Here is a 55,558-nt window from a genome sequence, read left to right as displayed (position 1 = left end):
TGCGCGAGGAACTTGTTGGAGTAGATCGCTTTCACCCCACCGTTCTGCACCTGAATGACCTGTTGGGGCAGGCTGATCTGGCCGTTGTCCGCAAACTTGATCTGGCCATAGAGGCTGGGGAAATCCACCTTGGCCAGCGCATCGCGCACCTTCTTCGGATCGACGGAACCAGCCGCTTCGATTGCATGGACCACTGCCTCTACATCGGCCACACCACTGGCGGCGTGATAGTCGGGCTCGTAATTGAACTTCGCCTTCCACGCCTTCGCGAACTGTTCCCCGTCACCGAACCAGGCGTCCTTCTGCTGTGCCGACGGCATCCACGAGGTCATGCCGAACGCGTAATTGGCATCGGCGCCAATCGACTTGCGAAAATCCGCGCTGGGTACGCCAACGGTGAAGGAATACAGCATCGGCGAGTAATTCAGGCTCTTGGCCTGGCGGATGAAGTTCAGAACCTCCGTTTCGTGGCCTGCCACAAGCACGGCTTGCACCTGCTTGTCCTTCAACTGCGCGATGATCGAGCCAAAATCCGATGCATTCGAAGCGTATTTCTGCTCGAAAACCAGATCGAGACCGCCCTGCTTCAGTTGCGGCCGCGTACCGTTGGCCACCGAAACATCGAACGCATCGTCGGCGAACAGCAACGCGACCTTGGCCGGCACCGGCTTGAGTTCCTTCATCATCGCCAGCGTCGAACCGAAATAGTCGCTCGCGGCGGGCAGCGTGCCGAATACGTACTTGAACTTGCGCGCAAAGATCTGGTCGGACGCACCGCCGCCCTGCACCATCGGCACTTCGTATTTCTCGGAAACGGCCGAGTCGGCCAGCGCGTAATTGCTCGCGAACGGTCCGAGCAGCAGATTGACCTTGTCCTGGCTGACGAGCTGCACATACTGGCGAACGCTGAGATTCAGATCCGACTGATTGTCGTAAACCTTGAGCGCCAGCTTTTCTTTTTTGCCGCCTACATTCACCCCGCCGGCGGCGTTGATCTTGTCGATCGCGAAATTGTAGGCATCGACGTAATAGCGGCCCGTATTGGCGTCCGATCCCGTTTGCTGTACCGACGCACCCAGCACGATATCGGCATGGGCCTGCATCATGGTGAAACAGCAAAGGGCAGCTGCACCGGCGACCTTGCAATTCATCGTCTCGTCTCCTCAGTTATCCGAATTCGAGGCCCCGTTCGCTGATTTTAATCAAATACGACTTCGCGAGATGGATCGCCTCGTTTCAGAACGTATCCCAGTTACGTTCCGCACCTGCTGCAGGGTGACCGGTGCGATGACGCGGGCTGTCGCGATCCAGATCAACCTTATTTGAAGTGGTTAATTCATGTTGGAATGGAGGTTACGAAGATGGACCAGCAACAGCTAGCCAGGGCAATTACCTGGATCGAGGTGTCACACCTGAGACAAGGATTTGTCACGCTCCAGCAGAGCCTGGCTCGACGCTGCGCGGGGTTCCGGACTAGCATGGGGAAACCGGCAATCGCGAACGTACGAGAAACGTCCCGAGGAGGTGCCTCATGAAATGCCTGCGCATCTACGCCGACGCCAACGGCGAGTCCCATTTCGAGGATCAGGATATTCCGCTCACGCCGCTCGAATTGTTTCCGGGCATTCCGCCAATTTATCTATCGGCGTGGGAACAGGCGAAATCAGTACGATTCGGCTGGGTGCCTGCCGGCCTGAAAGTGGCGGACTGGCATACCACGCCGGTCCGTCAATTCGTCATCTGGCTGACGGGCTGGGTCGAGTTCGAGACGAGCGACGGTGACTGCCGACGCTGCGAGCCGGGCACGGTCGTGCTCGTGGAGGACACAATCGGCAAAGGCCATCGCTCGCGGCATCCCGAGGAGGGGCAGTTCAACGTGTTCATCCCGCTCGGGGATTGATGCCAGGCTTAAAAGTCTGTTACCGTTCGCAACGATGTCACCCTCGAAAAGGCGCCATGAAAATTCATTCCGATGATTTCCGGGTACGTGAAGGTCAAACCATCGAACTTAAAAAATGGCCGACACGCATCAAGCCCCTGTGCGAGTCAAAGGATGAGTATCGAGCGGCAATGGCCGAGCACGTCAAAAAGCTGAGTGAACGACAGCAGAAACTTTATGCCGACAATCGCTTCGCGGTGCTATTTGTTTTTCAGGCGATGGATGCCGCAGGCAAGGATGGTTGCATCAAGCACGTCATGTCCGGCGTCAATCCGCAAGGATGCCAGGTATTCAGCTTCAAGCATCCGAGCGCGCAGGAGCTTCAGCACGATTTTCTTTGGCGCACCGCCCGCGATCTGCCGGAGCGCGGCCGCATCGGCATCTTCAACCGCTCGTATTACGAGGAAGTGCTGGTCGTGCGCGTCCATCCGGACATCCTGGGCGGCGAAGGCCTGTCGCTCGAAGCCGGATCGGGTAAATCCCTCTGGAATGGACGCTATCGTTCGATCTCCGAGTTCGAAGCGCATCTTTACCGCAACGACACGCGTATCGTGAAGTTTTTCCTTCACCTGTCGAAGGAAGAGCAGCGCAAGCGTTTCATCGAACGCATCGACGATCCGGACAAGAACTGGAAGTTCAGCGCATTCGACATGGAAGAGCGGAAGTATTGGGCGAACTACGTGGACGCCTACGAAAGATGTCTCTCCGCGACCAGCACTGAACAGTCGCCCTGGTACATCGTCCCGGCGGACGACAAGGATGACGCACGGCTGATCGTCTCGCAGATCATCCTCGATACGCTCGGCGCGCTAAAACTGAGCTACCCGGATACCAGCGCGGAACGGCATGCGGAACTGCTGAAGATCCGCGAGCAGTTGATGAACGAGACGGCGTAGCGCCACAATAGCGTTTTAGCCCATGGCGTGCGGCGCTCAATTGTTCCTGTAGCGCAAGGCATCGTCAAGGAGTACACAATGCCCATCGAACAGAAACTCGCCGATCTCGGCCTCACCTTGCCCGTCCCGCCGCAACCGTTCGGCAACTATACGGCGACGAGCGAAGCCGGAAATCTGCTCTTCATCTCCGGCCAGGTGCCGCTCGTCGACGGCAAGCTCGCCTATACGGGACGCGTCGGCGAAGCCTTGACCATCGAAGACGGCAAGCTCGCCGCCCGCATCACCGCGCTCAACGTGCTCGCGCAAATCAGGAAGCACCTGGGCGGTTTCGAGCGGCTGCATCACATCGTCCGCGTCGAAGGTCACGTGAGCAACGTCGACGGTTTCTACGACCAGCCTGCCGTACTCGACGGCGCATCGGATCTCTTCGCCGCAGTGCTCGGCGATAAGGCAGGGCACGCGCGCTCAGCATTCTCGCACACGCAGTTGCCCGCCAACGTGCCAGTCGAACTCGTCGTCATCGCGCAGATCCTGCCGCGATAACACCCAGGCCGCCGTCGGCCGGCCCGGCTTGGCGACGGCCTGGCGCACTGACCCACCACAGCCAGAACCGCGCGTTCGATCCCATCAATCAATTGACGGTCTCCGACGCGCCGGCGCGTCGCAAGACACCGTGACGCGCTAGATCACGATCTCACGCATCTCGTTTACGCACGCGCGCATCTCTTCTTCGAGCTTCGCGACCAGCTCCGCCGCAGGCAACGCGCGCGAGAGCGCCGCAGCCTGCCCGGCCCATTGTGCGCCGTAGCCGAATTCGCCCTTCGCCTTGGCCGCTGCAATGAGCGCCTTGCCGATGTCGTAGGCAATCGGATACGCCGGAGTTTGCGGCGCGCGAGGATCGTCGCCGAGCTGGGTGAAGCGGTTCACGACGCTGCGTGCGGCCCGCCCGGAGATGGCCTTCGTGAAGGTCGTGTGCCGTGCCGCGTCGCCCAGCAGCGCCCGGCGATATCCCTCGTCGATCGGCGACTCGGCGGACGCGACGAACGCGGTTCCGAGCTGCGCGGCCTGCGCGCCGAGCGCGAGCGCCGCAACGATGCCCGCGCCGTCCATGATGCCGCCCGCGGCAATGATGGGCAGATGACACGAACGAGCGAGCAGCCGCGTGAGCGCGAACGTGCCGAGCCGGTCGTCCGCATCCGGGTTGTAGACGCCGCGATGGCCGCCCGCCTCGATGCCCTGCGCGACGATCGCATCGACACCCGCCGCTTCCACCTGTCTGGCTTCATCGGGATTCGTTGCGCCTGCAAACAGCGTGATGCCCGCCTGCTTGAGTTCGGCGATCACGTTGGCCGGTGGCAGCCCGAAGTGGAAGCTGACCACCGCTGGCTTCTCCTCGATCAGCACTTTCTGCATCTCGCGGTCCACGAGGAAGCTCTGATTGATTTCGCGCATCGTAGCGGGCGGCGTCGCGCCGTACTTCTCGAACACGGGCGCGAGCCAGTTCGTCCACGCGCGCTCGATTGCCTCGTTCGCTTGCGCGGGCTGATGGCAGAAAACGTTGACGTTGAATGGCTTGTCGGTCAGCGCACGCGTTGCGCGAATGGCCGCGCGCGCACGCTCGGCATTACTGGCGCCGAAGCCGAGCGAGCCGAGCCCGCCCGCGTTCGAAACGGCCGCCGCCAGCTCGGGCGTGCTCACGCCCGCCATGGGCGCCTGAATAATCGGCTTCTCGATACCCAGCAGAGTCAGCAAGGTTCGCTTGCCGGATGATTGGCTCATTTGTCCTTCTCCTCGAATAAAGGCCCGCTTGTCGCTGGAAGCGGCTGCCGTCCGCGCGCCCACTGCGCGAGTCCGGCACACGCAACGAGTAGCGCAGCCGTGACGAAAAACACCGAATGCAATCCGAGATGCACGCCGATCACGCCGCCCGCGAGCCCGGCGGCGAGCCGCAACGCGACGAGTTCATATCCGGCCGACGACGCAGAGACCAGCGCGTTCATTCTGCCCTCAACGCGCCAAACAGATCGACGGCCAGTGCGACGACCAGGGCGGCCGCACCGATGACGAACAGCATCGTGTAATCACCGCCGGTTTTGGAGAACACGAACGAGAGACCATAGGCGGCGAGCGCCTGCATGATAGCGAAGCTCGTCGTCGCGCGGCTCCAGGCGGCCTTGATCGCGGATGGGTGATGCATGAGCAGCTCGTTTGCGCGGCCAAGCGCGAGCGGGACGATGCCCGGCGTGAACGCGCCGACCACGACGCTCGAAATCATGAGTCCGACCGGCCCGAGACCAATCGCGGGAATCGCAACCGCCGCGGCCTGCAAGAGCCAGGCGGCGCGCAGCGCGGCGCGAAAACCCGTGCGATCGGCGAGATGGCCGCACGCGAGCGGCCCGATGATCGCGCCGATCCCGTACAAGACCCAGTACTGCGCGCCTGCGTCGACACCCTTGCCGAGTCCGCGCGCCACGTAGTCCACGAGAAAGATCATGTGCGGCACGAGACCCACGGCGTTCAGGCCGTACTCGATATAGAGCAGACGCACGCCCTTCGCGGGAAACGTTCGCGGATGAGCATGCGCGTGATGCGCTGCCGCCACGTGAACCGGCGCGTCCGCTTCCGGCCAGCCGTTCCAGGCGACCATCGTCAGCAGCAGCGACACGACGGCGAGGCCCAGCCAGGTCGCGGTCAGTCCGTGGCGCAGCAGAATCGGCACGATGGTTCCCGATGCCGCAATGCCTAATCCGATCCCCGTGAAGATCCCGCCGCTCGCGAAACCGCGGCGCGACGGCGGCACGTGGGAGAGGATCGTCGGCGCAGCCAGTACCATCAGCGCGCCGCCCGATATGCCCGAAACGAAGCGCCAGAGAAAGAACCACAAGAACGAAACGGGCGCGGCGCACGCGACGAATGCAATCGTCGCGAGCAGCATCAGCGCGCGCAGCACCGTCGCGGGCTTCGCCCAGCGGGCCAGTTGTCCGGCCACGAGCGCACCGGCCAGATAACCGCCGAGCTTCGCCGCGCCCAGATAGGCCGCCGTCGTCGCGGGAAACCAGTGCGCGCCGATGATCGCGGGCAAAAGCGGCGTATACGCAAACCGCGCGAGACCGATGCCGATCAGACTCGCCCCGGCGCCGGAAACGGTGGCGCGCCAGACGTTGAAAGGCGTTGCTGCGCGTGGTTGGATTGCTGCGGGCTGCATGGGGCTCTCCGTGCCATTGGCGCCGCTCGGGGCGCTCGAAGTCGATGGGGCCGAGTCTAGATTAGTGCTGGAATAGGGGGAATCCCCGCCATCCGGAAGCCATTCTTCCACACGGCGGTTCAATCGCGGTGGGTGACGCGCTGTAATTCAGCGAAGTGCGCGCGCAGGCGCGGCGTCGCGAAATCGACGAACGCGCGCACCTTCGGTACCGCAAGCCGGCCGAACGGTGTCAGCAGATGAATCGGCAAAGGCGCGTGCTCGCTGTCACGCAGGACGATCTTGAGCGCACCCGTCCTCACGTGTTCGGCGACGTGATAGGAAAAGACGCGCGTGACGCCGCGACCGGCCACAGCCGAGGCCAACGCACCGCGGATCGTGTTGACGATGAAGCGCGGCGCGAACTGGACGACCTGCGGAATCGCCGCGCGGCCCTCGGTCGGAAAGCTCCACGAGTCCAGCCCGAAGTGCGTCATGAAGATGATCCGGTGCTCGACGAGATCGGCGGGCTCGTGGATGGCGGGATGCGCGGCCAGATAGTCGGGCGACGCCACCACCACGCGCCGCACTTCGCCGATGGGAACCGCCACCAGCGTCGAATCGGTGAGATGCGCGAAGCGCAGGGCCACGTCAATGCCCTCGTCGATCAGGCTCACGGGACGGTCGAGCAGTTGCAGACGGATCGACACCTCCGGGCGGCGATCGATGAATTCGTCGAGCAGTGGGCGCAGCACGTCTTCACCGGCGGCCACCAGCGCGGTCACGTTGAGGAGGCCGCGCGGCGCGGAGCGCTCGTCGGCCACCAGCATGTCGGCTTCTTCGAGATCCACGAGGATGCGCCGGCAGGCCAGCGCGTAACGCTCGCCCGCCTCGCTGAGCTTGATCGTGCGCGTCGTGCGATAGAGCAGCGGCGTGCCGGTATGCGCTTCGAGGAACGCGATGGCCCGGCTCACCGCCGCAGGCGAGCGGCCCAGCCGTCGGCCCGCGCCCGCAAGACTGTTTTCGTCCAGTGCGGCGATGAATACCTTCATCGCATCGATTCGATCCATATTGTGTCGTCGCTGACAGGGCCTGATGGAGTCTAACGCAAGGCGAACCCGTATCCCATTGCTGCCCCTGGCGAACGTGTGGTCGACGTTTGTCAGATGCATGGCCGGTGTATGGCAAATGTATGGCCGATTATTTGACGGATATCATGTTTTCCAGGCCTGGCATTACAAATAACAATCCGACATTACAAATAACAACCCGACTGGCGGTATCGATGCGTAATACGTAACATGGCCAACAAGTCCATAGTCCCGCAGTAGCCGCTTGACAGGTGCCCTCCTTCAAATACGGACAACACTGATATGAATGCAGCGAGCATTTGGCCGATCGGACAACTTTCAGCGCAAGAAGCCGATTTTTTTGCGCTGACATGCGTGCTGCAAGGCGGTGTCAACAATCTGTTAAGTATGCGGTCGGGATGCGGCGGATCAATGCCGGTAACGGGTGCGCAGGGTGCGGCAAATAGTTGCATCGCAATAAACGGCCCATCTCGGCGAAACTCGCACACGGCGCCTGGCACACAACTAATACGTATTCGAACGTTTCTAGGTACGCTATATAGTGTTTGCAAACATAAAGCGATGATCTATCGCACGTCGATAGCGTTTTCTCTTTTTTGCATAACGTTCTACCGCTAAATGTCAAATTTCTCGGATAATGTTTCACAGCAAACACGCAACAAAATCGGAACTAAACACATAGCGTGATGGGGCGCAGCGCTTCTTCGAAACGCGGTTGCATCAGGCTTTGTGCCATCACAACCCTTGCGAGGGCATCTTTGAGAAAACAAATCAGCCTGTTAGTCATGGCGCTGCTTGGTCCGTGCGCGCCGCTCCTCGCGGCGCAACCGCCGACGGAGCGCGCACCTGACACGATGCAGGCACGCGTGCTCGGATGTGCCGCCTGTCATGGCGAGCATGGCGAGGGCACCGATAACGACTACTTTCCCCGTCTCGCCGGCAAGCCCGCGGGATACCTCTACAACCAGCTGATCGCGTTCCGCGACGGTGGACGCAGTTATCCGCCGATGAATTATCTGCTCGCGTATCTGCCCGACGACTACCTCAAGTCCGTCGCCGAGCACTTCGCGCAGGAGCGTCCGCCCTACCCGGCGCCCGCCCAGCCGAAGGTCGACGCGGCGACGCTCGCGCTCGGCGAGCAGCTCGTGAAGCACGGCGCACCGGATCGCAAGATACCGGCCTGCGCGGCCTGCCACGGCGAGACGCTCACGGGTATGCGACCGGCAATTCCGGGCCTTGTCGGCCTGCATGCTGATTACATCAGCGCACAACTGGGCGCATTCCGGTTCGGCACGCGCCGCACCGCGAACCCCAACTGTATGCACGACATCACTTCGCACCTCGCGGACCGCGAAATCACGGCGATCTCAGCATGGCTCGCCGCCCAGCCCGCACCTGCGGATCCGACGCCTGCGGCGCCTTCGCACCTGCCGCTCGAATGCGGCAGCGTTCCTAACTAAGCCGAGGCCTCGACGTGCGAAAACTTCGATCCCTCATCCCGTTCTTCCTCGCAACGTTGTGCGCGAGCACGGCGCCCGTGCACGCGCAGCCCGCCGCACCCGCCGCAGGCAGCCACGCTGAAGTCATCGCGCGCGGCGAGTACCTCGCCCGCGCAGGCGACTGCATCGCGTGCCACACGGTCCCCGGCCAGAAGCTGTTCGGCGGCGGCCGCGCGATGGAGACGCCATTCGGCACGCTGTACACGCCGAACATCTCGTCGGACAAGACGAACGGCATCGGTGCCTGGAGCGCCAACGACTTCTACACCATGCTGCACGACGGCAAGTCGCGCGACGGCTCGCTGCTTTATCCGGCCATGCCCTTCGCGTCGTACACGAAGGTCACCCGTGCCGACTCCGATGCGATCTACGCGTATCTGATGTCGACCGCGCCGGTGAGCCAGCCGAACCGCGAGCACGACATGCGTTTCCCGTATAACGAGCGCGCTTTGCTGCTCGGCTGGCGCACGCTGTTCTTCCGGCCTGGCGAATACAAGGCCGATCCCACGCAGTCGGTGGAATGGAACCGCGGCGCTTACCTCGTCGAAGGCCTCGGGCACTGCACTATGTGCCACACGGCCATCAACGCGCTCGGCGGCAATTCGCCTTCGAAGCGGTTCGAGGGCGGCCTGATCCCGATGCAGAACTGGTATGCACCGTCGCTCACGTCGAACAAGGAAGCGGGCCTCGGCGAGTGGAGCATCGACGACATCGTCGGACTGCTGCACGCCGGCGTGTCGAATCGCGGCGCCGTGTACGGGCCGATGGCGGAAGTCGTCTACGACAGCTTCCAGTACCTCTCCGAAGACGACGTGCGCGCTGTCGCGGTCTATCTGAAGTCGCTGCCGGGTCACTCGGGCGAAGTCGATACGTCGCCGCGCAGCAGCTTCGTGACCGAAGAGGCGAACCGTCTCGCGCCGCTCGGCAAGAAGATCTACGACGCGCAATGCGCGGCCTGCCACGCGACGGACGGCCGGGGCAAGCCGCCCAGCTTCCCGCCGCTCGCGGCCAACCAGTCGATTCAGATGAATTCGGCCGTGAACCCGATCCGCATGGTGCTCAACGGCGGCTATCCGCCCGGCACCCACAAGAACCCGACGCCCTATGGCATGCCGCCGTTCGCCCAGTTGCTCTCCGATGAGGAAGTCGCAGCCGTGGTGACGTACATCCGCACGGCATGGGGAAATTACGGCACGCCGGTATCCGACCGCGAAGTCAACGCGTTGCGCTCGGCGCCGCTCTTCTGAGGCATTCACGATGATCGAAACTCCTGTACCAGAAATTCCGGGCGGTCCTCCCCAGGACAAGCGCGTCGATGAAATCGTGCAGCGCGGGCCGGGCGGCGCGCTCGCCCTGGCCGGTATCGCGACGGCCATCGTGTTCGCACTCTGGTTTCTTTTCTATTTCGTCATTTTCTTGCCTCGCGGCATTATTCAATAACCTGAGCCGGGTCCATGTCGAACCAAATCGATTCCCACGCCAGCGCCGAAGTCGCGGCCCGCGTGGAGCGCCGCTGGGCGGTGCTCATGGTCACGCTTGTGTGCGTGCTCGTCGCGATGACGGTCTTTACCGGCCTGCATTGGGCGATGATGCCGCCCTCGCGCGTCGAAACCATTAACCCGGCCACGCTGCACGTGTCGGGCGAGTTTGTCGAATCGAACCTCGGTAGCGCTGTCGAAACCGACGGTTCGGTCACGGTGCGTCTCATCGCCCAGCAATACTCGTTCACGCCGCAATGTCTGGTTGTGCCCGCGGGCGTGCCGGTCACGTTTCGTGCAACGAGCGCCGACGTCGTGCACGGCTTTCTCATTACCGATACCAACCTGAACTCGATGGTCGAACCCGGCTACGTGTCCACGTTCCGCACGGAATTCAACCAGCCCGCCGATCACCTCATGCCCTGCCACGAGTATTGCGGCACGGGGCACCAGGGCATGTGGGCGCACGTCAAGGTCATCGACAAGGACACATTCATGAAGATGGCAACCCAGGCCGGAAACGCGGGGAGACTCAGCTGTGTTAAATAACAAGCGACTCATACTGTCTCACTTCTGGCTCGCGTTCATCGTATTCGGCGTTGCGCTCCTGCTCGGCGCGTGGCAGATGTATGTCCGCAGCCCGCTGCATCCGTGGATCCATGACCCCGAGCTGTACTACCGCTCGGTCACCGAACACGGCACCGTGATGGGTTACGCGTTTCCGACGCTGATCGCGATGGGCTTCGGCTACGCCGTCACCGAACTCGCGCTCAAGCGGCCGCTCATCGGCGTGGGCTGGGCATGGCTCGGCTTCATCCTGCTCGCGCTCGGCGCCGTCACGGCGACCGTGCCGGTCTCGCTGGGCCTCGCCTCCGTGCTCTACACGTTCTATCCGCCGATGATCGGCAACGTGTTCTACTACCTCGGCGTCGTGCTCGTGGTGGTGGGCTCGTGGATCTGGGTTGCGCTGATGGGCGTGAACTTCTCGGCATGGAAGCGCGACAACCCGGGCAAGCCGGTGCCGCTCGCCATGTTCGCCACCACCGCGGGCGCGTTCCTGTGGGGCTGGACGGCCGTCGGCGCCGCGCTCGAGGTGCTGTTCCAGATCCTGCCGGTGGCATTCGGCTGGCGCACGACCATCGACGCCGGTCTGGCACGCGTGTTCTTCTCCTGGACGCTGCACGCGATCGTCTACTTCTGGCTGATGCCCGCGTACATCGCGTACTACACGATCGTGCCGCGCGCGATCGGCGGCCGGCTGTACAGCGATTCGATGGCGCGCATCTCGTTCGTCATGTTCCTCGTCATCGCGATGCCGATCGGCATGCACCACCTGTTCGCCGATCCGCAAGTGGGCTCCGGCTTCAAGTTCGTGCAGTCGGTGTTCACGGCGCTCGTCTCGGTGCCGACGCTGCTGACCGTCTTCACGATCTGCGCTTCCGTCGAGATTGCAGGACGCCTGCGCGGCGGCAAGGGCACCTTCGGCTGGATCGCGAAGCTGCCGTGGAAGAATCCGCAGATGCTGGCGGTGGCGCTCTCGTTCGTCATGCTCGGCTTCGGCGGCGCTGGCGGCCTCATCAACATGAGCTACCAGCTCGACCAGCCGATCCACAACACGCAGTGGATCACGGGCCACTTCCACCTGATCTACGGCGGCGCGATCGTCATCATGTACTTCGCGATCGCCTACGATCTGTGGCCGCACCTGACGGGCCGCGCGCTCGCCAACTGGCGCCTCATGCGCTGGCAGCTGTGGCTGTGGTTCATCGGCATGATCGTCACGACGTTCCCGTGGCACCTCGTGGGCCTCATGGGGATGCCGCGCCGCATGGCCTATTACGACTACACGAACCCGGCCATCGCGCCGCAGGCCATCCTGGTGGTGATGTCGGTCTTCGGCGGACTGATCCTCGTGACCTCGGCAATCCTGTTCTTCGTCGTGCTGATTCAGGGCCACCGCAGCCCGAAGGTGGAACACGAGGAATACCGCTTCAGCACGCCGGTTCACGAATCGCCGAAGTTGCCTGTCGCACTTAACAGCGTTGCCCTGTGGATCGTGCTCATGATCGCGCTGACCGTTACCAACTATGGGTTCCCGATCGCTCAACTGCTCTCGCACAGCGATACGAACGTGCCCGCTATCCGGATTGGAGCGCAACGATGAATGAAGAATCGCTGTTCTCCCTGAAGAACGCGTGGTTCCGCGCGGCGGTCGGTTTGACGATCGTGTGCTTCGTCATCTCGGCACTGATCGGCTTTGTGTGGCTGCCTTCCGTGAAGAGCGATCCGCAGTTCCAGGGCATCTGGAACGCGATCTGCAGCGCGGCAGGCGTACCGCGCCAGTGGCACCCGGTCGAATCGGCGGTCCCGCCGAGCGTCAAGCTGAGCCGCGTCGAGCTCGAGTCGCATCAGTTCGACGACGCCTCGGGCCTGTCGATCGGACGCGGCGCGACGCTCGCGCTGCGCTGCACGATGTGCCACGGTCCGCACGGCATTAGCGAAGCGAATTCGCCGAACCTTGCCGGACAGTCCGCCACCGTCGTGTACAAGCAGTTGCAGGACTTCCAGGGCGGCGCGCGCGTCAGCGCGGTCATGTCGCCGATGTCACGCGACCTCTCCGATCAGGACATGCGCGACATCGCCGTTTATTACGCGTCGCTGAAGCCCGCTGTGCCCGTGCGCGGCGATCCGCCCGCGATCGTCGCGGTCGGTGCGCCGCTGCGCAACATCCCGGCGTGCGCGTCGTGTCACGGCGGCGTCGATCACAAGATCGGCAGCCCATGGCTCGACGGACTGCCCGCGGCCTATGTCAAGGCACAGCTGGTGGCGTTCGCCAATGGCTCGCGGCACAACGATATCTCCGAGCAGATGCGCAATATCGCGCGCAACATGACGCCCGAAGAGATCGCTACGGCAGCAGCCTGGTACGCCGGGCAGCCGCACCCCTGATCCCGCGCGGCATGCCGCGCCGGTATCGAGGATGAGCAGGGCACGATTTCCACGCAGACCCGCGTGACCGAGATCGTGCCCTGTTGTTTTATCTTTCGCTTTACTCCTCGCCGTACCTCTCGCTTTATCTCCCGACTCCCGGCACATCCGGCACGCCCGGCACGCCCGGCACGCCCGGCACACGCGGCAAGAAGCAAAGCCGCCTCACGTTGCAGCGCTTCGCAAACAACGCGAAGATCACACTTACCGCTACACTTGTTTCGTGCGCGCGCAACGCGCTGCGTTTTTTGCCGGCCAACGGTGCGCACAGCACAACAGGCCGGTGTCATCCAATGAGAGACTCTTATGGCCATTCCTCATGCAACACCTGGCGAGCCGTTCGATGTGCGGCCGCTCGGCAACGCGCTTAAAGACGCGAAGTCCACAACGCTGATCCGTGGGAACCAGCTCGAAGTCATCCGGCTCGTGCTACCCGCAGGCAAGCACGTCTCCGAGCACCAGGCACCCGGCGAAGTCACCGTGCAATGCGTGGAGGGTCTGGTGCGCTTCATCGTGAAGGGTGAACCGCGCACGATCCAGGCAGGCGACATGCTGCTGCTCGAAGCAGGGACGCCGCATGCGCTGGAGGCGCTCGACAGCGCATCGCTGATCGTGACGATCCGTCTCGCAACCGACAAGGGATAAGTTCGATCGCGGACCGCGAAGCGGTCTGCGTTTCGTGTGCGCGTTGTGCACGTTTTGTACGCGTTTTGTGCGCATTCGATCCACCGGTCACGCGAACAGATGGCGAAGCAGGCTTCGCCGTCCTCGCGATTCCGGAGCCGCTCGCCCGCCCGGCACGGCTGTTGCACTCTCTCGCGCACGAGCTATAACAGAATCGGCAGTTCGGACATTCTCTGCGTGCTCCGCCCCTCCTCCTTTTGCCGCGCCGCGCTGTGCCGCCCACGTTGCGTGGGCGCATCCCCGTGAAGCAGTTGGCTAACACGTTCGGCAGCCGTGCCGCCGAGCCGGCATCCCGACATTTCTTTCGAATGCGCGAGGCACTGTGGCGCGTGCCTCGCGCGCGCCGGCCGGTGCCGCCCGCACGGGCGACGCGCCTGGTCGCACGCGGCGCGTTGAAGAAGGAGTGTGAAGATGAATACCCGTTTGGCGTTGACCGCCTTGTGCGTCGCCGCTCTGGCAAGCGGGACGCCCGACACCGCTCATTCCCGGGGTAAATGGGCCCCGCAACCGCAGGCGCGCCAGACCATGACGAACGACGCGAACGCATCGGCTCAGTCCAGCACCGACATGTCGTATGGCGGCACAGCCGAAACGCACAGCGTGTCCGGGCCATCGCGCACGGGTAAGGTGTGCTGGCCGCAGCCGAAGTGCCCTGTTCCCGTCACCCATTGAGGCACGGCCGTCTGCCACAGCGGTCGCGTCCGTCACGTCTTTCACCGATGGCGGTCACGCGCGTGCGTGCCGCTATCGGGCCAGGCGCGGCCTGGCGCTCTCCTGAGCGCCGTGAATTACTGCAACGCTTCCTGCAGCAATGTGGGCACGTGCAGCAGAGGTGCAACCAGACCAGTCGGGATACCGTAAAGCCCGCTGAGCGGTCGTGCGACGTCGTAATAGTCCACGTGCGTGCGCCGCGCGTCATCTTCCCAGACCACCAGACGCAACGGCAATTCAAGCGCCGCATGCGGGTTCGCGGCCATCACCGGCGTGCCCGCCTTCGGATTGCCGAACAGGACGAGCCGGGTGCGGCGCAACTGGAGCCCGACTTGCGCCGCGGCGGCACGCTGGTCGACGTCGGCGAACACGACGGCGCCCGCCGTCGTCAGCGCGGTCTTGAGCTTCGCGAGCGTCGTATCGACATCGAAGGCGCTCACGAACGTCAAGACGGACGCAGGGAATTGCTCATGACCGGTCATGGCGAAGATCCTTCGTAGGGGCACGCGTGCGTCTCGCACGGGCGGGTAGATGAACAGATATGCGACTGCCGCGCTTCGCGGCGACGCGTCAGACGGGACTTTATCCCAAAACACGCACCCGATGGCCCGCGCTGCGACACCCCGTCACCGTCCTGATCCGTACTGCAACAAACCCGGCAATCTGTACCGGTACTGTACTGAACGCGGCAGATACACTGACTCGAAATCGTTACCCGGAGCCGCGGATCATGTTCCCTGAATTCCTCAGTGCCCTGCCTGCGGGCATGCTTTTCGCCCTCGTCACTTCGATCACGCCTGGCCCGAATAACACCATGCTGCTCGCATCCGGCGTGAACTTCGGCTTTCGCCGCACCGTGCCGCATATTCTCGGCGTCAGCGCCGGAGTTGTCGTTTTGATGCTTTCGGTGGGGCTCGGTCTTGGCGAAGCTTTCCGGCACTTTCCTGCGCTCTACACGGTGCTGGAAGTCGTCAGCGTGGCCTATCTGCTGTATCTGGCGTGGAAAATCGGCACATCGGGCGAACTCGCCGTGCGCCAGGGCGAGCATCGGCCCATGCGCTTTCACGAAGCCATCGTGTTTCAGTGGGTCAATCCGAAGGCCTGGATGATGGTTCTCACGGCGGCCACCACAATCCAGCTGTCCCACGATTTCGGCATCAATACCGTCATCATGGCTGCGTTGTTCTATGTGGTCGGCCTGCCGTGCATCTGCATCTGGGCCGCGTTCGGCACCGGCGTGCGGCGCTTTCTCTCGAATCCGCTGCGGCTGCGCGCGTTCAATATCGCAATGGCGCTATCGCTCCTGCTGTCGATGTACCCGCTGTTCGCAGACCTCGGCCGACATTGATTGCTTTCATCGCACGCCGCCAATAAATCGCCAGAGCGCGTCATCCGTCGAGTACGGCGCGTTAAAGCGAAACCATGCGCTGGGTTCGTCGTCAGGCCGGAAATACGAGCCCGGCGCGAGCCAGATGCCGTCGCGTAGCGCCGCCGTAGCAATCGCACCGGCACGCCCGGTTTCGACATGCAGGCGCGCCCAGACGAAGAGGCCCGCGCGCGGTCGATGGAAAACGTCGAGGCCGAGTGTATCGAGCCGCTCCTCCACCACCGCGTGCGCGGCTTTCAGGCGCTCGTTCACGAGTTCGACGTGGCGCGCGTAGCGCCCCTCGAGCAGCACCTTGTCGACGATGCGCTCGATCGTCTCCGACGACGTGAGCCCCACCGCCATCTTCGCGCGCGCCAGCTCGCGCAGCACGTCGCGCTCTGCGACCACGTAGCCGCAGCGCAGCGAAGGCGTGACGGTCTTCGAAAAACCGCCTACGTAAAGCACGCGCGCCAGCCCTGCCATCGCGGCAAGAATCGGCGCACCCGCGGGCGCAAGTTCGCGGCTCACATCGTCCTCGACCACCCACATCTGATGCCGCTCGGCAATCTGCAGCAGACGGAACGCGTTCGCCATGGTGAACGTCGCGCCCGTGGGGTTTTGCAGCGTCGTATTCACGAAGATGGCCTTGGGCCGATGCGTGGCGGCCTGATGCTCCAGCGCCTCGATGTCGAGCCCGGCAGGCGTGCGCGGTACGCCATGAACCGTCAGCCCCGCGAGCTTGAGAATCTGCAGCAGATTGCAGTATCCGGGGTCTTCGACGAGCACCGTATCGCCGGGGCGCAGCAAGGTGCGCACGATGAGATCGAGCCCCTGCGTGGCGCCCTGGGTCAGGAGCACGTTGTTCACTTCGGCGGGCAGGCCGTGGCGGTCGAGTTGCGCGGCGATGCGTTCGCGCAGCGGCGCGAAGCCGTACGGATGGCCGTAATCGCCGAGGCGCGCGGCGGGCACCCGGCTCATCGCGCGCAGCGCATGATGCAGTCCGCTTTCGTTGATCCACTCGCTCGGCATCCAGCCGCAGCCGGCCTTGATCGGCACCGAGTGATCGGCGAAGACGTCCGAAAGCAGCCAGGTCGCCGTGAGCGTGGGCGGCTGCCAGCGTGCCGGGCTCGCCTGAGCGGACGGTGCACGCGACACGACGCGATAACCCGAACCGCGCCGGGCCACGACGAGCCCCATCGAGACGAGCCGGTTATAAGCCTCGGATACTGTGTAGGTCGAGAGATCGTGCGACTGCGCGAGCTGGCGCACCGAGGGCAGTTGCGCGCCCGCGCGCAGCGACTGCCCTTCGATCGCCCCGGCAAAGGCGTTCACGACTTGCTCGACAAGCGTGGCAGCGGCGCGGCGGCCGCGCTCCAGTTCGAATTCGATCATGAAAAATAGCCGCGCCACAGGCGCCTGGCGACCAATACAGTTGACGGGATTTATCCAGCACGGTTATCGGCTCAGTATAGAGACTGTATATGCCGCCGTTCAAGTTGCGACGCTACAGTTGCACGTACCAACCTCAGGAGAAGACGGAATGACTTCGCGCCCCGCCATCGACGATCTCTCGTCGTTCTGGATGCCGTTTACGGCCAACCGCCAGTTCAAGGCGGCGCCGCGCCTGCTCGAATCGGCTAAAGGCATGTACTACCGCACCACTGATGGCCGCGAACTGCTCGACGGCAGCGCGGGTCTATGGTGCGTGAACGCCGGTCACGCACGCGACGAGATCGTCGCCGCAGTCGCCCGGCAAGCGGCCACGCTCGACTACGCGCCGACCTTCCAGATGGGCCATCCGCTGGCCTTCGAGGCGGCGGCCAGGGTCGCGGAGCTGATGCCGGCCGGGCTCGACCGCATCTTCTTCACGAACTCGGGTTCGGAGTCGGTGGACACGGCGCTGAAGATCGCCATTGCCTACCACCGCGCGCGCGGCGAAGGCCAGCGCACGAAACTGATCGGCCGCGAGCGCGGCTATCACGGCGTGGGTTTCGGCGGCATCTCGGTCGGCGGTATCGTCTCGAACCGCAAGGCGTTCTCGGGCCAGTTGCTGCCCGCGGTCGATCACCTGCCGCACACGCACAACCTCGAACACAACGCCTTTTCGAAGGGTCAACCGGCCTGGGGCGCGCATCTCGCCGATGAACTCGAACGCATCGTCGCGCTGCACAACGCTTCGACCATTGCCGCCGTCATCGTCGAGCCGGTGGCGGGTTCGACCGGCGTGCTGATCCCGCCTCAAGGCTATCTTCAGCGTCTGCGCGAGATCTGCACGAAGCACGGCATCCTGCTGATTTTCGACGAGGTCATCACGGGTTTCGGGCGACTCGGCAAGGCGACGGCCAGCGAGTATTTCGGCGTGACGCCCGACATCATCACGATGGCGAAGGCGATCAACAACGCAGCCGTGCCGATGGGCGGCGTGGCGGCGAGCCGCACGATCCACGATGCGATCGTGAACAGCGGCGCACCCGGCGCGATCGAACTCTTCCACGGCTATACGTACTCGGCGCACCCGCTCGCCGCGGCGGCCTGCGTGGCGACGCTCGATCTCTATCGCCGCGAGGGTCTCTTCGAACGCGCGCACGCGCTCGCACCGAAGTTCGAAGCAGCCGCGCATGCGCTGCGCGACGCGAAGCACGTGAAAGACATTCGCAATCTCGGCCTTGTCGCGGGCATCGAACTCGAATCGCGCGATGGCGCGCCCGGCGCACGCGCTTACGAGGTTTTCCTCAAGTGCTTCGAAGCAGGCGTGCTGATCCGCTTCACCGGCGACATCCTTGCGTTCTCGCCGCCGCTGATCGTCAGCGAAGAAGAGATCGAGCGCATTTTCGGCACCGTGCGCGCCGCACTGGCCTCGGTACAGTAAAGCCCGTGCTGGCGGAATGTCGCGCGTGAGCGCGACGCCGCCCGCCGGGATCATCGAGGTAAAAACGTACCCCCTGGCGGCCCGAAAACGGGCCGCCTTTTCTTTGACGGCTGGATTCCACGGCGCCGGTTCTCGCGCGCACTTATACCCATAATCAAAGCGCGATGCACGTCATGGGCGTATCGTTCGACTATCGCCGATGCAATGCCGCCATCGCGCGGCTCGTGGAGGGAGTCGAATGAAATCGCCAATCCGCGTAGGGACGCACATCGAGGGCGTTCACTGGGTAGCCGAATACGCCGAAAACACCGGCCAGATCCGCGTGTTTCGCAACGGCCAGGAAGTCGAAACGTTCGATGCGCCTGCTTCGATGTTCGGCGAGGAGCGTGAAGCGGGCTCGGCGAGCGACGCCGCCAGCCGCGCCGAGGAAGCCGCGGTGCTCGCCACGCTGCGCCGCTACGTTGCGGAAGGCGAGCCGGAAGAGTAAGGCCGTTCGGGTGCACCGAGGCGCACGCGCGGCGCGTGCGTCGTGCTCCCGCCTGCGCCCCGCATTCACCCAACCCGCACCATAGCCAGTTCAAGCCAACACCACCCGACTTAAACCCAACATAAGCCGACATAAGCCGCCCCCAGGGAGTCCATGTATGAACGACACCACGATTCGTCCGCTGCAGTTCGCCACGCCCGCAGAAACCTCGGGGCCCATCGAAACCGACGCGCTGATTATCGGCGCGGGTCCGATCGGCCTCTTTCAGGTGTTCGAACTCGGGCTGCTGGAGATTCACGCGCACGTCGTGGATTCGCTTCCCGTGGTGGGCGGACAGTGCGCCGAACTGTATCCGGACAAGCCGATTTACGATATCCCGGCGATTCAGGTCTGCACCGGCCGCGAACTCGTGCAGGCGCTCCTGAAGCAGATTGCGCCATTCGCGCCGACATTCCATCTGGGCGAGGAAGTGCAGGTAGTGGAGCGGCGCGCCGACAAGCGTTTCTACGTGCAGACGAGTAAAGGCGCGCAATTTCTTGCGAAGACCATCTTCATCGCAGCCGGCGTCGGTTCATTCCAGCCGCGCACGCTCAAGGTGAGCGGCATCGAAGCGTATCGCGACAAGCAACTGTTCTATCGCGTGCGCGATCCGGAAATGTTCCGCGACAAGAACATCGTGATTTGCGGCGGCGGCGATTCGGCGCTCGACTGGGCGCTCCAGCTCGTCGATGTCGCACAGAGCGTGATCCTGCTGCACCGTCGCGATGAATTTCGCGCCGCGCCCGCCTCAGTGGCGAAAATGCAGGCGCTTTGCGACGAATTGCGCATGCAGTCCATCGTCGGCCAGATCACCGGTTTCGACGACGAAGGCGGCAAGCTTGCACGCATCAAGGTCGCGGGCAGCGATGGCGTGACACGCTCGCTGGAACTCGATTGCCTGCTCGTGTTTTACGGCCTCTCGCCGCAACTGGGGCCAATCGCACAATGGGGCATGGAAATCGAGCGCAGGCAATTGCCCGTCGATACCGCGCGCTTCGAAACCAGCGTGCCCGGCATCTTCGCCGTGGGCGACATCAGCACCTATCCCGGCAAAAAGAAGCTGATTCTGTCCGGCTTCCATGAAACCGCACTCGCCGCCTTTGGTGCGGCGAATTACGTGTTTCCGGAGAAGAAAATCCAGTTGCAATACACGACATCGAGCACGCGCCTGCACGAAGTGCTCGGTGTTGCGTCGCCCGTATCCGGCTAGGCGGCCGAAGGCACGCGGTTCAGTGTCTTGGGCCGCATGCCGCGGCCCGCTTTGCCTCACCCGTCGCCGGTTAACGCGATTCGAGGAGGAAATCGACCACCGTCTTCGTGAACCGGTCCGCCTGTTCGATGTTCGAGATGTGCGCCGAATCGAGTTCGACGTAGCGCGCACCCGGTACCGACTCCGCGAGTTCGCGACCCTGCGCCGGTGTTGCAGCGAGATCGTGCGTGCTCGCGATCACCAGTGTCGGCGCCGTAATCGAGCGCGCTTCGACGCGCAGATCCGCCGTGTTGAGGGCGGCGCAATTCGATGCATAGCCTTCGCTGTCCGTATGCACGAACACGTCGCGCACCTGCGCAAATACAAGCGGATTGCGCGCGATGAACTCCGCCGTGAACCAGCGCGGCAGCACGGCGTGTGCGACCACGGTCATCCCTTCGTTGCGCGCGCATGCAGCACGCGGCTCCCACACTTCCGGCGAGCCGAGCTTCGCAGCCGTGTTGCACAGTACTAGGCGGTCGATGCGGCTCGCATGGCGTGCGCCGAGGCCCACGCCGGTCAGGCCGCCCATCGACAGTCCCGCGAAGTGCGCACGTTCGATGCCGAGATGATCGAGCAGGCCGATCACATCGTCCGTCAATTGCCCGATCGTGTACGGTCCGTGCGGAACGTCGGAGCGGCCATGGCCGCGCGTGTCGTAGCGCAGCACCCGGAAGTGCTTCGAGAACGCGGCGATTTGTGGTGCCCACATCGAAACGTTGCTGCCAAGCGAGTTCGACAGTACGAGCCACGGTGCGGCGCGGTTCGTCGCTCCGTCGACGCGGTAAAACAGCTTGGTGCCGTTGACGGCTGCATGCGGCATTCGAACTACTCCTCGTGAATCTGCGAAAAATTGGGGAGAGCCTACCGCAAATACGGCGGTAAATACGGCGCAAGTATTGCCTTTGGCGAACGTCTGTGCCGCATGCGTCAAATCATGTTGCGATTGCAACGAAGCGTCATATCCGCGTCAAAACGCTGATGGCGCGGCCATGCCAGGGCCTGCTCAAGCTGCGCGCCGCACCTGCGTGGCATCGACGAGCGGTACGCCAGTCAAGTCGCGCAGCGCATCGATGCCGATATCCGAATAGATCTCGCGCACGGCCAACCCTTCGGGCGTCACGTCGAACACGGCGACGTCGGTATACACGCGAGCCACGCACTGCACGCCGGTCAGCGGATACGAACACTCGGCGACAAGCTTGCTTTCGCCCTGCTTCGTGAGCAGTTCCATCATGACGAAAACCTGCTTGGCGCCGATCGCGAGATCCATCGCGCCGCCCACGGCGGGAATGGCATCCGGTGCGCCGGTATGCCAGTTTGCGAGATCGCCCTTCACCGAAACCTGGAACGCGCCGAGCACGCAATAGTCGAGATGGCCGCCGCGCATCATCGCGAAAGAATCCGCGTGATGAAAATACGCACCGCCGCTGAGCAGCGTGACATGCTGCTTGCCTGCGTTGATCAACTCGTCGTCTTCCTCGCCCGGCGCAGGCGCGGAGCCCATGCCCAGCAGTCCGTTTTCGCTCTGCAGAAAGATTTCCCTGGCCGGATCGAGGTGATTGGCCACCAGCGTCGGCACGCCGATGCCGAGATTCACATACGCGCCTTCGGGAATGTCGCGGGCCACACGCTGGGCTATCTCGTCGCGATTCAACCGGTTCATTGTCTTGTCTCCCTCAGGCTGCGCGGCCGCTTTGCTGCGCTTGATGGGCCGCCTGCGGCACTTCGATTACGCGCTGCACGAAAATCCCGGGCGTCACGATCGCTTCGGGATCGAGGCTCCCGAGCGGCACGACGTCCGAAACCTGGGCGATGGCGACCTTCGCCGCGCTCGCCATGATCGGGCCGAAGTTGCGCGCAGTCTTGCGATAGACGAGGTTGCCCCAGCGGTCGCCCTGGTACGCCTTGATGAGGGCGAAGTCGGCGTGCAACGGCGATTCGAGCACGTAGTGACGGCCATCGATAACACGTGTCTCCTTGCCAGCGGCCAGCTTCGTGCCGTACGCCGTCGGCGTGAAAAAACCGCCTATGCCCGCACCGGCTGCGCGAATGCGCTCGGCCAGATTGCCCTGCGGCACGAGTTCGAGTTCGATCTCGCCCGAACGATAAAGCGCATCGAAGACGTACGAATCGGTCTGGCGCGGAAACGAGCAGATGATCTTGCGTACGCGCCTGCTCTTGAGAAGCGAGGCCAGCCCGACCTCGCCATTGCCCGCATTGTTGTTGACGATCGTGAGTTCGCGCGCGCCCTGCTCGATGAGCGCATCGATCAGTTCCGCCGGCATGCCGGCCGCACCGAAGCCGCCGATCATCACCGTGGCGCCGTCGTGTATATCGGCGACAGCGGCTTGAAGCGAGTCGAAAATCTTGTTGATCATGCCTGTTCCTGAAAGCGACGGGCAAGCTAACCGTTCGATGGAAAATGTTCGATACTCGAACTATCGCTTCGTTTTTCGAACATTTTGGGCATTATCGAAGTCGAAACGGCGGGTTGTCAAGGCGCGCCTATTGGCAGGAAGCGGGCTGGAAGCCGCCGAAAAATGGGTCGGCGGCGGCCTCGGCGATTGTTCAAGGTAAATTAACCGCGCGCTGCACGAGCCCTAAGGAAACATGAAACAATGCGCGTTCGTGGTGCACGCCGTGCAAACGGCCAGCCACATGACAGGAGGTAAGGCATGAGCGACGCGAAAAGCGCGGGAAAGACGAAAAAACGGAAGACACAATCCCACCCGGTTGCAGTGAAGCGCCCTTCGCGAACCGAGGCCGAAGATGCCGTGCGCGTGCTCTTGCGCTGGGCCGGCGAAGACCCGACGCGCGAAGGCCTGATCGATACGCCTGCGCGCGTCATACGCGCCTACGACGAGTTCTTTTCAGGCTATGAGGTGGATCCGCGCGAGATCCTGTCACGCACGTTTTCGGAAGTGGATGGATACGACGAAATGATCGTGCTGAAGGACATCCGCTTCGAAAGCTACTGCGAACATCACATGGTGCCGATCATCGGGCGGGCGCATGTCGCGTATTTGCCCGAGCATCGCGTGGTCGGCATTTCGAAGCTCGCGCGGCTCGTGGATGCCTTCGCGAAACGTCTGCAGATTCAGGAAAAAATGACGGCGCAGATCGCCGATACGCTCAATGAAGTGCTTCAGCCGAAGGGCGTGGGCGTCATTCTCGAAGCCGCCCATCAATGCATGTCGACGCGCGGCGTGCACAAGGCGGGCGTGGAGATGGTCACGTCACGCATGCTCGGCACCTTCCGGACCGATCCGTCCACGCGACGCGAATTTCTCTCCATCGTCGGCAATTCAGCGCCCTTGAACGTTCCGAACACCTGAGGCGAATGCGCGTAGCGGGCGCGGGCGGCGCAAGACAGCCGCCCTCGCCCGTGCACGCTTTTACTTGAGCTTGTCTTCGTCGCCGCGTTCGATCTCGCGGACCTTGCTCTGACGAACGCTGCTGCCTGGCGGCACGCTATGCGTCAGCCACACATTGCCGCCGATCACGGATCCGCGCCCGATCGTCACCCGGCCGAGAATCGTCGCGCCCGCGTAGATGACCACATCGTCCTCGACGATCGGATGGCGCGCATTGCCCTTTACGAGCGTGCCGTCGAGATCCGCGGCGAAGCTCTTCGCACCGAGCGTCACGGTCTGATAGATGCGCACGCGCTCGCCGATAATCGCCGTCTCGCCGATCACGACGCCCGTGCCGTGATCGATGAAAAAGCTCGAACCGATCTGCGCGCCCGGGTGAATGTCGATGCCGGTGGCCGAATGGGCGATCTCGTTGATGAAGCGTGCAAGCAGGGGCACGCCGAGTCGGTGCAACGCATGGGCGAGCCGATGATGCGTCATGGCCCAGACGCCCGGGTAGCACAAAAGTATCTCGGTAATGTGCTGCGCGGCCGGATCGCCCGTGAAAGCGGCCTGAATATCGCTTACGAGCAGCGCGCGAATGGCGGGTAATTGCTTGCCGAACGCACGTGCTATCGCAAATGCATGGGTGCGCAACGCTTCGTCCGTCGCCCCGGCATTTTCCGGCAGGAAGCGCAGCGCACGCCGGATCTGTTCCGCCAGCAGACGCAACGTGCTTTCGAGCGTGTGTCCGACGTAATAGTCGACGCTCTCGTCGGTCAGATCGGGGGCACCGTAGTGCGTGGGGAACAGCGCCGCGCGCAGCCCCGCCACGATGTTGATCACGGCGTCGCGCGAGGGCAACTCGCGGATGCCGAGTGGATGGCGCGTGCGATGCAGTTCTTCGCGCGACGCGCGCAGATCGGAAACGATCTGCTCAAGACCCCAGTCGGGGTGAGCGGCATTTGACATGGTGAAGCTGTAGCGGCATTGCGAACCGCTCGGGAGTGTTCAGACCCGGGAGATTACCGCGTTTTGCATGAATTCGCCGAACCTCCCTCGGTGCGAAGGGCCAATAGGCGCAACGAAGGTCAATCAAGGGCTATTAAAGGCGGCCAGCAGGCGCGGCGCTAGCGCGTGACGCTGCTCGCATCGATCCAGCGCACCGCCCAGTCGCGCGCATGCGCAATGGCGGTTGCTTCGTCGGGAAAACGCAGGTCGGCGGGGAAAAAACGGTTAGCGACCAGTTCGCCGTCGCTGGAACGGGAGATCACCACATAAGGTTGCCAGCTACCGTCGCCGACACGCGCCGGTGCGCAATTGAGCAAGTAGCCGCGATGCGTGAATGCAGCGTCGAAGTGCATGTGTCTCGTCCGCCCCCTGACTGCCCCGTCCATATTGGCAGGCGCGTCCAGGTTCGTGCCGCAAGGCCACGGCACGGCCTGCCGCTCGGGCCGTTGGTAACAGCGCGCCAACTCGTTGAAAGAGGATCATACTCCGAGGAAAAAGGGCGATCCAACGAAAAAAAGCAAAATCGCCGAGGTGGTTCTCCTGGCGAACGGCCTTGCATTCCAGCCCGATCCACAGGGTGTGAGGCGCGTCGCACAACAGGACTTGCCGCTTTCCGGGCGTATCCGTCCCCTGGAGGAAATACCATGAACCGCAGCGCCGATATCTTCAGCATGCAACGCGAGAACGAGAAAAACACCGCCAACGCGAACATGAGTCCCGACGAGGAGACGACGAGCGACGCATCGCTCGACACGAGCGTCCCCGAAGCCACGGACGGATTCGCCGGCTTCGATAGCCGCAGCGGCGGACATCACCTCCTGTTCGCGCTGCAACCCGGCTATGAAGTGGTCGACAAGGGCATGGCCGAACCGTTGGTGCCCTATGACTTCGACTGGCAGTTCGTCGATCCGCGCGCGCGAGGCGCCAGGATCAACCGCGGGCGGCTCCACTACTCGCTCAACCACCTTCGACCAACACGCATCGTCGAGCTGCAGCGCAAGAACTAAAGTGCACCGGCAAGCACGATGCACGTCCATTTTCGGTGCTCGCGCTGGCGTGATCGCCAGCGCCGGCTGTGTACACGCCCACGGCAGTCAATATCCGACAGACTTCCCGAATAGCAATTCAGCAGGAAGCGCGATAAGAACTTATTCGCCAGATTTTTGAAGGCTAAATGAAAATCTGATTTATGCGCGATTGAAAAACCCGCTTAAGTCGCGTTCGCACCGGCATTTAAGCGAATCGGTTTTTCGGCTCAGCCACGCTCAATCCGTTATGCTCCAGCCACCCCGAAACACAAGTCGTAGCGCCAGCAGCCGCTGCATATTGGCGCAGGGGGGAACCCGTATTGGGCGGAATTACCGGAATATGGCGTAAAAAGCCAAATCATCGCGTCTGTCATAGACCCGGCTAAAAGATCGCAACGAGAATTAGTGATAAATTGTTACATCACAAGATGCGAACCACCCTCTGGTTCGCACTTTGCTTGCGATCTGGTTTACCGCCGCTGGAGAGTGTTGACGTGCCTCTACATTACATTGAGCAGATGTCCACCGTGCTCGACGCGCCTGACGAGAAGGCGTGGTTCGAGGCGGTCGCTCAGCTCGCCAGTTCGTGGGGGTTCAACCGGGTGATGATGGCAATCGTGCCGCGCCCCGGGATGCGGTTCGAAGACGCGTTCATCCGGACGAACTATCCGTCCGCGTGGCGCGAGACGTACAACCTGCACAACATGGTCTATTTCGACCCGACGGTCGCACATTGCACGACGCGGTCGTCGCCGCTCATCTGGTCGCCGGAGCTGTTCGCCACGGAGCAGCAGCAGTCGATGTATGAAGAAGCCCGTTCGTACGGGCTGCGTGCGGGCGTCACGCTGCCGATCCACGGCCCGCGCCAGGAAATCGGCATGTTGTGTTTCGTCAACGACATGAACCCGGCTGAAAGTTTCTGGCGTGACGTTAATCATGCCCTGCCGAATTTCGTGCTGTTACGCGATCTCGTTCTTGACACGAGTCAACGCCACCTGAACAGTCATGTCCAGTCGCTCATTCCGAAGCTAACGCCACGCGAAAAGGAATGCCTCAAGTGGACCGCCCTTGGCAAGTCCACTTGGGAAATATCACACATATTGAATTGCTCGGAAGCCGTGGTGAACTTTCACATGAAAAACATTCGTGGAAAGTTCGGCGTGAATTCACGGCGCGCGGCAGCCGTGATCGCCACTCAGATGGGTCTTATTGACCCTGGCTAAGCAGCATCGGCGCGTCAGAGCGGCGCAGTACGCGCTCCGCACGGCCTAGATCGCCGTCCGAAATCGTCTTGTTGAAGTACAGCCCCAGCAGGATCGATACCGGCGGCGGAATTTCCGCGCCCGATTCGAACCGGCTGCCGCGCGACTGGGTAACCCCGAAACGGGCCCAGAAGCGACGCTGGCTCTCCCTCCTTTTCTTGCGATACGCAATGATCGAGATGCGGTCGATCACCGACGACAGATCCCCAGTCGGAAGGGATTGCATATGTGAACCCACGTGCCACTGATTATCAAGAAGTTCCATGGTGTATCTCGCTGTCCGTTATGCCTGGTGAGTGACTGCCGCTCGACCAATTCTCCAGGACTGCGCCTCCCTCTGCACCTACCCACCTGGGTAGGTGTTTTTTGTATCTATAACGCATAGCTTTCCGATCGTATCGACGCCGTTTCACTCGCATACGGGAGAATCGCCATGCAAGCAACAATTCGTATCGGACTCAGGCAGGAATTCGATAACGACGATATCAACGAGATGTACCGCCTCCGGGCACGCGTGTTCTGCGACCGGATGGGCTGGAATATTCCCACCATCGCCGGGATGGAAGTGGACGGCTACGACGCACTCGGCCCGCACTACATGCTGATCCAGGAGCCCACGGGCCGCGTACGCGGCTGCTGGCGGTTGATGTCCACGGAAGGCCCGAACATGCTGCGCGACACGTTCCCGCAGCTGCTGCAAGGCGTGAGCGCGCCTTCGGACCGCCAGACCTGGGAGTTGAGCCGGTTTGCGATCGAGTCGGACAACAATCAGGCGTTCGGCTTCGCCACGCTGACCACGCAGGCGATCCGCTCGGCAATCACCTTCGCTGGCCGCATGGGCATCTCGCGCTACGTCACCGTGACCACCACGGCGATGGAGCGCATCCTGCGCCGCACCGGCATGGAGATTGCGCGACTCGGGCCGCCGCAGCGGATTGGTGTCGAGAATGCTGTCGCACTGGATATCGCCATGAGTGCGCAGACCCGCACAGCCATGTTCGGGGCAGTGGCAACCGCCGCCTGAGCGTCCGGCAATTCGCGCCGGTCATACGTGTCGCGCCGACGTCGTTGTCGAGTGTCTTGCGCCAAGGGTGACTGCCACACCCATGCCGGGCGGCGTGCGACATGACGACGAGGTTCGCGGCGTGTAGCCGGCTCATGGCGCGCCCGCGCACGCAAGCCCAATCGCGCGAGACAGCGCCACGGCCGCTGGCCTGCTGAAGTTTTGAGGCCGGCGGCCGCCTCAACCTGATTTGGGCGTGCTGCCCGCCCGGCCGAAGCGGATGTGCGAAATGCGCCGCACAAGCAGCGCCGCCGCAAGCGCGGCCGCGCCCGTGAGCCCGACGCCAAGGTGGATCGCGTCGACGAGCACATGCCGCACGGCCTCGATGAGGCCCGGCCCGTCGAGCCCTGCAACCTTCAGTTGCGCCACCACGTCCGTGCGCAATACCGGATCGATCAGCACGCGCGGATCGGCGAGTTGCGGCAGCCAGCGCGCCTGCTGCGACGCGCCGAGCACCGCCAGCACATCCCCCACGCCCGCCGCGTAGCGGTGATTGACGATCGTCGCCACGATGCTGGTGCCGAGCATGCCGCCCACCATGCGCGTCGACTGCAGCAGCGCGGTCGTGATGCCAAAGCGCTCGCGCCCGGCGATCTCCTGGCCGAACACATTCAGATTGTTCAGGATGAAGCCCAGGCCCACGCCGACCGCCGACATCGCCAGTTCCAGCCAGAGATGCGGCGTACGCCGCGTCGCGAATGCGAGGCTCACCGAGGCGATCACGAGCAGGCCGAAGCCGACCGTGAGAATCGCGGTCGGCTTCGGCAGACGAATCACGATGCGCGTGTTGATCATGCTGCCAAGCGCGATGCAGGCGGCAATCGGCGTCGCGAGCAGACCGGCCTGTTGCGGCGACAACCCGAAGCCGCCTTGCAGCAGGAGCGGCGCGAAGAAGATCAGCGAGAACATCACGAAGCCGGAGAGCGTCGAGAGCAGAAACAGCGTGACGAGCTGCGGATCGCGAAAGAGATCGAGCGGAATGATCGGGTGCGTCGCACGCCGCTCGCAGGCCAGCAACACCGCGGCACCCGCCGCGACCAGTGCCGCAAGCGCCAGATTCCCGGCGGTCAGACCATTCTTCGGCACCGCCTCGATCAGCATCTGGAAGCTGCCGAGCACGAGCGCGACGAGCGCTGCGCCGGTCCAGTCGATACGGACTTCGCCCGCGCGCGCACGACGATACGCGGGCAGATGCGCCCAGATGAAATACAGCGCAAGCGCGCCGACCGGCAGATTGACGAGGAACGTCGAGCGCCAGCCGAAATGCTCGCTCAGCCACCCGCCGAGCGACGGCCCCGCCGCCGTGCCGATCCCGTAGGCGGCCGCCATCACGACCTGCCACCGCACCCGCGCGCGCGGATCGGGAAAGAGATCCGGAATCGACGCGAACGCCGTACCCACCATCATCCCGCCGCCGACGCCCTGCAACGCGCGCGCCACAGCAAGAAAGCGCATGCCGGTTGCGAGGCCGCACAGCACCGAAGCGGCCGTAAACACGATTACCGCGGCAATCACGAAGCGTTTGCGCCCGAAGTAGTCGCCGAGGCGACCGAATACCGGCACGGTCACCACCGAAGCCAGCAGATAGGCGCTGGCGATCCAGGCGTAAAACTCGAAGCCATGCAGCTCGGCGACGATGGAAGGCAAAGCGGTACTGACGACGGTCTGGTCGAGCGCGACCAGCATGTTGACGAGACCGATGCCGAGCATGGCCAGCAGTGCGTCGCGAAACGGCAGGGGCGAGGAAGAGGAAGTCACCGGGGCATTACGGCGTGGTTGCGGCGTGGTTACCGCGTGGTTGCGGCATAAAGCGGGACTACGCGGTGCAGTGCCGCAGTGCCGCGAAAAAAGACGCCACGATAGCGTGGACGGCGCTTCGCGCGCAAGCTCGAATGCGACAAACCGCCGCATATTAAGCGTCTATCCGGGCAAGCTTGCGGCGGTGTTTAGGACCTCGTTTGCCGGTTCAGTTCTCCGGCTGGCGCGGCGCAGGGGCCAGATCGCCAACCCTTGACCTTCCTTCTTCCCCCTTCCATCTTTCTGCTATGTGCAACGCCTGTCTGTCAGCGATCATTTATGCTCATCACCGTCGCAGACATCAAGGCGCATGGCCCGGCGCAGCAGCAGCCCACGGCCGTGCGCATACCGATTACACCCAAGCGGAGGTTCCATGTACAAAAGCATCCTCGTCGCTGTCGACGGCAGCGATACTTCGCGCCGCGCATTCGAAGCCGCGCTCACCCTTGCGAAGGCGATGGGCGCGAGGCTCCAGCCCTACTATGTGATCGAAAACACGCCGATGTACTTCGACGCTCCAGGCTATGATCCGTCGATCCTGCGCAACCAGATGATTGCCCAGGGCAACGAACTCGCCCTGGAGATGGACAAGGCCATCCGCGAACACGGTGTGGAAGGCGAGATGGTGATGGGCGAAGCGTCGTCGCTCGACGACGTGCCGACGCTGGTGCTGAACGCCGCCAGGTCCGCGGGCGTCGACCTGATCGTGATGGGCACGCATGGGCGCCGCGGCTTCCAGCGGCTGATTCTCGGCAGCGTCGCGGAACGTTGCGTGCGCCAGTCGACGCTCCCGGTTCTGCTGATTCCGACCGCTGCGGGCGCAACTGTTGCCGCGGAATAACAGGTTAACACCCTGGTCTTGACAAGAGGCCGCCTGCGCGTTCCCATCAGCGCACACGGCCTCTGACCACGCGCAAACCCTCCAGCCCCAGATGCGCGTCGTTTTGTCGCCGATCAAAGCTTCGACCCCGGTGGGACAATGCTCCAGAACAAGTGCACAGGAGCAGGCAGATGCTTACCCCGAACGTCGTCTCTCATACCACCGTACGCCGCAGCAACCTGGCGACCGCGCCGAATCCCCGCACTTCGGCGCGCTGCTCCAGTTGTGCAATGCGTCATCTCTGCATGCCGCAGGGCCTCGCCACCGACGATATGCCGAAGCTCGAAGCGCTCATCTGCTCGGCGCGCAGCGTGCGCCGCGGCGAAGCGCTCTACCGCGCGGGCGACCCGTTCGACAATCTGTATGCCGTTCGCTCGGGCTCGCTGAAGACCGTCATGGCGCACCGTGACGGGCGCGAGCAGGTCACCGGCCTGCGCCTCGCGGGCGACCCGCTCGGTCTCGACGGCATCAGCACCGACACGCACAGCTGCACCTCGATTGCACTTGAAGACAGCTCGGTGTGCATCGTCCCCTACGCTGCGCTCAAGCACATGTGCCGCGAATCCGGCACGATGCAGGACCGCCTGCACCGCCTGATGAGCGAGCAGTTGATCCGCGAATCGTCGCAGATGATGGTGCTCGGCTCGCTGTCCGCCGACGAACGCGTCGCCGCCTTCCTGCTCGACGTATCCGATCGCAACGGTCAGCGCGGTTATTCGCACGCGGAATTCAACCTGCGCATGACGCGCGAGGACATGGGCAGCTATCTCGGCATGACCCTCGAAACGGTGAGCCGCACGCTGTCGCGTTTCCAGAAGCGCGGCCTGATCGACGCGCAAGGCAAGCTCATCCGCATCATCGACCTCGAAGGCCTGCGCCACCTCTAAGCGCAGCGTCACCCGGCCCGCACGCCCCTGCTACGGCGGCGTGCGGCGCCCTGCTCCGGCACAGTGCCCACCCTCCTATATGGGTGTAGGCGCAACTCCTGCGGCAGCGGTAGAGTTACGTTCACCGCCTGCGCCAGGAGAATCGCCGAAATGCCTCTCTTGCCTTCGCCCACGCTAGCCGAGCGGCTGGCCAGTGCGCGCGCCACCAGCGACGCACTCTTCGGCCTCATCAAGACAGATTTCCTTTACGAACGTCCGATCCGCGAGCGTCACCGCATCGTGTTCTACATCGGTCATCTCGAAGCGTTCGACCGCAATCTGTTCGACCAGCGCCTGTTCGACCTGTCGTCCCGCGATCCGCAACTCGACCGGCTGTTCGCGTTCGGCATCGATCCGGTGGACGGCGGGCTGCCCGACGACCTACCCGCCGACTGGCCGAGCCTTGCTGAAATCCGCGCGTACGGGCACGACACCCGCACGCGAATCGACGCGCAACTCGCGGCACGCGATCTGCCGGCGAATGCGCCGATTCACGATACGGCCGCCCAGTTGCTCAACGTCGCAATCGAACATCGGCTCATGCATGTCGAAACGCTCAGCTACATGCTCCACCAATTGCCGCTCGAGCAGAAACACGCGCCGGGTGCGACGCACGCCGTGCCCGACGATCGCGGCATCGTGGCGCATTCGATGGTGCCGGTTCCGGCCGGACGTGCGGAGCTCGGCATGATGAAGGATCGCGGCGTATTCGGCTGGGACAACGAGTTCGGCGCGGAGCAGATCGATATCCCCGCATTCGAGATCGACCGCTTCATGGTGACGAACGGCGCGTTCCTCGAATTTATCGAGGACGGCGGCTACACGGACAAAACCTGGTGGAACGATGCGAACTGGGCGTGGAAGGAAGCACAAGGTATTGCACATCCTGTGTTCTGGATACGCGATGAGGAAGACTGGCGGCTGCGGACCATGTTCGAGGAAATCCCGCTCCCGCTCGCGTGGCCGGTCTATGCGAGCCATGCCGAAGCAAGCGCCTTCGCGCGCTGGCGCGGCGCACGGTTGCCGAGCGAGGCGCAGTGGCAACGCGCGGCACACGGCGCGCTGCCGGGCGAGGCGGACAACTTCGATTTCCGCAACTGGAATCCGGTGGCCGTGGACGCGACACCGGACAGCGCCAGTACGTGGGGCGTGGAAGGGCTATACGGCAACGGCTGGGAATGGACCTCGACGGTTTTCGGGCCGCTATCCGGTTTCAAGACCTTCCCGTTCTACGAAGGCTATTCGGCGAATTTCTTCGACGGTCAGCACTACGCGATGAAAGGCGGATCCGCACGAACAGCCAGATGCATGCTGAGGCCGACTTTCCGCAACTGGTTTCAGCCGCACTATCCGTATGTTTACGCGGGATTCCGGTGCGTGCGCGAGTGAGGAATCAGGCGATGGCCGATGCTGGGATCCAGCTATCGCCTTAAGTACCCGCTACCCCTTCTGGCGGCGCAACCAGGCACCTGTGCGCTCGACCACCCGCCTATACCGCCCGAGACTCTCCCCTTGCCTTCGACGCCGTTACTGGCGTTACGGGCGTTACGGGCCGTGAAGCCGCGCTGTCTCAGGTCACACCGACAGCGGGCAATCATCCCCGGCTCATGTTCACGCCACCAGCGAAGGCCGGAGGATCGCGCTCCAGGCCATCCCATTATTCACCTTTCATATAGCTTACTTACTCCACGGATAACGTGGATGCACTACCTATAACAAAAAATACGAAACGAGTTGCTAACCCACGAGTTGCTAACCCATTCGCTATTTCAATTTTAGGAGTGCTTCGAATAATGGCTGACCTGAAAAATCGCAGGGATTTCCTCAAGCTTACGGGGTTTTTAACAGTTTCCTGCGTGGGCGTAGTCCTCGCTGGTTGTGGCGAAGGAACCTCGTCGTTACCGGCGCCGCTCCCCGGCAGAACACCCTCGCCGCCCGGTACGTTTAGTTTTCCTGCGGGAATTGCCTCCGGTGATCCAAGGGAGAGCAGCATTGTGCTCTGGACCAAACTCGGGGTGAATGGCGCCGCAATGGGAGAGGATATCCCCATAATCGTGCAGGTCGCTTCAGTGCCGTTTGATTCGAAGAATTTTAGCCGGGAAAATATCCTGGTGTCGGTGCCCGTACAAGCCTATTCGCGTTACGCGCATACCGTACATCATCGAGTGGAAGGTCTGGCACCCGGTACCTATTACTGGTATCGCTTTGTGGTCGACAACGATATATCCGTGCAGGGCCGAACCAAAACGGCTCCCTCGCAAGCTTCGGAAACGCCGGTGAATTTCGCTTATGTCTCATGCCAGGATTGGGCGGCGAACCACTGGGCTGCCTATCAGCTTCTTGCTGAAGAGCGTTACGACAATCTGGATTTTATCGTCCACCTGGGTGACTACATTTATGAAACCGCAGATGATGGAGCATTTCAGAATGGCGGCGTAGAGCCACTGCATGCAAAAAATCCTCTATATGCGGAAAAGTTGTCAGGGGTAACGGAGGGAGGCGTACGTTATGCCAGCTCACTTGAGGACTATCGTTACCTGTACTCCGTTTACCGAAGCGACCCTCGTATTCAGGCTATTCACGCGAAATTCCCGATGATCTCCATATGGGACGATCACGAATTCACAAACGACGCCTGGGGAGATCACGAGACGTATTCTGACAATAATTTTTCACAATTTGATCGCCGACGAGCAGCCAATCAAGCATGGTTTGAATACATGCCCGTCACGCTGGAGGATGTTTCATTCTCTCCCGATCTAACGGGAACGTATGAAAACATCAGAATTTATCGCGAGTTTGCTTTTGGCAAGGTGATGCAACTGGTCATGACAGACGAGCGGCTTTATCGCGCCGACCACGCCATACCAGAAGGTGCAGGCCAGGAAGTGGTGCTGCAGTATTTCTCCCGAATATTGGGCGAGCTAGGTGATCTTGGATCAACGAGAGGTTTGTATGATTTCCTCAAGACAACCACGGTGATGGGTTTCTCGCTCGAAAAACTTCTTAATGGCGCAATTAATAATGGGAAAATATTATTCGTCTCTTTCGATGGGCTGCAAAAAATCAAACCGCTGCTGGTTTCGATGCTTAATCAGTTAGGCGGCTTGAACCTGTCCGCGAAAGACGAGCTCAAAGTAGACAAGATTCTCACCATCCTTGGATCATTGAATGGATCCAAAATATTTGAGCAGCTGATATATCGATTTGGAATGCGCGGCTTTGGGTCTCGCTATGCAGCGTTTGGCGAAGTTCTAAAGAGATTTGTTGCGCGAAATGCCGAGAGTCATTACGCGATGCTGGGCCGCCAGCAGACTGACTGGTGGGCTTCGAGCATGTCAGCCGCCCACGATCGGGGAGCCGTCTGGAAAATATGGGGCAATGAAGTTTGTTTCGTGAAAATGGATCTCGATGTGAATCGCCTTAGCAATAAAGAATTCACATTTAACGTGGGCGCGGATCTCCAGAGCATCAAACCGGCTATTATGGCCGCAGCGAAAATACTTCCAGCCTTTGTCGGGGTGCTGAAGTACCTGTTGACCAGCCCCGAAATACGTAGCTCGCTGTCGAGCGGGGATTACATCGGAGATGGATCGCCCGATACGCCGCCAGGTCAGGATGTCGCCGTATTTGCGGATAGCTGGGATGGCTATCCGGACTCTCGCGACTATCTCACCAATTACCTGCATAAAAACAATATTAATAACGTCATCGCGATTACAGGAGACCTCCATACATTCATTGCAGGTCAGGTTGTTGATCGGGATAGCAATAATCCCGTCATGCTGGATTTTGCTGGCGCGGGCGTAAGCAGCAATTCATTCGGTGGCGTAATAGGTTCTTCATTTGATCTTTCCTCGCTATCAAACAACAGCATGACTGCCGGGGTCCTGCCTCTGCTAAAAGGCCGGGGGAAAGCTGAAGGCGTATTGTTCGAGATGATCGATCAGTTGCTTCAACGCCCGGATAAACCTGGAGATGGCCGGGATATCTTCTCGCGCTTACTGACGCATTTCAGCGATGAAGTCCAATGGGCGGAAGGTGTTGCGAATGGGTTCGTCACGGTTGCGGCAGACACCAGTAAGGCGACCTTTACCTATCATAATCTGAGGGTGGAGCGCGATGAAGCCGGCAATGTGCTAGACCCGGCTACATACATCATCCGCGACGACATGAATAGTGCTTACGAACGCCGAACCTCATTTACCGTGTATGCTTCCGGGGGCGCTGCCGACATTCCCGGCGCCAGTGTTGCGGTATGGCCAAAATTCCCGTCTCGCCTGATCGAATACGAAATTCCCGCGGCCATCCCTGAAAATCAAGAAGCAGTCAAAAGTTCGATGCGTTCTGCGCTGCCTCCGAGTGAGGGGTTGGAAAAATTGCGTGATGGCGTTGCCGAATATATTCGGAACAATCCAGATAACCCCTATGCGAATATCTTTATGCAAGGCATCCGTCTATAGTCCATCGATTGATACACAACGCTGCCCGTCGCTCAACTGCTCGGAGCAAGTCGTTTGAGATCAATGAGACAGGCAGGGGTTTGCAAGCTTTCGGCACTTCGCGTTTGCTTTTGCTATTTGCGTGAACGTCGGGGCTTTGGAAGCCCCCTGCCTGGCGCATTTTTCGAAGATATGTTGCTCGAGGACGAGCACTACCGCTGAATGATCAGAATGATGAGTTAATCCCAACGGATTCAATTCCTATGAAGGCGCGTAGCAAAACGAATCAACGAACCGTCGAAGCAGCCTCGTAGCTTCATGTGTTTCTTCGAGGGCGCGCAGCATCGCTTCGGGATCTTTGCCCTCCCCACGCAAGGCATCGACGCTCCGATTGATACAGGCCGCCGATATCTCCGGCGTGAACTCCGGATGGAATTGCGTCGAGACAGCATTTGGGCCGTAGCGGACAATTTGATGCTCATCGTGGTCGGAATAAGCAAGAACCCGCGCGCCCGGTGGCAACTCGATAATGCTCTGCTCATGAGTGAGATGTGCCGGAAAGGTCGAGGGCCAACCCTCCAGGAGCGCATCGTTTCCAGCATCTGGCAGCAGGCGGATCGTCCTGCATCCCACTTCGCGTCCCAGGGCGTGATAGTCGACACGGCCACCCAGGGCGTGAGCCATGAGCTGGTGCCCGTAGCACACGCCAAAAAGCGGCATCTGGACTTCCATCGCGTCACGAATCCACTGCGCCGTCGCTTCACTCCACGGGTGCAAATCCGTGACCATCGACCACGAACCGGTAATGATCGCGACGCGGCTGGCGTCCGGTGGCGGTAACGCTTCTCCTTCGAAGACCCGTACAACCGTGACCGAATCCCGCGATCGCTTCAGCGCGCGACAGTACCAGTCCGGCAGGTCGCCAAATGGATGGCGAATTACATCGGGCGGCGTGCCGACCTGGACGATGAGTAACGGAGAGAGCGGGGAAAGCGGAGGAAATGCCATGTCTCGGGAAACGAAGGGGAATGAGCGGCACGCCGCGTGCGGACGCGGGAAGCAAAGCGTAAGTCGAGCACGTTATCACGATTTCAACGTCAGGGCGGAAAGCGCCCGTCCTTGACGAGAACAACGAAGCGGAGCAGAAAGGTGCGATATGGGCTAGATAGATCGCATCTGTGCCACGCTGCTGCGGGGGCAAAGAACGCCCCCGCTGAGAGCCCGCATCAGACTGATACAGGATTGATCACTTTCGAATATTGACTCTTGCCGTCGATGTCACGCAAATCGACGGTCAGTGCTTTCGTTTTTGGATCGATGTTGACCTCCCCGAAAAATTGATAGCCAGAGAACGGGGAGAGATTGACCTGGCCGGCTGGAGGAACCTTTTGGAATACGAGCTGAGGGCCAAATGTTGCGTCGAGTTCGTTCGGGCCGAACGTTCCTGCGTTGAGCGGCCCGGCAACGAACTCCCAAAAGGGTGAAAAATCGGTGAATTGTGCCTTGCCCGGATCATAATAATGCGCGGCGCAGTAGTGCACATCGGCAGTCAGCCAGACAACATTCGAGACGGTTTTAATGTCGCGCAACAGGCCTGCCATTTCCAGTTCGCGCCCGAGCGGCACGCCATTGTTGCCGTTCGCAATCGCCTCCCATCGGTCTTGCCCGCTCGCAGTCTTGCCGTCTGGAACGCAAAGACCAATTGGCATATCCGCTGCGACGACTTTCCAGGTGGCCTGCGACGCCAGTAACGCCTTCTTCAGCCATTCGACCTGCGCCTTGCCGAGGAAAGCCGTATCGCCACTTTCGACGGTTTCGAGGTTGGGTCCATTGGGACCGCGATAGGAACGCATGTCCAGGACAAAAACGTCAAGCAACGGGCCATAAGGAATCTTCCGGTAAATGCGCTGCGTGTCCGGAGTCGTTCCCCATCGCATCGGCGAATATTCCAGAAACGCACGTGTGGCCCGCGGAAGGATGGCAAGCAAGCTTCCTTCGCTATACCGCGTATCGGCACTGAGATCTTTCGACGGCGACCAGTTGTTGACGACTTCGTGATCGTCCCATTGCCAGATCTGGGGCACTTCAGCCGAAAATCGCTGAACGTTTGCGTCCATCAGGTTATAGCGATAGCGGCCACGGAACTCGTTCAATGTCTCGGCCACCTTGCTGACTTCGGGCGTGACGATGTTTTTCCAGATGCGGCCGTTTTCAGCCTTGACCTCCGGAGCAATCGGGCCATCGGCATAGATCGTATCGCCGCTGTGAATAAAGAAATCCGGTTGCCGTTGCCGCATGGCCTCGTAAATCTTCATCCCGCCAAAGTCCGGATTGATGCCCCAACCCTGCCCTGCCACATCAGCGCCCCAAACGAATCGAATCGGCGCGTCCCCGTTCTGAATTCTCGCAGTGCGAAACCGGCCGATAACCGGCTCACTGACCGCGCGTGCATTGTCGGGGTCTTCGTATGAGACACGCAGAAAGACCGTTTGCCCCTCAGGCAGATTCGTCAGCGTGATACGCCCTGTATAGTCGCTGGCTTCGGTCACGGTTGGCCCGATAGCCAGACGACTGTTTCTGAAAGCGTCTGTTGTGTCGTACTCCACGCGTAACTTTGCGACACGATCGGTGCGCGCCCAAACGACGGCCTGACCGTTGGTCACGTCGCCGATCTGGATGCCCGATGTGATTTTGGGGCGCGCGCTATCGCCGACTCCAATGGCTGGCGCCGCCGCTTCATTTCCCCCGCAAGCGGACAAACCGAGCGCAGTCGATCCCAGTCCAATGCCTAACGAGCTGGATTGAATCAAAAAGCGGCGGCGGTTGTAAGTGAAATTTGCCATAGTTTGCGTCGACCCGAATCAAAAGGATTGGTAGCTTCAGTGGCGTTCAGCGTATGAACGTATCGACTGCGATGCGGCCGATGGTCGGATCGTCGGTGAAGAATCCATCGATGCCCGCGCGCAGGTACGCCTGGATCTCGCGCACGGAGCCTGCTGTGTTGCGCGCACTCGGCGATCCGCCGTCCTTCAAAGACGCGGGCAGGAAGTAGTTTTCCGGGCGGAACGTATACGGATGCACGACGAGTCCCGCTTCGTGCGCGTAGCGCACGTACTGCGTCGGTTGCTGCAGCGTGCCATCCGCGGCGACAGGAATGATCGACGTCTTGTACGGCCCGACGCCGTTCGCATAGGTCGCGATCTCGCGCATGCCGTCACGCGTCGATAGATCACCGTACGTACGCTTGTCATGCGCCTTCACGAAGTCGTACGGGCGCTGGGTGGCGTCGCCCATTAGTTGCACGAGCATCCAGTTCGGCTGGCTCGACTTGATCCGGTTGCGGATCGCCTTCAGATTTGCAACTTCGAACGACTGGAGATAGACGGTTGCCGTGCGCGATGTGTAGGGATCTTTCAGCAATGCATCCACAAGCCGATCCTCGAGCGGCAAACCAATCGACTGAAAGTAAGTCGGGTGCTTGGTTTCTGGATACAGGTGGATCGTCCGGCCGGTTTGCGCGGACATCTGCTTCGCGAGCGCGACGATCTCGTCGAACGTCGGCACCTCGAACCGGTCGTCGTACGCGGTGTTCTCCGGGCGGAGCTGCGGAATGCGCTCGCGGGCACGCAGCGTCTTCAACTCTGCGAGCGTGAAATCCTCGGTGAACCAGCCCGTCAACTCCATGCCGTCGATCGTTTTGGTGGTCTTGCGGTTCGCGAACTGCCGCAACGCCGACACATTCGTTGTGCCCGAGATCTCGTTCTCATGGCGCGCGACGAGCACACCGTCACGGGTTGCGACAAGATCGGGCTCGATAACATCCGCACCGTCCTCGATCGCCTTGCGGTACGCCGCGAGCGTGTGTTCGGGACGCAATGCGCTCGCGCCGCGATGGCCGATCACCTGAACCTTTGCGGAAATCGGCCGCATGGAATCGGACGTTCGAGTGTCGTCGCCTCCGCACGCAGCGAGCAGGAAAGTGGCGGTACAAGCGAACAGAGCATAGTGCGAGGCGCTCGGGAACTTGAAAAGCATGTAGTGAACCTTCGAACAAGAACGGGGAAAATGGATGGACCCAGAACGGGAAGTTGAATGAAGCCTGTGCACTATTCTCCGGCCGCATTATTACAATACCATTTAGCATTGCTTATATCGTTAAAGTCATTTAATCGATAAAACAATGTCAAATCCCCGCGACGAACCTGCCTCCGCGCCTGAATTCGCAAGGATTCCATTTTTTTGATACTCAGACATGGCAATACGCTGCCCGAGCAAGGGGAAGGGATTTTTTTGCTGCGCTGGGTTCGCTGCCCCACTCCCGGATTCGAGCGCCGAGACGTGGAGCACCGCCGTGGTGAGCACGGCATTCGTGACGCCGCGTACCGCCGCTGGATCTTGAGTGAACGAAAGGATGCGCGCGGACGGGTACGGCAATCGGCCGCGCGAGGCGCACGTCAGTTCTTGTCGTACGAGAACTGGATGCCGGCCGTGCCACCGGTATCGATGAACAGGTTAATAAACGCGGGAACGGTTTCGCTCCGTGCCCAGTCGCGTTGCAGCTCGCAAAACAGCTGGGCGACACTGATCATCTTGCCGCCTGCCTGCTCGATGCGGCGCAATGCGGCCTCGTGTGCTGCGACGGACGTGCCACCGACCGCATCGACGACGACGTATACCTCGTAGCCGGCTTCCAATGCGTCCAGCGCGGGAAACGTCAGGCAGGCTTCCGTCCAGAGTGCGGTCATGATCAATTTCTTGCGGCCGGTTGCCTCGACGGCTTTGCGGAATTCAACGTCTTCCCACGAGTTGATGCTCGTGCGATCGAAGGTCGGATAGTCGCCGAGCACCGCGCGCAGTTGCGGGATGGGCGGCTTGTTCAGGCCGGTATTCACGTTGACCGTCGAATGAATGATCGGCAACTTGTATGCGATTGCTGCCTTCGCGGTCCCCACAATGTTATTGACCAGCAGCTGGCGATCCATCGATGCGATGGAATTCACCTGAACCGGCTGGTAATCGATGACGATGAATACCGCGTTCTGCGGGGTGAGCAGGTGATCGTTCGCGGGGTCGCGAATGGGTTCGCTTGCCATGGTTGTCTCCAGAAACAGTGCGGGAAGTGAATAAAGCGCCCCGATAATCGATTCCGGTGTGTTCGCAACGTCGGGACAAGCGCTGCAGTTTGTGAACTTCAACTGCCGCAAATATTGCGCGGTTGATCGGATCGCATCGACAGGTTGCATCCGACCTGCTCTGGAATCATGTCGTGCGTGAACCAAAATCTTATTCGTGCAACAAACCCGTTTCCAGTCTCGTAAAATGTCATCAGTGTTCTATGAGTGGAACAATCATGGATGACCTGAACGATCTCTACTATTTTGTGAAGGTGGTCGATCACGGGGGCTTCACTCAGGCAGGGCGAGCGCTGGACATACCGAAATCGACGCTGAGTCGGCGCATCGCAGAGCTGGAGGCTAAATACGACGTGCGGCTGTTGCAGCGAACAACACGCCATTTCACCGTCACGGAAACCGGACGCGAGTTTTATGATCGCTGCCTTGGCGTACTGGTAGAAGCCGAGGCAGCGCGTGAAGTTGTAGAGCGCAAGCGCGCCGAGCCGCAGGGCATCGTTCGCCTCAGTTGTCCAACGGCGCTGCTCGAGTATCGCGTCAGCAATCTGGTGGCGCAATTCGTGGCCATTCACCCCAAGGTGCAGGTGCATCTGGAAGCCACGAACCGCCGCGTCGATCTATTGAGCGAGGGTTTTGACCTCGCACTGCGCGTGCGCTTTCCTCCCCTGGAAGACAGTGGCCTTGTCATGCGGAACCTCGGTGACCGCCCGCAGCGACTGGTGGCAGCTCCTCATTTACTGAAAGGCCGCGGTGTGCCGACGGACCCCGGCGATCTGGCCGGTGTTTCAAGCCTCGATTGGGGGCCGGCACGAAACCATATCTGGCAATTGGTGGGGCCAGGAGGTGTAGAAGCACAATTGCGCCATTACCCTCGTTTCATCACCGACGACATGCACGCGCTACGCGATGCCGCCATACATGGCGTCGGCATCGCACAACTTCCCTGTATGGTGGTTGAGGATGACTTGCGCAATGGAACCCTTGTCGACGCGCTGCCGGGCTGGACTCCCAAAGGAGGCGTGATCCACGCAGTGTTTCCGTCCCGGCGAGGTCTTCTGCCGCGTGTGCGCTTGCTGATCGACTTTCTGGCGATCCATATTCAGAAAGACTGAAATGAATCTGCTCGTTTTTAAACTCATCGTCACGCCGCTTTTGTTGCTGATCGCTACGATGGCCGTGCGGCGCTGGGGCGAAGCGATTGGTGGTTTTTTCATTAGTTTGCCGCTCACGTCGGGGCCGATTCTGGTGTTCCTTGCTATAGAGCGCGGACCCGGATTCGCCGCACAGGCGACAGCGGGATCGCTCGTCGCGATGGCCGCGCAAGCGGGCTTCGGTCTGGCGTTTTACCGCCTCGCGGCTTCCGGGTGGCAGGTCGCTCTCACGATCGCCAGCGCCGCCTTTTGCGTCGTGGCCGGCGTGCTCCAATGGGGCGCGCCGTCGCAGACGGGGCTCTTGCTGATCGCCCTTGCGGTGATCGCGTTCGCGCTTCGCTTCATGCCCGAAGTACAGGCGACGGGTGAAAGGCCCGATCCGCCACGGTGGGATTTGCCTGCGCGCATGGTGTTCGTCGCCGGCCTCGTGGTTGGCGTGACGCTGATCGCACCGCATGTCGGACCCGCAGCGAGCGGCGTGCTTGCATCTTTTCCTTTCATGGCGGCCATTCTCACGGTGTTCGCCCATCGCATGAGCGGTCACGGTTCAGCACAACAGGTGGTGCGCGGACTCGTAATGGGACTGCCGGGCATCGCTGTGTTCTTCTATGTGCTGGGACTGACGTTGGCGCAGTGGCCATTGCTTGCCGCCTTCGGCGTCGCAATGGCGTGCACGCTGCTCATTCACGCAATTTCCATTTCCCGCATGCGTTTTCCGGTCGCGGACTCCCTGGAATAGCCGGGAGTCTTCATAAACCAGTCGCAAACGTTTGCCTTTCCGGTGCCCCGAAAAACTGCGACGTATCGTTAGCTTCACGCTCAAAATTCGATATAGTCGGCATTCGTATGCTGAAAGCAGCACGTTGGCGTACGCGGCACTGGAGGAGTCAAAATGCCCGCCCACGATTGCGAATCAACGAACGCGCCGGTTGCCGCCTACATCGGCCGTCAACCGATTGTCGATCGAGCGGGTGCACTCATTGCCTACGAACTGCTTTTCCGGCGCGGCGAGACGAACACCGCTAGCGTAATCGACGATACCGCGGCTACGGGGCAAGTCATCGTCAATGCGATCGGCGAATTCGGCGTCCAGAGGGTTCTCGGCGATCAGCGGGGATTTATCAACGTCGGCAGGGAGTTGTTATCGGACGACGTGCTGGGTTTGCTGGCGCCGGAAAAATTCGTCCTCGAAATCCTCGAGACGATTCCGCGCGACGAAATACTGCACGCTCAATGCAAGCGACTGCGTCGCGCCGGATTCGGCCTGGCGCTCGATGATGTGACTGCCGTCGAGCAAATGCCCGCGAGCATCCTCGAACTCGTAGAGGTGGTCAAGATCGATTATCCGCGCATCGATTCGCGAGACCTGCCGAGGCTCATCGATACAGCACACCGAGCCGGTGCCCAGGTTCTCGCCGAGAAGGTCGAGACGGCGAAGGCATATCGTGAACTCCATGCACTCGGCGTCGACCTGTTCCAGGGTTACTTTTTTGCGCGCCCTGAAATGCTGAGTCAACGAAAGCTCACGTTCGCGGGGCCCGATCTGATGGAACTCGTACACGCGCTGTCGGCCAATGCGCCGCTGGAAATGATCGAGCCGATCATCAAACGAAATCCGCCGTTGTTGATGCAACTGATCAAGCTCGCCAGCAGCGGTCTCTTCAGTGCGGCGAAGCCGGTTTCGACGATCGGCGAAGCCATTCTTCGCATTGGAACGCGTTCACTACTGCGCTGGATCCAACTGCTGCTTTATGCGGGCGTGAGCGACGTCTCGTTGCGATCCAATCCGCTTTTCCAGCTCGTCGCCACGCGGGCGCGATTTCTCGAACTCGCTGCGAATCGGGTGCAAACGCGCGATACGGATCTCTCGGATCGGGCCTACCAGGTGGGGATCTTCTCCCTCATGCACCTCATGCTGGGCATGAGCTCGCAGGATCTCATGGAACAACTCGCGGTCGCCCCCGACGTTCGCGACGCCGTCGTTCTTCGACGTGGAACGCTCGGCAATCTGCTGGAGCTCGCCGAAATGGTCGAGTCGGGCCGGGAAGCCGACTTTGACGCACTGCCAGAATTGGGCGGCACACTTGCAGCGAAAGACGTGTCTGATATCACCGCGCAGGCGGCGGAATGGGTGCTCGCCGATATGGTGGGCTAAAAGCCACGCCTATTAGCTTTTCGACTTGTCCGCAGAAATTTCCGGATCAGTCACAGGCTTTCGGCAAAGCGAGGATTTTGAAGGTATCCAGGATGATCTCGCTTCGTCTCACACTGCCGACTTCGGCAAGCAAGGTCATCAGCGAATCGGCTACTGATCGCGCGTGATCGCTCATCAATGGCAGCATCCGCGAGCAACGACTGTTCGCTTCGTGGCGGCCACGACCCGAAGCGGGGTGCGGGAGTCGGCCAGTTTGAGACGTTCGACAAGGCAGGGTAGATCGTTGAGACTCCTCGAATGTCTCGTCCTCCTACGCCGTGTCACGCTCATCGCCTACCCTGTGAGATGTGCATCCAGTTTCCTTCACTGGTCGGGGGGCTGCTAACTACTAGCAGCTCTATTCAACGAAATGTTGTTCGGCTCTCACAGCCGAACGCAAACACCAGACTGCCAATAGCAAGGAGACAACGCCCCCGGAAACCAGCCAATAAATGCTGGACCATGTTTCGGGCAGTACGTCGCCGACCTGGAGTACAGCTGATTGGGGTTCTTTCGGATCGAACCACACTGAGACGCTGCCAATCGGATAATGCGCAGCTATTTCGGCAGCTCGCGTGTCTGACACGCAGCTATTGGGCCCAAAGGCTATTCGATCTCCTGTGTAGAGATTCCCCGCCACCGGGTATATGTATCGCACGTCAGGCCGAAAGTCGTCATGGCCTCTGCATTTGTCCGTTTGCGAAACGACGACAGTACCGCGAACACTCGGCCAAGTGGCAGCCAGATGTGCCGCAATGATCTGCTCAGCCCAAAATATTGGAGGGATAAAAGCGATACCTCCGATAAAGAGCAGAAACACGGCGACAAGCCTTCTTACGTCTATTCTCCCAGCTGGTGATGTCGGTGTCACAGTTCGGTCGCCCCTGAATATTTCTTGATTGATTGTAGGGCGGACGATTGCTTTCGACCTCTCCCACGAATGTCCGCTAAGAATACATTCGGATGCCCGCTTCGGGTCGATTTATGCCCTTCGCATAGCTCGCTATCCGTTTGACCAACACCGGTCAGTGGCCACGTTAAACGGAGCGGCAGATTGTTGGGTCATTACCGACTATGAACACCATACATCTTGCTAACGGATGCCTACCGCTATTGCAAGAGGGAGACCATGTCCGGAGATTCAGGTGGCTGCTCCAACATAAACATGGATAGGCTCTAAAGAAATGTGCCTTATTGTCGATAACGCATTCGTAGCAATATGAGTTAACAACATTAAGAGGGGGAACAGATGTCGAAGAAATACGCGCTTGGATTGGCTGCCCTGGCTCTCTGCTTCAGTGGATGTGCGCCGATAATGGAAGCAAATCGGCCGAACCCTGTCGATCTAGACAGGTTCGTCGTGGGACAAACCACTCGGATAAATGTTATCGCCCAGGTAGGTAGTCCAACCGCTACCGAGCAAGACCAAGGTAACTCGTGCGACGTGTACAGACTCTATACGCACGGTCCAGGCGGAGCCGGCAAAGGGGCCATCGCAGCGGGGGAAGCTGTAGCCGATGTATTCACCTTGGGACTCGCGGAGATCATTTTCACCCCCACCGAAGCCGCTACCAAGAATGCCAGGCACACCGTCCTGTTCTGCTATGGCTCTGACGGCAAGCTCGCGTCGCTCAGAGAGTCGGACGCCGCGTCGGGAAGCTAGTTTTCATTAGTTCCGCGCTCCCCCGCACCGCAAGCGGGGGCTCCAACTACTCCATTGGCATAACGTTCGATATCACCGTCCGTGCGAAACACCTGCGGCATAGGTACGCGGCGCTCAGCTGTAAGCATGCGGATGCAAGCGAAACGCCACGCTGGAGCAGCCTGCTGACGTTGGGGGCATCAAGCTGAAGGCCCGCCACGGGGCAAAATGCGCCCGCCGTGCAACACCCATTGACGCTTAAATTTCTGCAGTGCGGCCATCACGGCCCACATCACGCAAAAAATCCGAACGACAAAAAGAAAAAGCCCGCCAATTGAGGGCGGGCTGAATCCATGACGTGGAGACATGGAGGAGACGAGAAGAATAATACGGGTTTTCCCTGGAAAATGCAAACACTACGCGGGCGAGGTAACCCGGGATTCATGGCCTCATTCGACGCGGGCGGGAAAGAGCTGTTCTATTGTTAGGAAAGTCGTGACACCCCATTGAATGAATATGGGGCGCAACTGAACTTGCTTGAACTCACCGGAGAGACAACATGAATACGACCCTTCGGCGCATGGTGGTCGCCACGTTTGTGGCGCTGGCGACCTCTGCCGTGCTGGCTCAGGGAATCATGATTGCGCCGCCACCACCACGCGCCGAAGTCGTGCCGCCGGCGCGAATGGGTTATGTCTGGAACCCGGGCCACTGGCGCTGGGTCCGCGGACGCTACGTATGGGTGGGCGGCAACTGGCAGCGCGCGCGCGCCGGCCACAATTGGGTGCCGGGCCGCTGGGTCCGCCGCGGGCGAAGCTGGCAGTGGGCGCCCGGACACTGGGTCTGAATTGCTGCGCCTGAGCGCCCGTGGCCAGGCGGTTTTCGGTCCATCGGCGCCAGCGCCCGCTTAAAAACCCGCTTGAAAACTCACCTAGAAGCCCGCAGCGAGACCGTCGCGCCGTGAGTCGCTCGCCGCGACGTAGCCACGCTCGGGATCGTTGCAATCGAGCTTCCAGATGAACTGGCCCGAGCCGAAATCCATGTAGGGGTCGTCGATACGCTTGATCCGGTGACCGCGCGCCTCGAGCACACGCGCCGTATGCGGATCGAAGGTCGATTCGATGTCGAGCGTGAAGTCGCGGTTAACCTTCCAGCGCGGCGCATCGCATGCAGCCTGCGGCTGCTGGCCATAGTCGAGCATGCGCACCGCCGTCTGCAGATGACCTTGAGGCTGCATATCGCCTCCCATCACGCCAAAACTCATCACCGCTTCCTGGCGGCCCTCCACCTGCTGTGTGAGAAACGCCGGAATAATCGTGTGGAACGGCCGCTTGCCGCCTGCTACTACGTTCGGTGAAGCAGGGTCCATCGAAAAACCGCAGCCGCGATTCTGCAGCGCGATACCCGTACCCGGCACCACCACGCCCGAACCGAAGCCCATGTAATTCGACTGGATAAAGCTGACCATCATGCCGCGCTCGTCCACTGCCGACATGTAGATCGTCCCGCCCGATTTAGGCATGCCAAAGTCGAAACGCGTGGCGCGGTTCCGGTCGATCAGCTTCGCGCGCGACTTTAAATAGGCGTCGTCGAGCATGTGTTCGGGCGTCACATCCATCGAGCGCGGATCGGCGACGTAACGATAGACGTCCGCGAATGCGAGTTTCATCGCTTCGATCTGCAGGTGTTGCGCTTCGACGCCGTCGAGTAGCAACGATGCCATATCGAACTGTTCGAGAATGCCGAGCGCGATAAGTGCCGCGATGCCCTGCCCGTTCGGCGGAATCTCGTGCACCGTATAGCCGCGATAGGGTTTGCCGATCGGTTCGACCCAGTCCGCGCGATAGTTGCGCAGATCGTCGAGCGTCATTGCGCCGCCGCACTCGCGCGAAAACGCTACGATGCGTTCGGCGATCTCGCCTTCGTAATAGGCGCGCGGACCCTGTTCGGCAAGTTGGCGCAGCGTGGCCGCGTGTCCCGCCAGGCATACGCGCTCGCCCACTTCTGGCGCACGGCCGTGCGGCATGAAAGTCCCTGCAAAACCGGGCTGATTATGCAGATCCGGAATCGCAGCCTGCCATTTATGCGCAACGATGCTCGCCACTGCATGACCGCGTTCGGCAATCTCGATGGCGGGCGCCATCAGATCGGCGAACGGCAGCGAACCGAATTTCGCATGCAGCGCTTCCCAGCCCGCAATCACGCCGGGCACCGTCACCGTATCCCAGCCGCGCACGGGCTGTTTTGCCATTCCGTTGTTTTCGCCGTAGCGCGCGCGGAAGTAGTCGACGTTCCAGGCTGCGGGCGCGGTGCCCGACGCATTCAACCCATGCAGACGACTGCCGTCCCACACGAGGGCGAATGCGTCGCCGCCGAGGCCGCACGACACCGGCTCGACCACCGTGATGGCCGCTGCTGCGGCAATCGCGGCGTCGACGGCATTACCGCCCTTCCATAGCATGCGCAGGCCTGCCTGTGCAGCGAGCGGATGCGATGTCGAAACGATGTTGCGGGCGAACACCGGCTGGCGCAGTGTCGGATAAGGGTTTTGCCAATTAAAGCGAGTCATGTGTGAAGTCCAGTCTGCGATAAATGGCGCGGCCGCAACGGGCCGGCTGATGCTCCGATTATGTTGAAGGCGGAGACAAAAAAATATCGGTATTTTGCTGCGGGCTTTTAAATCCCGTTTCGATGCGCGCTCCAGCATTCCGCACCCCACTACGTAACTGCATCCGGCACGCCATACGTCGCGAGGCGGTATAGTGAAGCGTCCATGCTAAAAACCTTATCCCGGTTGCAGGCGGTGTGTGCGCCGCAACAATGGTGCGCCATTGCGCTGGCGCTGCTGTGCGCCGCGGCGCTGGCCGGGTGCCAGTTGCCGCCGCTCGGCAATCGCACGGAATCCACTGCGCTCAGCACGCAGGAAGCGCAAGCTACGCCGCTCGGCCACGCGGTTGCTCCCGAACTGGCCGCCCATCCCGGGCTCTCCGGCATCGACCCGCTGCCCGATCCGCTCGACGCCTTCGCCGCGCGCGTGGATTTGGTGCGGACAGCGCAACGTACGCTCGACGTCCAGTACTACATCTGGCGCAATGACCTCACCGGCACGTTGCTGCTAGAAGCGCTGCGCGAGGCCGCCGATCGCGGCGTGCGCGTGCGGCTGCTGCTCGACGACAACGGCATTCCGTCGTCGCTGGATCCCACGCTCGCCGCGTTAGCCGCGCATCCGAACATCGAAGTGCGGCTCTTCAATCCGTTCGTCGTGCGCAAACTGAAAGTCATCGGTTTTCTTTGGGATTTTTCGCGCCTGAACCGGCGCATGCACAACAAGTCGCTCACCGCCGACGACACGGCAACAATCCTCGGTGGCCGCAACATCGGCGACGAGTATTTCGGCGCAACCGACGGCGTGGTATTCGCCGATCTCGACGTGCTCGCCATCGGCCCCGCGGCAACCGACGTCGCGCACGATTTCGACCGGTACTGGGCAAGTGCGTCTGCGCGGCCCGTCGGCCAGATATTGCCCGCGCCCGCGCCGGACGCTCTCGACACACTCGATCGCGCCGCGCACACCGTGGAGATTTCCCCGGCCGCCGCCGCTTACGTCGCGTCGCTACAGAAAACGACGGACGTGCGCCGCTTGATGGGCGGCACGTTGCCGCTCGAATGGGCAAAGACGCAGCTCGTCAGCGACGACCCCGCAAAAGCAAAGGGCAAAGCCGCACCGGACTCGCTCGTGCTCGCGCAACTGCACGCGATTCTTGGCAATCCGACGCACGAGCTGGACCTTGTTTCGCCCTACTTCGTTCCCGCCGAGGCGGGCACCCGATATTTCACGGATCTCGCGGCGAACGGCGTCAAGGTGCGCGTGCTCACGAATTCGCTCGAAGCGACCGACGTCCTGGCCGTTCACGCGGGCTACGCGCGGCGTCGCGAGGCGCTGCTGGAAGGCGGCGTCGAGTTATTCGAATTACGCCGCGCCGCCGGCGCCGAGACAGGCAAATCCGCTGGCAAGCATCCGGGCGTGTTCGGCAGCTCGGGATCGAGCCTGCATGCCAAAACGTTTGCAGTGGACGAAAACCGCGTCTTCGTCGGCTCGCTGAATTTCGACCCGCGCTCCATCAATCTCAACACCGAACTCGGGCTCGTGATCGAAAGCGCCGAACTCGCGAAACGCATCGAATACGTGTTCTGGACTCAGGTGCCGCAGCTTGCGTACGAGGTGAAACTCGACCACAACGATTCGCTATTCTGGATCAGGCAAACCGGCAACACGACCGTGCGCTACGACACCGAACCCAATACGACGTGGAGCACGCGCCTCGCCGTGTGGTTCTTCTCGATTCTCCCGATTGAATGGTTGCTGTAGCACCCAACCTGGCAGGACGAGTTACGGGTCACGTGCCCGGCAATTCGCCAGCGCAAAGATTTACAGAATGAAGGGGAAAATCGCCACTCTCAGCAACGAAGGTTGTATTTTTTCTATTTCCGTACGCAGGCTGTTTTCATCGTCTGCCCGATACGACGAAGCATTTCCAACATCGGTTGTGGCATTCCGGTTGCGCATCGACTCGTCGTGCTTCCTGGCGATGGCCCTGAGTCGATTCGCCGCGCGCGTGTAGCGCAAACGCTCAAAGGAATCCGCGATGGTGGACAGCTCAACGAGCTGGTCCTGAAGGGGTTTGCTGGGACGGGCAGCCCAACAGGCCTGCTCGCGAAGCGTACGAAATACGCTGTAGCGCGCCACGATCAGGATTGGGTAGAGACTCACCAGCAGGCCGACCAGGATCGGCCAGAACGGGTTGATGATTTCAATAAAGGTGTCCATTCCCGATTTCCCGATTCTGCGAGACAGGACGCAATACTTGCCCGGTCGGACACGCAGCAACGAAGGAAGGTCCGCTGCGCATGATTCGCCGTTTATCAGGCAAGCGAAAGCGTCGATACGCAAATCATGTCATACCCCCTGACATTCCGGCACAACTTTTTGTCAGAGGGAATAACGTAGGGTAAATCGGTCAATGATTCGGCGGTGCGACACTCAGATCCCGCACGCGGCCTATCCGTTCAATGCCTTCACCGCGTCGAGTGCACCGGTCACCATTTCGCGCAGCACGGGTTCGCTTTTCGCGGCGAGCGCGGGCACGTAGTCGAACGGCGCCGATTCGTCCATGTAAATCGACTGGCACATTTCGAGCTGGATGGCGTGCACGCCGTCGTGCGGTGCGCCGAAGTGCCGCGTGATGTAGCCGCCCTTGAAACGGCCATTCGCCACCCACGTGTACGCGCTGGCCGCTGCGGCGCGCTCGGCGCGCGCCTGCACCTCGGCGGCTGCGGTGCGGCCATCCTGCGTGCCGATATTCAGGTCCGGCAGCTTGTTGTCGAACAGTCGCGGCAGCACGCTCGCAATCGAATGGGCTTCCCACAGCAGCACATTCGCGTGCTGCGCGCGCAGGCGTTTCAGTTCGGCGCTCAGTGCGTCGTGATACGGCTGCCAGTACAACGCGACACGGCGCTGGCGCTCAGCCGCATCCGGCACGCAACCATCGCGATAGATCGGCTCGCCGCGAAACGTCTCGGTCGGGCACAGCGAAGTGGTCGTCTGCCCGGGATAAAGGCTTTCGTCGTTTGGCGGCCGGTTCAGGTCGATCACGTAACGCGACACGCGTGCGCCAAGAATCGTCGCGCCCAGTTCTTTCGCGAACGCGTAAAGCCGATCCAGATGCCAGTCGGTGTCCGCTACGCTCAACGCGATATCGGTGTACTGCTCGCGCAATGCATCGGGAATTCGCGTGCCGAGGTGCGGAATCGAGATCAACAGGGGCGCAGTGCCGCGCTCAAGGGTGTAGAAGTCGGTCATGGGTCGTAGAGGTCCAGAATGCACGTGGTCTCATGCGTCGGCAACGAGCCGCGCGAGCGCCTTGCGATAGTCCGCATACAGCCGGTCTTCCGCACGATGGCGGCGTTGTGTCACCACGCGTTCGCCGCCCGTGTAGACGTCGAGGACGGGCGTCTCGCCCTGCTCGCAAAAAATAATCGACGAAAGCCAGGTCTGCGGCGACTGCTCCGCGAGATTCGGATGCGCGGCGTCGAGCACGATCCAGTCCGCACGGGCGCCTTCGACGAGCGCGCCGCCCGTGCGGCCGCTTGCGCGCGCACCGCCTGCGAGCGCCGCGTCGAACAGACGGTCGGCAACATACGCTGCGTGCGGCGAGGCGAGCACGTTGCGCTGGCGGCGCACGAGCCGCTGCCCGTATTCGAGCAGACGCAGTTCCGCGCGCCAGTCGACGCCGATATGGCTATCCGAGCCGACGCCAATCGCGCCCTGCGCGTCGAGATAATCATGCGCAGGGAAAATGCCGTCGCCGAGATTCGCTTCAGTCGTGAGACACAGCCCCGCCACCGCACCGCTTTTCGCGAGTTCGATCGTTTCGTGCGCATCGATATGGGTGGCGTGAACGAGGCACCAGCGCGGGCTCACATCGAAGCGGTCGAGCAGCCATTGCACCGGCCGTACGCCTTCAGTGGCGACGCACGCATCGACTTCGGCCGTTTGCTCGGCGATATGAATGTGCACGGGCGCACCGGGCAACACCGCATCGAGCCCGGCGACAAGCGCGCGCAGCGACACCTGTGAAACCGCGCGCAGCGAATGCGGCGCCACGCCGTAGCGCCGCGCGCCGTGCTCGGGCCGTGCACGGCGCAGTGATTCGATGAGCGCGAGCAGTTGATCCGGCGTGTTGATAAAGCGCCGCTGATCGTCGCGCGGCGGCAAGCCACCGAAACCGCTGTATTGATAGAGCACCGGCAACATCGTCATGCCGATGCCGGTCTCGTCTGCCGCGTCGACCACGCGCTGCGCCAGCTCCGCCGGATTGCCGTAACGCTGGCCATCCGGCGCGTGGTGCACGTAGTGGAATTCGCAAACCGACGTATAGCCAGCCTTCAGCATTTCGACGTAGAGCCAGCTCGCAATCGCACCAAGGTCATCCGGCGTGACGCGCGCCGCAAAGCGGTACATGAGATCGCGCCAGCTCCAGAAGCTGTCTGCCGGTGTCGCGCGATATTCGGTCAAGCCCGCCATTGCACGCTGAAATGCATGCGAATGGAGATTGGGCATACCAGGCATCAACGGACCGGATGCGTGTGCCACGCCTTCGGGCGCATTCGGCAGTTCTGGTTTGACGGCACGCAGCGTGCCCGTTCCATCCCATTCGAGCAGCACGTTGCGGCGCCAGCCGCCTGGCAGATAGGCATGCGCCGCGAAGAGCGCGCGCGTCGTCGGATTCTTTTCCATGGCGTGATTCATGCGGTCAGGCTGCGCTGAAAAACGGTCGCGCCGCCGCGCACCACGCGCTCGCACAACGGGCGGCCAATCCAGTATGCAAGTTCGGCAAGCGATTGCACGCGCCATACGGCGAAGTCGGCGGGACGGCCCGCAGCGAGCGTGCCATGGTGTTCGGCGTCGCCGAACGCGCGGGCCGCGTTCCGGGTCACGCCCAGCAGCACTTCGGGCACGGTCATGCGAAACAACGTGGTCGCCATGTTCATCATGAGCAGCAGCGAAGTAACGGGCGACGTGCCCGGATTGCTGTCCGTCGAAATCGCGATAGGCACTTCATAACGACGTAGCAGATCGAGCGGCGGCAACTGCGTTTCGCGTATGAAATAGTACGCACCGGGCAATAGCACCGCGACGCTGCCCGCAGCTTTCATCGCCGCAACGCCTGCTTCATCGAGAAATTCGAGGTGATCGGAAGACAACGCACCGTAACGCGCAGCAAGCGCCGCGCCGCCGCCGTTCGAAAGCTGCTCGGCGTGCATCTTGACCGGCAGATTGCGCCGCACCGCCACCTCGAATACGCGTTCGCTCTGCGCGAGCGTAAAACCGATGCGCTCGCAAAACACGTCAACCGCATCGACTAGCCCTTCATCCGCGAGCGCGGGAAGCATGCGGTCGCAAACTTCCTCGACGTAGTCGTCGGCGCGGCCCGCGAATTCGGGCGGCAATGCGTGCGCGCCGAGGAATGTGGTGCGAACCGTCACCGGATAGCGCTCGCCCAGTTGCCGCGCGACGCGCAGCATCTTGCGTTCCGCATCGAGTTCGAGCCCGTAGCCCGACTTGATTTCGACCGCCGTTACGCCTTCGGCGATGAGCGGTTCAAGCCGCGCCGCCGACTGTGCGAACAGCGCCTCCTCGCTCGCGGCGCGTGTGGCGCGAACCGTGGACACGATACCGCCGCCCTGGCGCGCAATCTCTTCATAGCTCGCACCCGCGAGCCGTTGCGCGAATTCGTCGGCACGCTGGCCAGCGTAGACAAGGTGCGTATGGCAGTCGACAAGACCGGGCGTCACCCACGCGCCGCGCAGGTCTTCGCGCGGCCAGAGAGCATACTGCGCGGGCAGATTCGGCGCGGCGCCGAGCCATGCGATCCTGCCGCCCTCGACGGCGATAGCCGCGTCGTCGAGCGTGTGCCGCGCGTCGCCCGTCGCGCAGAGTTTGAGGTTATGCCAGACAGTTTGCTTCATGACGTCCTGGCGGCGTTCGGCGACGCCGTATCGAGAGGTTGCTCGTGCGCGTGTGCGCGGATCGGATCGAGCGCGATAGCGAGCAATGCGCCCGCGCCTTGCGTTTCTATGGTCACAGGCTGCATCGCATCGATCCGTAACGTATCGCCCGTGCCGAGCGAATAAACGCGCTCGCCACGGTCTATCCGCACCTCGAATGCGCCCTGCGCACAGTAAAGCAGCACCGTTTGCGCCGTGATGTCACGCGCCATCGGCGCGCGCCACACGTCGAGCGTACCGCGCGCCGCATCGCGGCGCACCATGAGGTTGAAGTCGCGCGTCGGCCCGTCGATAAGCCGCACGTCGATTGCCGTTTCCCCTGCAAAGCGCGCGATATCGAGCGGATGTGCGAGCGTGTACGTCATCGCGGCAGGCCCCGCCTCGTCGAGCCGCATGCCCGCGCCTTCGAGCAGCACCAGCGTGCGGTCCACGCCGTCGAAACGCGAGAACGGCCCAGGCTGCGCGACGTCGGCCACGCTCACGCGCCACGCAAACGCGGCGCACGCAGCATCGTTTGCTACGGATGCTACGGGCGCCACGGCGATCTCGCGCGTGACTCCGCCACCGTTCTTCCACGGCGACGCGACGAGATCCGCGCCGCGCAACAGCGCGACACGCACAATACGCGC

At 61.6% G+C, this 55,558-nt stretch carries 54 protein-coding genes (1 of these 54 cut by a window edge); 29 read left to right on the top strand and 25 right to left on the bottom strand.

Annotated elements, in window-relative coordinates; translation table 11 throughout:
* Nucleotides 1–1,106: the 5' portion of an amino acid ABC transporter substrate-binding protein gene (locus ACFPTO_RS24485; protein WP_377715580.1), read on the bottom strand. It extends 37 nt beyond the left edge of the window; 1,106 of the gene's 1,143 nt are visible here — the first part of the coding sequence; it begins with the start codon at nt 1,104–1,106; the stop codon falls past the left edge of the window.
* Here ACFPTO_RS24485 and ACFPTO_RS24480 point away from each other — a divergent pair.
* From ACFPTO_RS24480 to ACFPTO_RS24465, 4 genes are all read left to right on the top strand, one after another.
* Nucleotides 1,105–1,326 carry a hypothetical protein gene (locus ACFPTO_RS24480; RefSeq protein WP_377715578.1) on the top strand — a complete coding sequence of 74 codons (222 nt, stop codon included), beginning with the start codon at nt 1,105–1,107 and terminating at the stop codon, nt 1,324–1,326. The two genes, ACFPTO_RS24485 and ACFPTO_RS24480, sit on opposite strands and share 2 nt — an antisense overlap.
* Before the next feature lie 205 nt (nt 1,327–1,531).
* Complete coding sequence (locus ACFPTO_RS24475) at nt 1,532–1,900, top strand: cupin domain-containing protein (protein ID WP_377715576.1); 369 nt, start codon at nt 1,532–1,534, stop codon at nt 1,898–1,900.
* 56 nt (nt 1,901–1,956) lie between these two features.
* Complete coding sequence (locus ACFPTO_RS24470; RefSeq protein WP_377715596.1) at nt 1,957–2,835, top strand: ADP-polyphosphate phosphotransferase; 879 nt, start codon at nt 1,957–1,959, stop codon at nt 2,833–2,835.
* A 78-nt stretch (nt 2,836–2,913) separates the two neighbouring features.
* Nucleotides 2,914–3,378 carry a RidA family protein gene (locus ACFPTO_RS24465; protein WP_377715574.1) on the top strand — a complete coding sequence of 155 codons (465 nt, stop codon included), beginning with the start codon at nt 2,914–2,916 and terminating at the stop codon, nt 3,376–3,378.
* A 138-nt stretch (nt 3,379–3,516) separates the two neighbouring features.
* Here ACFPTO_RS24465 and ACFPTO_RS24460 read toward each other — a convergent pair whose 3' ends face one another.
* The 4 genes from ACFPTO_RS24460 to ACFPTO_RS24445 form a co-directional block, all read right to left on the bottom strand.
* Nucleotides 3,517–4,614: an NAD(P)H-dependent flavin oxidoreductase gene (locus tag ACFPTO_RS24460; RefSeq protein WP_377715572.1), complete on the bottom strand. Its 1,098-nt coding sequence runs from the start codon at nt 4,612–4,614 to the stop codon at nt 3,517–3,519.
* Entirely contained in the window at nt 4,611–4,835 is a 225-nt protein-coding gene (locus tag ACFPTO_RS24455; RefSeq protein WP_377715570.1) for a hypothetical protein, read from the bottom strand. The genes ACFPTO_RS24460 and ACFPTO_RS24455 overlap by 4 nt, the downstream gene beginning before the upstream one ends.
* Nucleotides 4,832–6,040, bottom strand: coding sequence for a YbfB/YjiJ family MFS transporter (locus tag ACFPTO_RS24450; RefSeq protein ID WP_377715568.1), 1,209 nt, complete (start codon nt 6,038–6,040; stop codon nt 4,832–4,834). The genes ACFPTO_RS24455 and ACFPTO_RS24450 overlap by 4 nt, the downstream gene beginning before the upstream one ends.
* A gap of 119 nt (nt 6,041–6,159) precedes the next feature.
* Complete coding sequence (locus ACFPTO_RS24445; RefSeq protein WP_377715566.1) at nt 6,160–7,086, bottom strand: LysR family transcriptional regulator; 927 nt, start codon at nt 7,084–7,086, stop codon at nt 6,160–6,162.
* An 806-nt stretch (nt 7,087–7,892) separates the two neighbouring features.
* Here ACFPTO_RS24445 and ACFPTO_RS24440 point away from each other — a divergent pair.
* The 8 genes from ACFPTO_RS24440 (at nt 7,893) to ACFPTO_RS24405 (ending at nt 14,428) form a co-directional block, all read left to right on the top strand.
* Nucleotides 7,893–8,567, top strand: coding sequence for a c-type cytochrome (locus ACFPTO_RS24440; RefSeq protein ID WP_377715595.1), 675 nt, complete (start codon nt 7,893–7,895; stop codon nt 8,565–8,567).
* 14 nt (nt 8,568–8,581) lie between these two features.
* Nucleotides 8,582–9,853, top strand: coding sequence for a c-type cytochrome (locus tag ACFPTO_RS24435; protein WP_377715564.1), 1,272 nt, complete (start codon nt 8,582–8,584; stop codon nt 9,851–9,853).
* Between the two features lie 10 nt (nt 9,854–9,863).
* The gene (locus ACFPTO_RS24430; RefSeq protein WP_293040710.1) at nt 9,864–10,046 is read left to right on the top strand and encodes a hypothetical protein; all 183 of its coding nucleotides are present in this window, start codon (nt 9,864–9,866) and stop codon (nt 10,044–10,046) included.
* A 14-nt stretch (nt 10,047–10,060) separates the two neighbouring features.
* Nucleotides 10,061–10,633: a cupredoxin domain-containing protein gene (locus ACFPTO_RS24425; RefSeq protein ID WP_377715558.1), complete on the top strand. Its 573-nt coding sequence runs from the start codon at nt 10,061–10,063 to the stop codon at nt 10,631–10,633.
* The gene (locus tag ACFPTO_RS24420; protein ID WP_377715556.1) at nt 10,623–12,248 is read left to right on the top strand and encodes a cbb3-type cytochrome c oxidase subunit I; all 1,626 of its coding nucleotides are present in this window, start codon (nt 10,623–10,625) and stop codon (nt 12,246–12,248) included. The genes ACFPTO_RS24425 and ACFPTO_RS24420 overlap by 11 nt, the downstream gene beginning before the upstream one ends.
* The gene (locus ACFPTO_RS24415; RefSeq protein WP_377715554.1) at nt 12,245–13,033 is read left to right on the top strand and encodes a c-type cytochrome; all 789 of its coding nucleotides are present in this window, start codon (nt 12,245–12,247) and stop codon (nt 13,031–13,033) included. The genes ACFPTO_RS24420 and ACFPTO_RS24415 overlap by 4 nt, the downstream gene beginning before the upstream one ends.
* A 345-nt stretch (nt 13,034–13,378) precedes the next feature.
* Nucleotides 13,379–13,717 (top strand): cupin domain-containing protein, encoded by a 339-nt coding sequence (locus ACFPTO_RS24410; protein ID WP_377715552.1) that lies wholly within the window; start codon nt 13,379–13,381, stop codon nt 13,715–13,717.
* 450 nt (nt 13,718–14,167) lie between these two features.
* A complete protein-coding gene (locus ACFPTO_RS24405) occupies nt 14,168–14,428 on the top strand; it encodes a hypothetical protein (RefSeq protein ID WP_377715550.1) in 261 nt (86 codons plus the stop codon).
* Nucleotides 14,429–14,544: 116 nt separating this feature from the next.
* Here the strand turns inward: ACFPTO_RS24405 and ACFPTO_RS24400 are convergent, their stop codons facing one another.
* Nucleotides 14,545–14,949, bottom strand: a complete 405-nt coding sequence (locus tag ACFPTO_RS24400; RefSeq protein ID WP_377715548.1) for a DUF302 domain-containing protein — start codon at nt 14,947–14,949, stop codon at nt 14,545–14,547.
* Between the two features lie 248 nt (nt 14,950–15,197).
* Between ACFPTO_RS24400 and ACFPTO_RS24395 the strand changes: the two genes are divergently transcribed.
* Nucleotides 15,198–15,815: a LysE family translocator gene (locus ACFPTO_RS24395; protein WP_377715546.1), complete on the top strand. Its 618-nt coding sequence runs from the start codon at nt 15,198–15,200 to the stop codon at nt 15,813–15,815.
* Between the two features lie 6 nt (nt 15,816–15,821).
* On the opposite strand, the gene ACFPTO_RS24390 is transcribed toward ACFPTO_RS24395, so the two are convergent.
* Nucleotides 15,822–17,225: an aminotransferase-like domain-containing protein gene (locus tag ACFPTO_RS24390; RefSeq protein ID WP_377715544.1), complete on the bottom strand. Its 1,404-nt coding sequence runs from the start codon at nt 17,223–17,225 to the stop codon at nt 15,822–15,824.
* Nucleotides 17,226–17,373: 148 nt separating this feature from the next.
* Between ACFPTO_RS24390 and aptA the strand changes: the two genes are divergently transcribed.
* From aptA to ACFPTO_RS24375, 3 genes are all read left to right on the top strand, one after another.
* Complete coding sequence (aptA, locus tag ACFPTO_RS24385; RefSeq protein WP_377715542.1) at nt 17,374–18,702, top strand: omega-aminotransferase AptA; 1,329 nt, start codon at nt 17,374–17,376, stop codon at nt 18,700–18,702.
* Between the two features lie 238 nt (nt 18,703–18,940).
* Nucleotides 18,941–19,189 (top strand): hypothetical protein, encoded by a 249-nt coding sequence (locus ACFPTO_RS24380; RefSeq protein ID WP_377715540.1) that lies wholly within the window; start codon nt 18,941–18,943, stop codon nt 19,187–19,189.
* 157 nt (nt 19,190–19,346) lie between these two features.
* A complete protein-coding gene (locus tag ACFPTO_RS24375; protein ID WP_377715538.1) occupies nt 19,347–20,438 on the top strand; it encodes an NAD(P)/FAD-dependent oxidoreductase in 1,092 nt (363 codons plus the stop codon).
* Nucleotides 20,439–20,508: 70 nt separating this feature from the next.
* Here ACFPTO_RS24375 and pcaD read toward each other — a convergent pair whose 3' ends face one another.
* The 3 genes from pcaD to ACFPTO_RS24360 form a co-directional block, all read right to left on the bottom strand.
* Complete coding sequence (pcaD, locus tag ACFPTO_RS24370; RefSeq protein ID WP_377715536.1) at nt 20,509–21,300, bottom strand: 3-oxoadipate enol-lactonase; 792 nt, start codon at nt 21,298–21,300, stop codon at nt 20,509–20,511.
* A 183-nt stretch (nt 21,301–21,483) separates the two neighbouring features.
* Entirely contained in the window at nt 21,484–22,143 is a 660-nt protein-coding gene (locus ACFPTO_RS24365) for a 3-oxoacid CoA-transferase subunit B (RefSeq protein WP_377715534.1), read from the bottom strand.
* Nucleotides 22,144–22,156: 13 nt separating this feature from the next.
* Nucleotides 22,157–22,858, bottom strand: coding sequence for a 3-oxoacid CoA-transferase subunit A (locus ACFPTO_RS24360; protein ID WP_377715532.1), 702 nt, complete (start codon nt 22,856–22,858; stop codon nt 22,157–22,159).
* A gap of 297 nt (nt 22,859–23,155) precedes the next feature.
* Between ACFPTO_RS24360 and folE the strand changes: the two genes are divergently transcribed.
* Nucleotides 23,156–23,815 (top strand): GTP cyclohydrolase I FolE, encoded by a 660-nt coding sequence (folE, locus tag ACFPTO_RS24355; RefSeq protein WP_377715530.1) that lies wholly within the window; start codon nt 23,156–23,158, stop codon nt 23,813–23,815.
* Nucleotides 23,816–23,875: 60 nt separating this feature from the next.
* Here the strand turns inward: folE and epsC are convergent, their stop codons facing one another.
* Both epsC and ACFPTO_RS24345 read right to left on the bottom strand, forming a co-directional pair.
* On the bottom strand, nt 23,876–24,805 hold the full coding sequence (gene epsC / locus ACFPTO_RS24350; protein ID WP_377715528.1) for a serine O-acetyltransferase EpsC: 930 nt from the start codon (nt 24,803–24,805) through the stop codon (nt 23,876–23,878).
* Nucleotides 24,806–24,963: 158 nt separating this feature from the next.
* On the bottom strand, nt 24,964–25,197 hold the full coding sequence (locus tag ACFPTO_RS24345; RefSeq protein ID WP_296663295.1) for a hypothetical protein: 234 nt from the start codon (nt 25,195–25,197) through the stop codon (nt 24,964–24,966).
* A 291-nt stretch (nt 25,198–25,488) separates the two neighbouring features.
* On the opposite strand from ACFPTO_RS24345, the gene ACFPTO_RS24340 reads away from it, so the two are divergent.
* Both ACFPTO_RS24340 and ACFPTO_RS24335 read left to right on the top strand, forming a co-directional pair.
* Nucleotides 25,489–25,851 carry a DUF3005 domain-containing protein gene (locus tag ACFPTO_RS24340; RefSeq protein WP_377715525.1) on the top strand — a complete coding sequence of 121 codons (363 nt, stop codon included), beginning with the start codon at nt 25,489–25,491 and terminating at the stop codon, nt 25,849–25,851.
* Nucleotides 25,852–26,390: 539 nt separating this feature from the next.
* Entirely contained in the window at nt 26,391–27,095 is a 705-nt protein-coding gene (locus ACFPTO_RS24335; RefSeq protein ID WP_293040780.1) for a helix-turn-helix transcriptional regulator, read from the top strand.
* Here the strand turns inward: ACFPTO_RS24335 and ACFPTO_RS24330 are convergent.
* The gene (locus tag ACFPTO_RS24330) at nt 27,079–27,399 is read right to left on the bottom strand and encodes a helix-turn-helix domain-containing protein (protein ID WP_296663304.1); all 321 of its coding nucleotides are present in this window, start codon (nt 27,397–27,399) and stop codon (nt 27,079–27,081) included. The genes ACFPTO_RS24335 and ACFPTO_RS24330 overlap by 17 nt on opposite strands.
* 168 nt (nt 27,400–27,567) lie before the next feature.
* Between ACFPTO_RS24330 and ACFPTO_RS24325 the strand changes: the two genes are divergently transcribed.
* A complete protein-coding gene (locus ACFPTO_RS24325) occupies nt 27,568–28,158 on the top strand; it encodes an acyl-homoserine-lactone synthase (protein WP_377715522.1) in 591 nt (196 codons plus the stop codon).
* A gap of 219 nt (nt 28,159–28,377) precedes the next feature.
* On the opposite strand, the gene ACFPTO_RS24320 is transcribed toward ACFPTO_RS24325, so the two are convergent.
* On the bottom strand, nt 28,378–29,907 hold the full coding sequence (locus tag ACFPTO_RS24320) for an MFS transporter (RefSeq protein ID WP_377715593.1): 1,530 nt from the start codon (nt 29,905–29,907) through the stop codon (nt 28,378–28,380).
* Between the two features lie 460 nt (nt 29,908–30,367).
* Between ACFPTO_RS24320 and ACFPTO_RS24315 the strand changes: the two genes are divergently transcribed.
* From ACFPTO_RS24315 to ACFPTO_RS24300, 4 genes are all read left to right on the top strand, one after another.
* Nucleotides 30,368–30,835 (top strand): universal stress protein, encoded by a 468-nt coding sequence (locus ACFPTO_RS24315; RefSeq protein ID WP_377715520.1) that lies wholly within the window; start codon nt 30,368–30,370, stop codon nt 30,833–30,835.
* A gap of 170 nt (nt 30,836–31,005) precedes the next feature.
* A complete protein-coding gene (locus tag ACFPTO_RS24310; RefSeq protein ID WP_296663312.1) occupies nt 31,006–31,761 on the top strand; it encodes a helix-turn-helix domain-containing protein in 756 nt (251 codons plus the stop codon).
* A 150-nt stretch (nt 31,762–31,911) separates the two neighbouring features.
* On the top strand, nt 31,912–33,189 hold the full coding sequence (locus ACFPTO_RS24305; RefSeq protein WP_377715518.1) for an SUMF1/EgtB/PvdO family nonheme iron enzyme: 1,278 nt from the start codon (nt 31,912–31,914) through the stop codon (nt 33,187–33,189).
* A 404-nt stretch (nt 33,190–33,593) separates the two neighbouring features.
* The gene (locus ACFPTO_RS24300; protein WP_377715516.1) at nt 33,594–36,263 is read left to right on the top strand and encodes an alkaline phosphatase D family protein; all 2,670 of its coding nucleotides are present in this window, start codon (nt 33,594–33,596) and stop codon (nt 36,261–36,263) included.
* Between the two features lie 240 nt (nt 36,264–36,503).
* Here ACFPTO_RS24300 and ACFPTO_RS24295 read toward each other — a convergent pair whose 3' ends face one another.
* The 4 genes from ACFPTO_RS24295 to ACFPTO_RS24280 all read right to left on the bottom strand — a co-directional run bounded on the left by ACFPTO_RS24295 (nt 36,504) and on the right by ACFPTO_RS24280 (nt 41,335).
* A complete protein-coding gene (locus ACFPTO_RS24295) occupies nt 36,504–37,250 on the bottom strand; it encodes a glutamine amidotransferase (protein ID WP_377715514.1) in 747 nt (248 codons plus the stop codon).
* Nucleotides 37,251–37,468: 218 nt separating this feature from the next.
* The gene (locus ACFPTO_RS24290; protein WP_377715512.1) at nt 37,469–39,085 is read right to left on the bottom strand and encodes an alkaline phosphatase D family protein; all 1,617 of its coding nucleotides are present in this window, start codon (nt 39,083–39,085) and stop codon (nt 37,469–37,471) included.
* 46 nt (nt 39,086–39,131) lie between these two features.
* Nucleotides 39,132–40,277: a glycerophosphodiester phosphodiesterase gene (locus ACFPTO_RS24285; protein ID WP_377715510.1), complete on the bottom strand. Its 1,146-nt coding sequence runs from the start codon at nt 40,275–40,277 to the stop codon at nt 39,132–39,134.
* A 419-nt stretch (nt 40,278–40,696) separates the two neighbouring features.
* Nucleotides 40,697–41,335 (bottom strand): hydrolase, encoded by a 639-nt coding sequence (locus ACFPTO_RS24280; RefSeq protein WP_377715592.1) that lies wholly within the window; start codon nt 41,333–41,335, stop codon nt 40,697–40,699.
* A 257-nt stretch (nt 41,336–41,592) separates the two neighbouring features.
* On the opposite strand from ACFPTO_RS24280, the gene ACFPTO_RS24275 reads away from it, so the two are divergent.
* From ACFPTO_RS24275 to ACFPTO_RS24265, 3 genes are all read left to right on the top strand, one after another.
* Complete coding sequence (locus tag ACFPTO_RS24275; RefSeq protein WP_377715508.1) at nt 41,593–42,486, top strand: LysR substrate-binding domain-containing protein; 894 nt, start codon at nt 41,593–41,595, stop codon at nt 42,484–42,486.
* A gap of 1 nt (nt 42,487) precedes the next feature.
* Entirely contained in the window at nt 42,488–43,264 is a 777-nt protein-coding gene (locus ACFPTO_RS24270) for a hypothetical protein (protein WP_377715506.1), read from the top strand.
* A gap of 153 nt (nt 43,265–43,417) precedes the next feature.
* A complete protein-coding gene (locus ACFPTO_RS24265) occupies nt 43,418–44,680 on the top strand; it encodes an EAL and HDOD domain-containing protein (protein ID WP_377715504.1) in 1,263 nt (420 codons plus the stop codon).
* Nucleotides 44,681–45,077: 397 nt separating this feature from the next.
* Here ACFPTO_RS24265 and ACFPTO_RS24260 read toward each other — a convergent pair whose 3' ends face one another.
* Entirely contained in the window at nt 45,078–45,539 is a 462-nt protein-coding gene (locus tag ACFPTO_RS24260; RefSeq protein WP_377715502.1) for a DUF3592 domain-containing protein, read from the bottom strand.
* Between the two features lie 1,381 nt (nt 45,540–46,920).
* On the opposite strand from ACFPTO_RS24260, the gene ACFPTO_RS24255 reads away from it, so the two are divergent.
* A complete protein-coding gene (locus ACFPTO_RS24255; protein ID WP_377715500.1) occupies nt 46,921–47,208 on the top strand; it encodes a hypothetical protein in 288 nt (95 codons plus the stop codon).
* 84 nt (nt 47,209–47,292) lie between these two features.
* Here the strand turns inward: ACFPTO_RS24255 and ACFPTO_RS24250 are convergent, their stop codons facing one another.
* Complete coding sequence (locus tag ACFPTO_RS24250; RefSeq protein ID WP_377715498.1) at nt 47,293–48,930, bottom strand: gamma-glutamyltransferase family protein; 1,638 nt, start codon at nt 48,928–48,930, stop codon at nt 47,293–47,295.
* Between the two features lie 204 nt (nt 48,931–49,134).
* Between ACFPTO_RS24250 and ACFPTO_RS24245 the strand changes: the two genes are divergently transcribed.
* Nucleotides 49,135–50,730, top strand: a complete 1,596-nt coding sequence (locus ACFPTO_RS24245) for a phospholipase D family protein (RefSeq protein ID WP_377715496.1) — start codon at nt 49,135–49,137, stop codon at nt 50,728–50,730.
* 60 nt (nt 50,731–50,790) lie between these two features.
* Here ACFPTO_RS24245 and ACFPTO_RS24240 read toward each other — a convergent pair whose 3' ends face one another.
* The 5 genes from ACFPTO_RS24240 to ACFPTO_RS24220 form a co-directional block, all read right to left on the bottom strand.
* Entirely contained in the window at nt 50,791–51,189 is a 399-nt protein-coding gene (locus tag ACFPTO_RS24240; RefSeq protein ID WP_377715494.1) for a hypothetical protein, read from the bottom strand.
* A gap of 231 nt (nt 51,190–51,420) precedes the next feature.
* Nucleotides 51,421–52,221: an N-formylglutamate deformylase gene (gene hutG / locus ACFPTO_RS24235; protein WP_377715492.1), complete on the bottom strand. Its 801-nt coding sequence runs from the start codon at nt 52,219–52,221 to the stop codon at nt 51,421–51,423.
* Nucleotides 52,222–52,251: 30 nt separating this feature from the next.
* Nucleotides 52,252–53,658, bottom strand: a complete 1,407-nt coding sequence (locus tag ACFPTO_RS24230; protein ID WP_377715490.1) for a formimidoylglutamate deiminase — start codon at nt 53,656–53,658, stop codon at nt 52,252–52,254.
* Nucleotides 53,659–53,666: 8 nt separating this feature from the next.
* The gene (hutI, locus tag ACFPTO_RS24225; RefSeq protein ID WP_377715488.1) at nt 53,667–54,890 is read right to left on the bottom strand and encodes an imidazolonepropionase; all 1,224 of its coding nucleotides are present in this window, start codon (nt 54,888–54,890) and stop codon (nt 53,667–53,669) included.
* Complete coding sequence (locus ACFPTO_RS24220; RefSeq protein WP_377715590.1) at nt 54,887–55,552, bottom strand: HutD/Ves family protein; 666 nt, start codon at nt 55,550–55,552, stop codon at nt 54,887–54,889. Before ACFPTO_RS24220 ends, hutI begins: the two co-directional genes overlap by 4 nt.
* Between the last annotated feature and the right edge of the window lie 6 nt (nt 55,553–55,558).

The organism is Paraburkholderia denitrificans, assembly GCF_042655705.1.
GTDB lineage: Bacteria > Pseudomonadota > Gammaproteobacteria > Burkholderiales > Burkholderiaceae > Paraburkholderia > Paraburkholderia denitrificans.
The sequence above is the reverse complement of the archived record's forward strand: the minus strand, read 5'-3'. Positions and strand labels throughout refer to the sequence as shown.

What these genes read in the sequence shown, in the direction of transcription:
- ACFPTO_RS24255 (WP_377715500.1), top strand. Translation starts at nt 46,921, where the DNA reads ATGAATACGACCCTTCGGCGCATGGTGGTCGCCACGTTTGTGGCGCTG.
- ACFPTO_RS24400 (WP_377715548.1), bottom strand. Translation starts at nt 14,949, where the DNA reads ATGACCGGTCATGAGCAATTCCCTGCGTCCGTCTTGACGTTCGTGAGC.
- ACFPTO_RS24300 (WP_377715516.1), top strand. Translation starts at nt 33,594, where the DNA reads ATGGCTGACCTGAAAAATCGCAGGGATTTCCTCAAGCTTACGGGGTTT.
- ACFPTO_RS24310 (WP_296663312.1), top strand. Translation starts at nt 31,006, where the DNA reads ATGCTTACCCCGAACGTCGTCTCTCATACCACCGTACGCCGCAGCAAC.
- ACFPTO_RS24230 (WP_377715490.1), bottom strand. Translation starts at nt 53,658, where the DNA reads ATGGAAAAGAATCCGACGACGCGCGCGCTCTTCGCGGCGCATGCCTAT.
- aptA (WP_377715542.1), top strand. Translation starts at nt 17,374, where the DNA reads ATGACTTCGCGCCCCGCCATCGACGATCTCTCGTCGTTCTGGATGCCG.
- ACFPTO_RS24480 (WP_377715578.1), top strand. Translation starts at nt 1,105, where the DNA reads ATGGTGAAACAGCAAAGGGCAGCTGCACCGGCGACCTTGCAATTCATC.
- ACFPTO_RS24360 (WP_377715532.1), bottom strand. Translation starts at nt 22,858, where the DNA reads ATGATCAACAAGATTTTCGACTCGCTTCAAGCCGCTGTCGCCGATATA.
- ACFPTO_RS24320 (WP_377715593.1), bottom strand. Translation starts at nt 29,907, where the DNA reads ATGCTCGGCATCGGTCTCGTCAACATGCTGGTCGCGCTCGACCAGACC.
- ACFPTO_RS24380 (WP_377715540.1), top strand. Translation starts at nt 18,941, where the DNA reads ATGAAATCGCCAATCCGCGTAGGGACGCACATCGAGGGCGTTCACTGG.
- ACFPTO_RS24465 (WP_377715574.1), top strand. Translation starts at nt 2,914, where the DNA reads ATGCCCATCGAACAGAAACTCGCCGATCTCGGCCTCACCTTGCCCGTC.
- ACFPTO_RS24365 (WP_377715534.1), bottom strand. Translation starts at nt 22,143, where the DNA reads ATGAACCGGTTGAATCGCGACGAGATAGCCCAGCGTGTGGCCCGCGAC.
- ACFPTO_RS24340 (WP_377715525.1), top strand. Translation starts at nt 25,489, where the DNA reads ATGAACCGCAGCGCCGATATCTTCAGCATGCAACGCGAGAACGAGAAA.
- ACFPTO_RS24375 (WP_377715538.1), top strand. Translation starts at nt 19,347, where the DNA reads ATGAACGACACCACGATTCGTCCGCTGCAGTTCGCCACGCCCGCAGAA.
- ACFPTO_RS24305 (WP_377715518.1), top strand. Translation starts at nt 31,912, where the DNA reads ATGCCTCTCTTGCCTTCGCCCACGCTAGCCGAGCGGCTGGCCAGTGCG.
- epsC (WP_377715528.1), bottom strand. Translation starts at nt 24,805, where the DNA reads ATGTCAAATGCCGCTCACCCCGACTGGGGTCTTGAGCAGATCGTTTCC.
- ACFPTO_RS24330 (WP_296663304.1), bottom strand. Translation starts at nt 27,399, where the DNA reads ATGGAACTTCTTGATAATCAGTGGCACGTGGGTTCACATATGCAATCC.
- ACFPTO_RS24275 (WP_377715508.1), top strand. Translation starts at nt 41,593, where the DNA reads ATGGATGACCTGAACGATCTCTACTATTTTGTGAAGGTGGTCGATCAC.
- ACFPTO_RS24395 (WP_377715546.1), top strand. Translation starts at nt 15,198, where the DNA reads ATGTTCCCTGAATTCCTCAGTGCCCTGCCTGCGGGCATGCTTTTCGCC.
- ACFPTO_RS24460 (WP_377715572.1), bottom strand. Translation starts at nt 4,614, where the DNA reads ATGAGCCAATCATCCGGCAAGCGAACCTTGCTGACTCTGCTGGGTATC.
- ACFPTO_RS24345 (WP_296663295.1), bottom strand. Translation starts at nt 25,197, where the DNA reads ATGCACTTCGACGCTGCATTCACGCATCGCGGCTACTTGCTCAATTGC.
- ACFPTO_RS24445 (WP_377715566.1), bottom strand. Translation starts at nt 7,086, where the DNA reads ATGGATCGAATCGATGCGATGAAGGTATTCATCGCCGCACTGGACGAA.
- ACFPTO_RS24270 (WP_377715506.1), top strand. Translation starts at nt 42,488, where the DNA reads ATGAATCTGCTCGTTTTTAAACTCATCGTCACGCCGCTTTTGTTGCTG.
- ACFPTO_RS24335 (WP_293040780.1), top strand. Translation starts at nt 26,391, where the DNA reads ATGTCCACCGTGCTCGACGCGCCTGACGAGAAGGCGTGGTTCGAGGCG.
- ACFPTO_RS24455 (WP_377715570.1), bottom strand. Translation starts at nt 4,835, where the DNA reads ATGAACGCGCTGGTCTCTGCGTCGTCGGCCGGATATGAACTCGTCGCG.
- hutI (WP_377715488.1), bottom strand. Translation starts at nt 54,890, where the DNA reads ATGAAGCAAACTGTCTGGCATAACCTCAAACTCTGCGCGACGGGCGAC.
- ACFPTO_RS24290 (WP_377715512.1), bottom strand. Translation starts at nt 39,085, where the DNA reads ATGGCAAATTTCACTTACAACCGCCGCCGCTTTTTGATTCAATCCAGC.
- ACFPTO_RS24405 (WP_377715550.1), top strand. Translation starts at nt 14,168, where the DNA reads ATGAATACCCGTTTGGCGTTGACCGCCTTGTGCGTCGCCGCTCTGGCA.
- ACFPTO_RS24410 (WP_377715552.1), top strand. Translation starts at nt 13,379, where the DNA reads ATGGCCATTCCTCATGCAACACCTGGCGAGCCGTTCGATGTGCGGCCG.
- ACFPTO_RS24430 (WP_293040710.1), top strand. Translation starts at nt 9,864, where the DNA reads ATGATCGAAACTCCTGTACCAGAAATTCCGGGCGGTCCTCCCCAGGAC.
- ACFPTO_RS24415 (WP_377715554.1), top strand. Translation starts at nt 12,245, where the DNA reads ATGAATGAAGAATCGCTGTTCTCCCTGAAGAACGCGTGGTTCCGCGCG.
- pcaD (WP_377715536.1), bottom strand. Translation starts at nt 21,300, where the DNA reads ATGCCGCATGCAGCCGTCAACGGCACCAAGCTGTTTTACCGCGTCGAC.
- ACFPTO_RS24285 (WP_377715510.1), bottom strand. Translation starts at nt 40,277, where the DNA reads ATGCTTTTCAAGTTCCCGAGCGCCTCGCACTATGCTCTGTTCGCTTGT.
- ACFPTO_RS24240 (WP_377715494.1), bottom strand. Translation starts at nt 51,189, where the DNA reads ATGGACACCTTTATTGAAATCATCAACCCGTTCTGGCCGATCCTGGTC.
- ACFPTO_RS24245 (WP_377715496.1), top strand. Translation starts at nt 49,135, where the DNA reads ATGCTAAAAACCTTATCCCGGTTGCAGGCGGTGTGTGCGCCGCAACAA.
- ACFPTO_RS24450 (WP_377715568.1), bottom strand. Translation starts at nt 6,040, where the DNA reads ATGCAGCCCGCAGCAATCCAACCACGCGCAGCAACGCCTTTCAACGTC.
- ACFPTO_RS24390 (WP_377715544.1), bottom strand. Translation starts at nt 17,225, where the DNA reads ATGATCGAATTCGAACTGGAGCGCGGCCGCCGCGCCGCTGCCACGCTT.
- ACFPTO_RS24280 (WP_377715592.1), bottom strand. Translation starts at nt 41,335, where the DNA reads ATGGCAAGCGAACCCATTCGCGACCCCGCGAACGATCACCTGCTCACC.
- ACFPTO_RS24425 (WP_377715558.1), top strand. Translation starts at nt 10,061, where the DNA reads ATGTCGAACCAAATCGATTCCCACGCCAGCGCCGAAGTCGCGGCCCGC.
- ACFPTO_RS24325 (WP_377715522.1), top strand. Translation starts at nt 27,568, where the DNA reads ATGCAAGCAACAATTCGTATCGGACTCAGGCAGGAATTCGATAACGAC.
- ACFPTO_RS24295 (WP_377715514.1), bottom strand. Translation starts at nt 37,250, where the DNA reads ATGGCATTTCCTCCGCTTTCCCCGCTCTCTCCGTTACTCATCGTCCAG.
- ACFPTO_RS24440 (WP_377715595.1), top strand. Translation starts at nt 7,893, where the DNA reads ATGGCGCTGCTTGGTCCGTGCGCGCCGCTCCTCGCGGCGCAACCGCCG.
- ACFPTO_RS24315 (WP_377715520.1), top strand. Translation starts at nt 30,368, where the DNA reads ATGTACAAAAGCATCCTCGTCGCTGTCGACGGCAGCGATACTTCGCGC.
- hutG (WP_377715492.1), bottom strand. Translation starts at nt 52,221, where the DNA reads ATGACCGACTTCTACACCCTTGAGCGCGGCACTGCGCCCCTGTTGATC.
- ACFPTO_RS24250 (WP_377715498.1), bottom strand. Translation starts at nt 48,930, where the DNA reads ATGACTCGCTTTAATTGGCAAAACCCTTATCCGACACTGCGCCAGCCG.
- ACFPTO_RS24475 (WP_377715576.1), top strand. Translation starts at nt 1,532, where the DNA reads ATGAAATGCCTGCGCATCTACGCCGACGCCAACGGCGAGTCCCATTTC.
- folE (WP_377715530.1), top strand. Translation starts at nt 23,156, where the DNA reads ATGAGCGACGCGAAAAGCGCGGGAAAGACGAAAAAACGGAAGACACAA.
- ACFPTO_RS24265 (WP_377715504.1), top strand. Translation starts at nt 43,418, where the DNA reads ATGCCCGCCCACGATTGCGAATCAACGAACGCGCCGGTTGCCGCCTAC.
- ACFPTO_RS24470 (WP_377715596.1), top strand. Translation starts at nt 1,957, where the DNA reads ATGAAAATTCATTCCGATGATTTCCGGGTACGTGAAGGTCAAACCATC.